53 protein-coding genes and 2 pseudogenes (1 of these 55 running past the window's edge) are annotated in these 57,671 nt (G+C 37.1%); 29 read left to right on the forward strand and 26 right to left on the reverse strand.

The window, feature by feature from the left end:
- Nucleotides 1-31 precede the first annotated feature (31 nt).
- The 4 genes from SKM54_RS09500 to SKM54_RS09515 form a co-directional block, all read right to left on the reverse strand.
- Entirely contained in the window at nucleotides 32-451 is a 420-nt protein-coding gene (locus SKM54_RS09500; protein WP_311918127.1) for a roadblock/LC7 domain-containing protein, read from the reverse strand.
- Nucleotides 452-455: 4 nt separating this feature from the next.
- A complete protein-coding gene (locus tag SKM54_RS09505) occupies nucleotides 456-1,001 on the reverse strand; it encodes a GTP-binding protein (protein ID WP_321090221.1) in 546 nt (181 codons plus the stop codon).
- Nucleotides 1,002-1,010: 9 nt separating this feature from the next.
- The gene (locus SKM54_RS09510) at nucleotides 1,011-1,934 is read right to left on the reverse strand and encodes an SPFH domain-containing protein (RefSeq protein ID WP_321090220.1); all 924 of its coding nucleotides are present in this window, start codon (nucleotides 1,932-1,934) and stop codon (nucleotides 1,011-1,013) included.
- Nucleotides 1,935-1,997: 63 nt separating this feature from the next.
- Nucleotides 1,998-2,357 (reverse strand): roadblock/LC7 domain-containing protein, encoded by a 360-nt coding sequence (locus SKM54_RS09515; protein WP_321090219.1) that lies wholly within the window; start codon nucleotides 2,355-2,357, stop codon nucleotides 1,998-2,000.
- Nucleotides 2,358-2,786: 429 nt separating this feature from the next.
- Here SKM54_RS09515 and SKM54_RS09520 point away from each other — a divergent pair, with 429 nt between their 5' ends.
- Together SKM54_RS09520 and SKM54_RS09525 are read left to right on the forward strand one after the other, a co-directional pair.
- Nucleotides 2,787-5,183, forward strand: a complete 2,397-nt coding sequence (locus SKM54_RS09520; RefSeq protein ID WP_321095232.1) for a YgiQ family radical SAM protein — start codon at nucleotides 2,787-2,789, stop codon at nucleotides 5,181-5,183.
- Nucleotides 5,184-5,477: 294 nt separating this feature from the next.
- Nucleotides 5,478-6,014 (forward strand): DUF2726 domain-containing protein, encoded by a 537-nt coding sequence (locus tag SKM54_RS09525; protein WP_321095233.1) that lies wholly within the window; start codon nucleotides 5,478-5,480, stop codon nucleotides 6,012-6,014.
- A gap of 40 nt (nucleotides 6,015-6,054) precedes the next feature.
- Here the strand turns inward: SKM54_RS09525 and SKM54_RS09530 are convergent, their stop codons facing one another.
- The 4 genes from SKM54_RS09530 to mdtD form a co-directional block, all read right to left on the reverse strand.
- Nucleotides 6,055-6,408 (reverse strand): RidA family protein, encoded by a 354-nt coding sequence (locus SKM54_RS09530; RefSeq protein ID WP_154771905.1) that lies wholly within the window; start codon nucleotides 6,406-6,408, stop codon nucleotides 6,055-6,057.
- Between the two features lie 541 nt (nucleotides 6,409-6,949).
- Nucleotides 6,950-8,008, reverse strand: coding sequence for a DNA polymerase IV (gene dinB / locus SKM54_RS09535; RefSeq protein ID WP_321095234.1), 1,059 nt, complete (start codon nucleotides 8,006-8,008; stop codon nucleotides 6,950-6,952).
- Between the two features lie 105 nt (nucleotides 8,009-8,113).
- On the reverse strand, nucleotides 8,114-8,881 hold the full coding sequence (locus tag SKM54_RS09540; protein ID WP_321095235.1) for a glycoside hydrolase family 25 protein: 768 nt from the start codon (nucleotides 8,879-8,881) through the stop codon (nucleotides 8,114-8,116).
- A gap of 77 nt (nucleotides 8,882-8,958) precedes the next feature.
- A complete protein-coding gene (gene mdtD, locus SKM54_RS09545) occupies nucleotides 8,959-10,350 on the reverse strand; it encodes a multidrug transporter subunit MdtD (protein ID WP_321095236.1) in 1,392 nt (463 codons plus the stop codon).
- A 264-nt stretch (nucleotides 10,351-10,614) separates the two neighbouring features.
- On the opposite strand from mdtD, the gene SKM54_RS09550 reads away from it, so the two are divergent.
- On the forward strand, nucleotides 10,615-11,589 hold the full coding sequence (locus SKM54_RS09550) for a hypothetical protein (RefSeq protein WP_321095237.1): 975 nt from the start codon (nucleotides 10,615-10,617) through the stop codon (nucleotides 11,587-11,589).
- A gap of 61 nt (nucleotides 11,590-11,650) precedes the next feature.
- Here the strand turns inward: SKM54_RS09550 and SKM54_RS09555 are convergent, their stop codons facing one another.
- Nucleotides 11,651-12,268, reverse strand: coding sequence for an LOG family protein (locus tag SKM54_RS09555; protein WP_321095238.1), 618 nt, complete (start codon nucleotides 12,266-12,268; stop codon nucleotides 11,651-11,653).
- A gap of 310 nt (nucleotides 12,269-12,578) precedes the next feature.
- Here SKM54_RS09555 and SKM54_RS09560 point away from each other — a divergent pair, with 310 nt between their 5' ends.
- The 6 genes from SKM54_RS09560 (at nucleotide 12,579) to SKM54_RS09585 (ending at nucleotide 21,072) form a co-directional block, all read left to right on the forward strand.
- On the forward strand, nucleotides 12,579-14,150 hold the full coding sequence (locus SKM54_RS09560; RefSeq protein WP_321095239.1) for a TerC family protein: 1,572 nt from the start codon (nucleotides 12,579-12,581) through the stop codon (nucleotides 14,148-14,150).
- A gap of 92 nt (nucleotides 14,151-14,242) precedes the next feature.
- On the forward strand, nucleotides 14,243-14,710 hold the full coding sequence (locus SKM54_RS09565) for a YchJ family protein (protein ID WP_154771912.1): 468 nt from the start codon (nucleotides 14,243-14,245) through the stop codon (nucleotides 14,708-14,710).
- A 60-nt stretch (nucleotides 14,711-14,770) separates the two neighbouring features.
- Complete coding sequence (locus SKM54_RS09570; protein WP_152873749.1) at nucleotides 14,771-15,415, forward strand: trimeric intracellular cation channel family protein; 645 nt, start codon at nucleotides 14,771-14,773, stop codon at nucleotides 15,413-15,415.
- Between the two features lie 132 nt (nucleotides 15,416-15,547).
- On the forward strand, nucleotides 15,548-16,864 hold the full coding sequence (gene niaP, locus SKM54_RS09575) for a niacin transporter NiaP (protein WP_154771914.1): 1,317 nt from the start codon (nucleotides 15,548-15,550) through the stop codon (nucleotides 16,862-16,864).
- A 163-nt stretch (nucleotides 16,865-17,027) separates the two neighbouring features.
- Complete coding sequence (gene parC, locus SKM54_RS09580; protein ID WP_321095240.1) at nucleotides 17,028-19,247, forward strand: DNA topoisomerase IV subunit A; 2,220 nt, start codon at nucleotides 17,028-17,030, stop codon at nucleotides 19,245-19,247.
- Nucleotides 19,248-19,392: 145 nt separating this feature from the next.
- Nucleotides 19,393-21,072, forward strand: a complete 1,680-nt coding sequence (locus tag SKM54_RS09585; protein ID WP_321087797.1) for an AMP-binding protein — start codon at nucleotides 19,393-19,395, stop codon at nucleotides 21,070-21,072.
- Nucleotides 21,073-21,108: 36 nt separating this feature from the next.
- On the opposite strand, the gene SKM54_RS09590 is transcribed toward SKM54_RS09585, so the two are convergent.
- Nucleotides 21,109-21,489 carry a hypothetical protein gene (locus SKM54_RS09590; RefSeq protein WP_321087798.1) on the reverse strand — a complete coding sequence of 127 codons (381 nt, stop codon included), beginning with the start codon at nucleotides 21,487-21,489 and terminating at the stop codon, nucleotides 21,109-21,111.
- Nucleotides 21,490-21,600: 111 nt separating this feature from the next.
- Between SKM54_RS09590 and SKM54_RS09595 the strand changes: the two genes are divergently transcribed.
- Both SKM54_RS09595 and ppa read left to right on the forward strand, forming a co-directional pair.
- Complete coding sequence (locus SKM54_RS09595) at nucleotides 21,601-22,002, forward strand: MAPEG family protein (protein WP_154771918.1); 402 nt, start codon at nucleotides 21,601-21,603, stop codon at nucleotides 22,000-22,002.
- 122 nt (nucleotides 22,003-22,124) lie between these two features.
- Nucleotides 22,125-22,661, forward strand: a complete 537-nt coding sequence (ppa, locus tag SKM54_RS09600; protein ID WP_152873743.1) for an inorganic diphosphatase — start codon at nucleotides 22,125-22,127, stop codon at nucleotides 22,659-22,661.
- 92 nt (nucleotides 22,662-22,753) lie between these two features.
- On the opposite strand, the gene SKM54_RS09605 is transcribed toward ppa, so the two are convergent.
- Nucleotides 22,754-24,034 (reverse strand): OprD family outer membrane porin, encoded by a 1,281-nt coding sequence (locus SKM54_RS09605; protein WP_321095241.1) that lies wholly within the window; start codon nucleotides 24,032-24,034, stop codon nucleotides 22,754-22,756.
- 560 nt (nucleotides 24,035-24,594) lie between these two features.
- Between SKM54_RS09605 and SKM54_RS09610 the strand changes: the two genes are divergently transcribed.
- Nucleotides 24,595-25,362 (forward strand): TorF family putative porin, encoded by a 768-nt coding sequence (locus tag SKM54_RS09610; protein ID WP_311918137.1) that lies wholly within the window; start codon nucleotides 24,595-24,597, stop codon nucleotides 25,360-25,362.
- 59 nt (nucleotides 25,363-25,421) lie between these two features.
- Here SKM54_RS09610 and SKM54_RS09615 read toward each other — a convergent pair whose 3' ends face one another.
- Nucleotides 25,422-26,909, reverse strand: coding sequence for a YifB family Mg chelatase-like AAA ATPase (locus SKM54_RS09615; RefSeq protein ID WP_321095242.1), 1,488 nt, complete (start codon nucleotides 26,907-26,909; stop codon nucleotides 25,422-25,424).
- Nucleotides 26,910-26,979: 70 nt separating this feature from the next.
- Nucleotides 26,980-27,204, reverse strand: coding sequence for an accessory factor UbiK family protein (locus SKM54_RS09620; RefSeq protein WP_154771922.1), 225 nt, complete (start codon nucleotides 27,202-27,204; stop codon nucleotides 26,980-26,982).
- Nucleotides 27,205-27,480: 276 nt separating this feature from the next.
- On the opposite strand from SKM54_RS09620, the gene glnK reads away from it, so the two are divergent.
- The 7 genes from glnK (at nucleotide 27,481) to SKM54_RS09655 (ending at nucleotide 33,643) form a co-directional block, all read left to right on the forward strand.
- Nucleotides 27,481-27,819 carry a P-II family nitrogen regulator gene (gene glnK / locus SKM54_RS09625; RefSeq protein ID WP_086174160.1) on the forward strand — a complete coding sequence of 113 codons (339 nt, stop codon included), beginning with the start codon at nucleotides 27,481-27,483 and terminating at the stop codon, nucleotides 27,817-27,819.
- 61 nt (nucleotides 27,820-27,880) lie between these two features.
- On the forward strand, nucleotides 27,881-29,275 hold the full coding sequence (locus SKM54_RS09630; RefSeq protein WP_321090205.1) for an ammonium transporter: 1,395 nt from the start codon (nucleotides 27,881-27,883) through the stop codon (nucleotides 29,273-29,275).
- Nucleotides 29,276-29,411: 136 nt separating this feature from the next.
- Nucleotides 29,412-29,876: a transcriptional regulator NrdR gene (gene nrdR / locus SKM54_RS09635; RefSeq protein ID WP_154771924.1), complete on the forward strand. Its 465-nt coding sequence runs from the start codon at nucleotides 29,412-29,414 to the stop codon at nucleotides 29,874-29,876.
- A 19-nt stretch (nucleotides 29,877-29,895) separates the two neighbouring features.
- Nucleotides 29,896-31,002, forward strand: a complete 1,107-nt coding sequence (gene ribD / locus SKM54_RS09640; protein ID WP_321095243.1) for a bifunctional diaminohydroxyphosphoribosylaminopyrimidine deaminase/5-amino-6-(5-phosphoribosylamino)uracil reductase RibD — start codon at nucleotides 29,896-29,898, stop codon at nucleotides 31,000-31,002.
- Nucleotides 30,999-32,303 carry a DNA adenine methylase gene (locus SKM54_RS09645; RefSeq protein ID WP_321095244.1) on the forward strand — a complete coding sequence of 435 codons (1,305 nt, stop codon included), beginning with the start codon at nucleotides 30,999-31,001 and terminating at the stop codon, nucleotides 32,301-32,303. The genes ribD and SKM54_RS09645 overlap by 4 nt, the downstream gene beginning before the upstream one ends.
- A gap of 25 nt (nucleotides 32,304-32,328) precedes the next feature.
- Nucleotides 32,329-32,988: a riboflavin synthase gene (locus SKM54_RS09650; protein WP_321087803.1), complete on the forward strand. Its 660-nt coding sequence runs from the start codon at nucleotides 32,329-32,331 to the stop codon at nucleotides 32,986-32,988.
- Between the two features lie 109 nt (nucleotides 32,989-33,097).
- Nucleotides 33,098-33,643 (forward strand): VTT domain-containing protein, encoded by a 546-nt coding sequence (locus tag SKM54_RS09655; protein WP_154771928.1) that lies wholly within the window; start codon nucleotides 33,098-33,100, stop codon nucleotides 33,641-33,643.
- 79 nt (nucleotides 33,644-33,722) lie between these two features.
- On the opposite strand, the gene blhA is transcribed toward SKM54_RS09655, so the two are convergent.
- The 3 genes from blhA to SKM54_RS09670 are packed head-to-tail and all read right to left on the reverse strand — an operon-like array spanning nucleotide 33,723 to nucleotide 36,198.
- Nucleotides 33,723-34,328 (reverse strand): cell division protein BlhA, encoded by a 606-nt coding sequence (gene blhA / locus SKM54_RS09660; RefSeq protein ID WP_321095245.1) that lies wholly within the window; start codon nucleotides 34,326-34,328, stop codon nucleotides 33,723-33,725.
- A 21-nt stretch (nucleotides 34,329-34,349) separates the two neighbouring features.
- Entirely contained in the window at nucleotides 34,350-34,757 is a 408-nt protein-coding gene (locus SKM54_RS09665) for a DNA polymerase III subunit chi (protein ID WP_321095276.1), read from the reverse strand.
- Complete coding sequence (locus tag SKM54_RS09670; protein ID WP_321095246.1) at nucleotides 34,750-36,198, reverse strand: leucyl aminopeptidase; 1,449 nt, start codon at nucleotides 36,196-36,198, stop codon at nucleotides 34,750-34,752. The genes SKM54_RS09665 and SKM54_RS09670 overlap by 8 nt, the downstream gene beginning before the upstream one ends.
- A gap of 149 nt (nucleotides 36,199-36,347) precedes the next feature.
- Between SKM54_RS09670 and lptF the strand changes: the two genes are divergently transcribed.
- The 4 genes from lptF (at nucleotide 36,348) to SKM54_RS09690 (ending at nucleotide 41,383) form a co-directional block, all read left to right on the forward strand.
- Complete coding sequence (gene lptF, locus SKM54_RS09675) at nucleotides 36,348-37,448, forward strand: LPS export ABC transporter permease LptF (RefSeq protein WP_321095247.1); 1,101 nt, start codon at nucleotides 36,348-36,350, stop codon at nucleotides 37,446-37,448.
- Between the two features lie 2 nt (nucleotides 37,449-37,450).
- A complete protein-coding gene (gene lptG / locus SKM54_RS09680) occupies nucleotides 37,451-38,521 on the forward strand; it encodes an LPS export ABC transporter permease LptG (protein ID WP_321095248.1) in 1,071 nt (356 codons plus the stop codon).
- 123 nt (nucleotides 38,522-38,644) lie between these two features.
- Complete coding sequence (gene gpmI / locus SKM54_RS09685; RefSeq protein ID WP_321095249.1) at nucleotides 38,645-40,189, forward strand: 2,3-bisphosphoglycerate-independent phosphoglycerate mutase; 1,545 nt, start codon at nucleotides 38,645-38,647, stop codon at nucleotides 40,187-40,189.
- A 21-nt stretch (nucleotides 40,190-40,210) separates the two neighbouring features.
- Nucleotides 40,211-41,383 carry a S41 family peptidase gene (locus SKM54_RS09690; RefSeq protein ID WP_321095250.1) on the forward strand — a complete coding sequence of 391 codons (1,173 nt, stop codon included), beginning with the start codon at nucleotides 40,211-40,213 and terminating at the stop codon, nucleotides 41,381-41,383.
- Here the strand turns inward: SKM54_RS09690 and SKM54_RS12380 are convergent.
- From SKM54_RS12380 to gacA, 4 genes and pseudogenes are all read right to left on the reverse strand, one after another.
- A pseudogene (locus SKM54_RS12380) lies at nucleotides 41,384-41,566 on the reverse strand (helix-turn-helix domain-containing protein); the annotation flags it as partial.
- A gap of 65 nt (nucleotides 41,567-41,631) precedes the next feature.
- A pseudogene (locus SKM54_RS09695) lies at nucleotides 41,632-42,739 on the reverse strand (sigma-54-dependent transcriptional regulator); the annotation flags it as partial.
- A gap of 72 nt (nucleotides 42,740-42,811) precedes the next feature.
- A complete protein-coding gene (locus tag SKM54_RS09700) occupies nucleotides 42,812-44,380 on the reverse strand; it encodes a two-component system sensor histidine kinase NtrB (RefSeq protein ID WP_321087809.1) in 1,569 nt (522 codons plus the stop codon).
- A gap of 26 nt (nucleotides 44,381-44,406) precedes the next feature.
- Nucleotides 44,407-45,042 (reverse strand): response regulator transcription factor GacA, encoded by a 636-nt coding sequence (gacA, locus tag SKM54_RS09705; protein WP_171501186.1) that lies wholly within the window; start codon nucleotides 45,040-45,042, stop codon nucleotides 44,407-44,409.
- Nucleotides 45,043-45,259: 217 nt separating this feature from the next.
- On the opposite strand from gacA, the gene SKM54_RS09710 reads away from it, so the two are divergent.
- Entirely contained in the window at nucleotides 45,260-46,318 is a 1,059-nt protein-coding gene (locus tag SKM54_RS09710; RefSeq protein WP_321095252.1) for a serine hydrolase, read from the forward strand.
- Nucleotides 46,319-46,423: 105 nt separating this feature from the next.
- On the opposite strand, the gene thrC is transcribed toward SKM54_RS09710, so the two are convergent.
- From thrC to xerD, 4 genes are all read right to left on the reverse strand, one after another.
- Nucleotides 46,424-47,563: a threonine synthase gene (gene thrC / locus SKM54_RS09715; RefSeq protein WP_321087811.1), complete on the reverse strand. Its 1,140-nt coding sequence runs from the start codon at nucleotides 47,561-47,563 to the stop codon at nucleotides 46,424-46,426.
- A 56-nt stretch (nucleotides 47,564-47,619) separates the two neighbouring features.
- Nucleotides 47,620-48,924: a homoserine dehydrogenase gene (locus SKM54_RS09720; protein WP_321087812.1), complete on the reverse strand. Its 1,305-nt coding sequence runs from the start codon at nucleotides 48,922-48,924 to the stop codon at nucleotides 47,620-47,622.
- A 123-nt stretch (nucleotides 48,925-49,047) separates the two neighbouring features.
- Nucleotides 49,048-49,863, reverse strand: coding sequence for a DsbC family protein (locus SKM54_RS09725; RefSeq protein ID WP_321087813.1), 816 nt, complete (start codon nucleotides 49,861-49,863; stop codon nucleotides 49,048-49,050).
- A gap of 104 nt (nucleotides 49,864-49,967) precedes the next feature.
- Nucleotides 49,968-50,885 (reverse strand): site-specific tyrosine recombinase XerD, encoded by a 918-nt coding sequence (gene xerD, locus SKM54_RS09730; protein WP_321087814.1) that lies wholly within the window; start codon nucleotides 50,883-50,885, stop codon nucleotides 49,968-49,970.
- Nucleotides 50,886-51,061: 176 nt separating this feature from the next.
- On the opposite strand from xerD, the gene SKM54_RS09735 reads away from it, so the two are divergent.
- From SKM54_RS09735 to ftsW, 5 genes are all read left to right on the forward strand, one after another.
- Entirely contained in the window at nucleotides 51,062-51,316 is a 255-nt protein-coding gene (locus SKM54_RS09735; RefSeq protein WP_171501189.1) for a FeoA family protein, read from the forward strand.
- Nucleotides 51,313-53,166, forward strand: a complete 1,854-nt coding sequence (gene feoB, locus SKM54_RS09740) for a ferrous iron transporter B (protein WP_321087815.1) — start codon at nucleotides 51,313-51,315, stop codon at nucleotides 53,164-53,166. Before SKM54_RS09735 ends, feoB begins: the two co-directional genes overlap by 4 nt.
- 33 nt (nucleotides 53,167-53,199) lie before the next feature.
- Nucleotides 53,200-53,451: a DUF6587 family protein gene (locus SKM54_RS09745; protein ID WP_321095253.1), complete on the forward strand. Its 252-nt coding sequence runs from the start codon at nucleotides 53,200-53,202 to the stop codon at nucleotides 53,449-53,451.
- Nucleotides 53,452-53,617: 166 nt separating this feature from the next.
- Nucleotides 53,618-54,964, forward strand: coding sequence for a UDP-N-acetylmuramoyl-L-alanine--D-glutamate ligase (gene murD, locus SKM54_RS09750; RefSeq protein WP_321095254.1), 1,347 nt, complete (start codon nucleotides 53,618-53,620; stop codon nucleotides 54,962-54,964).
- A 19-nt stretch (nucleotides 54,965-54,983) separates the two neighbouring features.
- On the forward strand, nucleotides 54,984-56,180 hold the full coding sequence (gene ftsW, locus SKM54_RS09755; protein ID WP_321090192.1) for a putative lipid II flippase FtsW: 1,197 nt from the start codon (nucleotides 54,984-54,986) through the stop codon (nucleotides 56,178-56,180).
- 56 nt (nucleotides 56,181-56,236) lie between these two features.
- On the opposite strand, the gene gluQRS is transcribed toward ftsW, so the two are convergent.
- Nucleotides 56,237-57,154 (reverse strand): tRNA glutamyl-Q(34) synthetase GluQRS, encoded by a 918-nt coding sequence (gene gluQRS / locus SKM54_RS09760; protein WP_321091672.1) that lies wholly within the window; start codon nucleotides 57,152-57,154, stop codon nucleotides 56,237-56,239.
- Between the two features lie 3 nt (nucleotides 57,155-57,157).
- Nucleotides 57,158-57,671, reverse strand: partial view of an RNA polymerase-binding protein DksA gene (gene dksA / locus SKM54_RS09765; RefSeq protein ID WP_154771947.1) — the 3' portion only. The gene runs 14 nt beyond the window's last position; only the last 514 of its 528 coding nucleotides appear in the window; its start codon lies beyond the right edge, outside the window; the stop codon is at nucleotides 57,158-57,160.

The following is a 57,671-nucleotide window of genomic DNA, read 5'->3' on the forward strand; positions in this document are numbered from 1 at the left end:
TAAAAATCCCGATGGAATCGGGATGTAAATCTTAATTAGAATAGTGTGAATCTGCTGAAATGATGTCTTCGGTGCATTTTTTTAAGAAGAAAAGTACTTGTCCTAACAATATATCTTTATTTGTTAAAGCAACCATAATCATTGGATAGTTCTTGTTAGGTATTGCATTTAAGATAGCTTTACCATTTTCGGCATCTAAAGTGATGCTTTGACATCCTTTTAAATCAATTTCATTTACAAATGCCGAAATCATAGCAACAATTGAACTACTCACGGCTGCTAACTTACTAGAATTGTAGATATTTTTGTTATGTACAGAGCTAATTTCAAAGCCATCTGCTGTACATAAAAGAATATAATCCACGCCTTTTACATTCAATAGAACATCTGAAATTGCACGATGTGATAAATGAATAAGAGACTCTGGCGGCTTTCGTGAAAGGTCATGCATGATTCTAGTTACCTGAGAGGCTAAGAGAGATTTCAGATTGGCTAAGAAGGGTATCTATGAGTAGAAGTACATCTTCTGACTTTCTTGCATCAATAAAATATAAAGGATAAATTTGTTTTTGCTTGGAAATCCATTCTCGATACTGTGATGTATGAACAGTAGATTTCTCATCAATATGTGTAATTGCAAAGATTAGATTATTATTTGTTTTTACAAAAGTTTCATAATAAAAATCAAGATCTTGAAGAGGGGACTTGGAGCTATGATCGATCAAAATAATGGTGCCTAAAGCACCTTGACTGATTGTAGACCAGATAAAATCGAAGCGTTGTTGTCCTGGGGTACCGTAAAGTCCAACTTTTACGCCATCATCAAGTGTAATTTCACCATAATCGATACCAACAGTGGTGAACATTTTATTGTGCCGATCTTGATCTGTATTAATAGCTTCTGTTGTAAATACAGGTACATCTGAAAGTGATTGAATTGCCGCTGATTTTCCAGCACCCATCGAGCCAGCAAAAACAATCTTATGTGGATGTAAAATCATAAGGAACCCTTATATCCCCAGTTTTTTTCGCATTTTGCTAAAAAAGCTTCGTAAAGTGGAAGGTGTGTTATCTTCATTATTAAATTTGAGTTTTGCTTCATGTGCTGGAATTTCTTGAATAAGGTCACAGGCAAGAGCAATGTAAAGAAATTTGTTAATCAGCTCAGGATTGATATTCAAATTTTTTGATATTAAATTGATATTTGTACCATGCTGAAAACATGATGATATTTTTAATGTTTCTTTGGGAATATTCTTACTATATTGTGGCCAATATTTTAGCTTGTAGTAAGTTGAATGATCGAGTTTTGAGAAATTTTGAAGATTTGACCAAAGATAATTCCACAGCCATAAACTTAAATCATGTCTCTTTTTTTGCTGTCTAAGATTTACAACTTGATCAAAATTTAAAGCTTCAATATTTAGACTATGAATTGATTGAAATTTGAAGTCATCTTGCACCCAAATTTCGTGCATTTTTTTATCAATTACTAGAATTTGATCGTTATTAATATGACATTTGAAGTAATTTGAAGTAGTTGAGTGGTAAATATTACTAAATTCATCTATTAAATTAATATCTTCACTTTTATTAAAACTTAACGTGATTTCAGTTTTAATGTTTTTTAAAATCCATTGGTAGAGATTATATGTATCAATAAAAGGTAGAAAGAGCTTATTATCTTCTATGATATTTTCTTTATTATTTTCATAATTTATAGAGAGAATAGGGATATTTTTATTTTTTAGATTTATAACAGCAGGTGAGTCTATGAAGTTTTGATTTAATATAATTAAATCTAACTCTACATTTGCAATATTTGTCCATGTAATATTGAATTTGTCATTTACTGTATTAATAAATAATGATTTAAGTTGATTGGTTGTATTTAAACTCAAACCGATAATTGCAACAAAAATATTATTTGCCATAGAGTTACTCATTACCAAATTAAAATATAACTACCCCTCTAAATAGAGAGGTAGTTTTTTTGATTAAGAAAAATCTAATTCTTTTTCAAAAGCTTTTAACTCATGACGAGCCATTGCTAAGTTTGATTTTGAGCGATCTAATACAAGATATAAAAATAATGAATCATTTGAAACTAAAGGACGGATTAGGTGATATTGCTTACCTAAAGTAATTAAAATATCTTCAATCGTGTCGTCTAATTTTAAAGCATTAGCAACTTTACGTTTTGCACGTAAAACTTCTGTGTTACCAGCAGCAGCGTATTCAAGGTCAATTGCACCATTACCTTGAGTTGCTAAAGCAAGACCACTTTCGCTGTCTACAAGTGCAGCTGCAAAAAAACCGTCAATATCAGTTAAATTATCTAATGAAACTTTAGCCATTTTATTCCCCATAAAATATATAAAAGGTTTAATAATTAATTAAACCAATCTTAATAGTCGGCTATTTTAAATTTTTAATCAAATCATAAATAATAATAAAATTTTAATAGTTGTAGATTTAAACAATCTAAATAATAATAATTAGATATTTAATATTATTATGATTTATAGATTAAATTTAAACTATTAATAAGCTCTTCTAAAATATTAATAATAGTGTGATGTAATTATTATTTTAAATAAAAAATTATGATTTATTAGTATTTATTTAAAGTGGGAAATATTATTTTTATATATTAAGTATTTTAAAAAACATTTTGTATAAATTTGAATCAAGCAAGATGCATGCAATCCATGGTAAAATAATCGGCTTTCGTCTTTGATCTAATTTTAGATCTCCTACCATCTGCCAGCCGAGAATTGCTAGCCATGTCTACTGCTTATACTATGCAAACTGCGCCGAAAGCGTTGTTTGATTACGACAAATATTGGGCGTCATGTTTTGACCCTGCGCCATTTTTGCCGATGTCACGCGAGGAAATGGATCAACTCGGTTGGGACAGTTGTGACTTCATTTTAGTGTGTGGTGATGCGTATATCGATCATCCATCTTTTTGTTCAGGCATTATTGGTCGTACTTTGGAAGCGCAAGGCTTCCGTGTAGGTATTATCGCTCAGCCAGATTGGACAAATGTGGATGCGTTCCGCGCGTTAGGTAAACCAAATATTGCTTGGGGTGTAACAGCAGGCAACATGGATTCTATGATTAACCGTTATACGGCTGATCGTAAGATTCGTTCTGACGATGCATATTCTCCAGATAATCAACCGAATAAGCGCCCAGATCGTGCAGCGACGGTATATTGCCAACGTGTACGTGAAGCTTATCCTGATGTACCTGTTTTATTGGGTGGTATTGAAGCATCGTTACGTCGTATCGCACATTATGACTATTGGTCAGATAAAGTTCGTCGTTCGGTATTGATGGATTCAAAAGCCGATTTATTGATGTACGGTAATGGTGAGCGTTCTATTACTGAGATTATGCATCGTTTGGCGCGTGGCGAAAAAATTCACGAAATTACAGATGTTCGTGGTACAGCGTTTATTGTGAATAAACACAACCGTGCTTCAAAAGCTAAATTTGTAGAAATCGCATCGAATGATGTAGATGCAGTTGGTCGTGTTGATCCGATTATTAACCCTTATGTTATGACTGAAGATATTGAAGGTTGTGAGATTGAGCAAGGGAAGGACAGCAGCCAATATCAAGGTTTCCAAAAAGAACATGTTGCAAATCCAATTGTGCGTGAAGGTGATGATTTAGCCCCTGATACGCAAATTGTACAGTTACAGCCATCTTCGAAAGCAATTAAACATAAGCTTCCGCCACGTGAATTGGCTGTTATTCGCTTACCAGCTTATGAAGAAGTTGCTGCAGATCCAGTTTTATATGCACACGCTAACCGTATTTTGCATTTAGAAACCAATCCGGGTAATGCTCGTGCAATGGTACAAAAGCATGGTGAGCGTGATGTATGGTTGAATGCTCCGCCAATTCCGTTAACAACGGAAGAGATGGATTATGTATTCGATTTGCCTTATGCACGTTTACCACATCCAGCATATGGCAATGCACGTTTCCCAGCATTTGACATGATTAAGTTCTCTGTGAACATCATGCGTGGTTGTTTTGGTGGATGTACCTTCTGTTCAATTACAGAACATGAAGGTCGTATTATTCAGAACCGTTCTGAAGATTCAATTCTTCGTGAAGTTGAAAAAATTCGTGATACGGCACCAGGTTTTACAGGTATTATCTCGGACTTAGGCGGTCCAACAGCCAATATGTATCGTTTGGCATGTAAAGATCCTGAAATTGAGAAAAACTGCCGTAAGCCATCGTGCGTATTCCCTGGTGTATGTCAAAACTTACACACTGATCATGCACCATTAACGCAGCTTTACCGCAAAGCGCGTTCTTTACCTGGTATTAAAAAGATTCTGATTGGTTCTGGTTTACGTTATGACCTTGCAGTTTTAAACCCTGAATATGTAAAAGAGCTAGTTACTCATCATGTTGGTGGTTATTTAAAAATTGCGCCTGAACATACCGAAAAAGGCCCACTCAATAAAATGATGAAGCCGGGTATAGGGACGTATGACCGTTTCAAACAAATGTTCGATCGTTTTAGTAAGGAAGCAGGCAAGGAACAATACTTAATTCCTTACTTCATCGCAGCGCATCCGGGTACAACCGATTACGACATGATGAACCTGGCGATTTGGTTGAAGAAGAATGGTTTCCGTGCCGATCAGGTTCAGACTTTCTATCCATCGCCAATGGCAACAGCAACAACCATGTATCACACAGGTAAAAACCCACTTGCGAAAGTGGCACGTTATACCGAGCAAGTGGATATTGTAAAAGGTGATAAACGTCGTCGCTTACATAAAGCATTCTTGCGTTACCATGATGCGAATAACTGGCCTTTATTGCGTGAAGCACTGAAGGAAATGGGACGTGCTGATTTAATTGGTAACTCGAAACATCATTTAATTCCGACTTATCAACCTGCGGGTAGTGCAGAAGGTCAATATCAATCTGCACGTAAGAAAAACTCGACTGTTGCGGGTGACTCACAAAAGCGTAGTGCCGATAAAAATGCTCAAGCGACTCGTCCGTCAAATACCAAAAAACGTCCTGAGCGCGGTCAAATTTTAACGCAACATACAGGTTTACCACCACGTGAAACTGGTGATGCGAAAAAGCCTTTTGGTGGTCCAAAACCAAAAGGTAAATCTAAGCCTAAATCTAAAGCTTAAATAAATATTAAAAAAGGACTCTTAGGAGTCCTTTTTTATTGGGCGTATTTCATCGGAAAATATAAAAATAATGAGATAAAAGTTGATTTAAAAATGAGTTTCAGGCTACCTTATAGGTCTACTTGTAAAAAATTGACTATTTAAAGTGGGCGATCAATATGGAAAATTGATCTATTTATATAATAATTAATTGAAACCTGTTTTTAATTCATAGCGCTAAAGTTGATGTATCGAGTGATTTTACGTGCATGAAAAATATCAAAATAAAAATAGAAAATTTTAAAGGATTGGGTCATGGTGATTTACTTTTTAATGGGGGCTTTGCTTTTAGCCTTAATTGTTTTTTTAGCGGTTAAAAATTTAAGGTCTGGTGTAAAGTCTCATGATAGTGCGTTGAAACAACGTGCTATTTTTAATATTAGCGAGCAACTCACTTTTGCTCGTTTAAAACAAGCCTTACCGCAATATACGGTTTTGGCACAGGTATCTTTTGATTCACTATTAACGACAAAGTTCTATCATACACGTTCAAAATATAGAAATATGACTGCAGATTTTGTAGTTTTAGGACAACAAAATGAAGTCATTGCGATTATTGTTTTAGAAGATTATCACGCAACAAAAAAGCATAAAGATGTGGTGTATCAAGAAAAAATTCTAAAGATGGCAGGCTATCGTGTTTTTCATTTTGATGGTGTGCCTAATATAGAATACATAAAAGATGAATTTAGAGTATTAGATGATTCTGAATTATTTGTTCAAGATATTGCATCAAAAAAGTATGAGTTTTATACGGGAAAACAGCCGTCTTATTTCAAGCTAATGAACTAAAAAAAGCATGCGAATAGCATGCTTTTTTATTGAATTTTAATTATGGTTTAACAGCAACAACGGTCATTTCAACCAAAACATCTGGTTTATACATATTTGCTTCTATGCATGTACGTGGTAGAGCATCAATATCTGCAACCCATGCATCCCAAACTTCATTCATTGGTGCGTAGTTTGTTGCAATATCTTTCACGAAAATCATCACAGATAAAATGTGGCTTTTATCAGTTCCTGCATCTGCAAGAAATTGGTCAATATAATCTAAAGTTTGTTGTGTTTGACCTTTAATATCGAGTGTTAAGTCCGCAGCAAGTTGCCCTGCTAGGTGAACTAAGTTGCCCGAAATCGCAATTTCAGAAAAGCGTTCTTGAATATGTAAGCGTTCTACAGCCATATTATTAATCCTGAAGTTTGGCATTAACAAAGTTAAAATTATTGTTAATCAATCGCCTATTGCAAAGTAAATGACAACATCGTGTCGAAATGTCTAGTTATTAATGACCAAATATTTTCAATGGAATAAAGAGTTTTATAATGATACTGGTAACACGATGCTCAATACCAGTAATACAGTATTGGTGTTATGTACTAGCTTTAAATAAGAAAATTTATGATGAATATTCAGAAGCATATTTTATTGATTAAGAAGAATAAATTTATCTAAAAATATTTTGATTGTAGTTTTAATTAATTTTTAAAGTGCTAAATTTGAATTGTTTCCATGGACTGACATCAGAGATGCCCTGTAATCTTCGGATTTGATCGTCACGCCAATCACAGGACAAAATGCTGAAAGTAAAGGTGATTTTCAACATCTCAGCGCATACATGGATAATGCATCGCCCGAATAGAGTACTCTAAAAATATTTAAAGTGAAGTTAAATTTGATTTATTTTTATTCTTATGTTTAAAAAGCATGCAATTTAGAATATGAATTAATCCCAAAGAGAAAGTTGTGGTTGAGGTTTTTTCTCAGAAAGTTGATATACGCCAACGCCGACTAATCTAAATTCATCATTTTGAGGAATATGCATTTCAGCCAATAGATTTTCTAAAATTTGTTGCAATTCATCTTTGTTTTTTAATGGATGTTTAAAGCTTTTACTGTGTTGTAAAACTTGGAAGTTTTTCAGCTTTAATTTTGCTGAAACACCGCGAGCGCACAAATTTTTCTTGTCTAATATTTCCCAAACTTGGTCAATTAATTTTGGCCAATAAGGATGGCACTGTTTCAAGTTAAGATCTTGATCAAATGTTGTTTCTTTAGAAATAGATTGGCGTTCACGTTCTATTTGCACAGGTCGTTCATCAATGCCTTTAGCATATAAGAAAAGTTGTTTTCCATATTTTCCAAAGTGATGTATTAAAAAGGCTTCTTCAATATTTTGTAAAGCACCTAAAGTTTTTAAGTCCAACGTTTTCAACTTTTCTTGCGTGACTTTGCCAACACCAGGGATTTTTTTTAATTCTAAATTTTGTATAAAACTCTGAACTTGTGATGGTTTTATTACACAAATTCCATTTGGTTTATTCCAGTCAGATGCAATTTTTGCTAGAAATTTATTGGGAGCAACACCTGCTGATGCTGTTAGTCCTGTTGCTTGAAAAATATCTTCACGAATACGCATCGCCACTTCTGTTGCGCTGGGAATATTTTGCAAATTTTCGGTTACATCTAAGTAAGCTTCGTCTAATGATAACGGTTCGATAAGCGGTGTATATTTTTGAAAAATTTGATGAATTTGAGTTGAAACTTCACGGTATTTATTAAAATTAGGTTCAATGACAACAACTTGTGGGCATATCTTTTTGGCTTGTGTCATAGACATTGCAGAACGTAAACCAAAAGTACGCGCAGGGTAAGATGCCGCAGCAATAACCGCACGTGGATGATGCGAGGAAATGACCACAGGTAAGTGTTTTAAATTGGGTTGGTCACGTAACTCGACAGATGCATAAAATGCATCCATATCGATGTGTATGATTTTTCGCATGCACTGAAGTAGTTGTTTATTTTAAGTTCAGTATTACATTTTAAGTAGGTTTGTTGAAGAGCAAGCTACGATAGCTACGACACAAGCTGTCTGACTAAATTCAAATTATGGTTGATTTTGTAGTGGATCAATTTTGTTTTTTTCTAAAAATTTCATCCAGTCTTTTTCATTTCCATTAAATACATTCATATCGACAACAGTAGAAATACCAGAAATTTTACCTTGATTCGTATGTTGCCACATCAACCATTTAGGATCGTCTTTTAAATCAGGTTTGCCTTTATATTCACGTACCCAAAGAGGTGTGTTTTTAAACTCACCTGCAAGTATGATGTTATAAAAACTTTTAGAAATATAAAAAATAGGTTGTTTACCATAGTGCTGATGGACTTGGTCATGCATCACTTGAATTTCTTGCAGCAACTGTTCTTTGGTGAATGTATTAATACAATTGCTGTCGTATTCTAAGTCTATGACAGGGGGTAAAGCATTTTCTTTGTTCGGCACTGTTTCTATAAAGTTTTGTGCTTGAATTTTTCCATCACGGCAAATTCTATAAAAATGATATGCACCGACTAGAAAGCCTTGTTCACGTGCTTGTAACCAGTTGTCTTGGAATTTTCGATCTTTAAAATCACCACCTTCTGTGGCTTTTAAGTATACAAATTTATAGGTTTGAGGAGATATTTTTTTCCATTGAATATCTCCTTGATGATGTGAAACATCAAAGCCTTTAATTGGGTATTCAGTTGCAGATGCGGAGCGGTGTTGGAAAAAACTTAAATAAATAATAAGAGCAAGACAAAATCCCCCTATACCAAAGAGGGAACTATATGCAGTTTTATGATGAATCTTCTTTTTTCGTGTACTCATTATAAATATAAAAAGCAGTGTTTAAGCCTATGATACGCTGTTCTGAAATAACAAACTACGTTATTTATAAGAACAATTTATACAGGCGTATTTTTAGGAATTTGCCAGAAAATTGCAGCCGTTATAATGTTGATAGAACCTAGAACTAACAAAGTAATATGAAAAGCAGTTGTGGTGTTTTCTGCACCCAAATAGGCTGTAAAAACATTCACTAATGTACCTGCTAGCGCAACGCCAATACTCATTGAAACCATCATAATCATAGATAAAAAGCTATTACCGCTACTTGCATCTTGCTGAGGTAAATCTTTTAAAGTGAGCGTGTTCATAGACACAAATTGGAGCGAGTTGAGCACGCCAAAAATAAAGAAGTGAATTGCACGCAACCAAATAGGCGTATCTGCCGATGTTAGGGCAAAACTTGCAATACATGCGCCAACCAAAAGGGTATTGATAATAAGTACTTTGCGATAACCAAATTTTTGAATAATTGGGCGAATAATTGGTTTAGATGCTAATGAACCAAGCACGGTTGGAATCATCAATAAGCCTGTTATAAAGGGCTCGAAACCAAAAGCAATTTGTAGCATTAATGGCAATAGAAAGGGTAAGGCATTGCCACCTAAGCGTGCGAAAAAGTTGCCAATAATACCGACTGCATAAATGCGGTTTTTAAATAATTTACTGCGGAATAATGCATTTTTATGTGTATGCGAATGGTATGCATAAATTAATGAAGCCAAAAATCCTATAATAATTAAACCAATACTCCACCAAATTGAGTGTTGTGGATTGGCAAAGTTTTCAATTCCTAAAGATAAGCCAACCATTGCAAGTACAAGTAAAATAATTCCGACATAATCAAAAGTAGGAACTGTAGGCTCTGTAACATTTGGCATTGCTTTAAACGTAATAAGCACGCCAAGTAAGCCCATAGGAATATTGATTAAGAAAATCCAATGCCATGTCGTAACTTCAACAATCCATCCACCTAAAGTTGGTCCAATTAGTGGTCCAATTAAACCTGCAAGGCTCATTAAACTCATTGCTGCAAGGAATTGCGTGCGTGGAATGACTTTGAGCATTGCTAAACGACCAATAGGAAGCAGCAAAGCACCGCCAATGCCTTGAATTACACGGTAAACCAAAAGTTCATTTAAGCTTTCTGCATAACCACAGCCTAAAGAGGCGAGGGTAAAAATAATAATGGCTGCAAAGTAAGTATTTCGAACGCCAAATCGATCTGCTAACCAACCACTTAAAGGAATACATGCTGCAACGGACAATACATAAGCCACAACAACACTATGCATTTGCAGAGGATCTTCTCCTAAGCTACGTGCCATAGCAGGAATGGCTGTATTTACAATAGTGGTATCTAGCCCTTGCATGAAAAAGCCAATTGATACTAAAAGTACCAAAAGTCTAAATTCAGGTTGTAAGGCTTGATGCGTTGGGGTTGCATTCATATTGGCGTTAAAATATTGAATTTATAAACAGTTTAGCTGAATAAATAAAAAATGCATGTTGTGAAAATGAATATTTAAAGTAAAGCATATAAAAAAATTAATGCTTTTATTTTGAATGTAAAAATTAAATGAAAAGAGGTTCAGCGTATATTTAAAAAACTTCCTGATGAAAAATGAGTTAAAGCGTTAGAATACTGTCATAATCTTGAAAAATTTTAGTACTGCTAGACAGAAGTCTTTGGCAATAAAGGGTTTGTTCTTTATATGACAATCGAAATATTGATGGTGATAGGCTTTTGCTTAGCCGCATACTCTATCGTTGGAAATGATGTTCCACAAACTTTAGGTACTTTTATTTCATCAAATGCGCATCGTCCTTGGTGGGTACTTTGGATTTATATCAGTTCAATTTTAGTTGTTGTATTACTTTATGGCTGGTATGCATCGGGTATTGGTGATGCATCTTATGGACGATTGGAGACTATTCCTTTTCCTGAAGGTGGTATTACTTGGCTTTACATTGTTCCGCCAATTTTATTAATTCTCTTAACGAAATACGGAATTCCTGTTAGTACAACTTTTTTAGTACTAACTATTTTCTCCCCAAGTAGTTTGACTTCAATGCTCACCAAATCAATGATGGGCTATGCAGTTGCTTTTATTGTTGCGATTATTGTTTATCGTTTTGTGATTAAACAAATTTCAGTTTATTTCAGTAAGACTAGAGATCAAAGTCCATCAAATATTTGGATTGGTTTGCAGTGGGTATCTACCGCATTTCTTTGGAGCCAATGGCTCATTCAAGATTTGGCAAACATTTTTGTCTATGTGCCACGTCAAGTTCCATTTGAGTTCCTTATTTTTGCCATTTCAGTTTTTGTTGTGTTGCTTGGTGTGATTCTTTATCAGCGTGGTGGGGCAATCCAAAAGATTATTGATACAAAAACAGGTCTTGCAGATATTCGTTCGGCAACCATTATTGACTTCATTTATGCATTAATTCTTTTAGTGTTTAAAGAGTGGAGTAATATTCCAATGAGTACAACTTGGGTATTCTTGGGTTTACTTGCAGGTCGTGAGTTTGCAATGTCGATGCATTTACGTGAAGTGAATAAGCACAAAACATCACGTAACGTCAGTAAAGATGCAATGAAGCTCATGCTTGGTTTGGCAATGAGTGTGTTCTTAGCGGTGACTTTACCGTGGTTCTATAACTTTGTGACGAACTTGGCGAGTTGAATGCATTAATAAAAAAAGCGAGCTAGATGCTCGCTTTTTTATTAACTATTCAAATTACAATTTAAACAACAAAGCTTTTAGGGCAATCTAAATTGTTTAATGCATTAAAAATCTGTTTTGAAGAATTACACACAATGAGTTTCGCGCGATGTTGCGGTGGTAAAAAACCTTCTTGAACAGCGTGATCAAGTTGTGCAATTAGCGCATCATAAAAACCATTTACGTTGTAAAGCATCATTGGTTTTTGGTGTTGATTTAACTGTGCCCAAGTGGCAATTTCTAGAATTTCTTCGAATGTTCCCAAACCACCAGGAAGCGCAACAAATGCACAAGCACGTTCAGCCATGAGTGCTTTACGTTCATGCATTGTTCTAACAACGTGAAGTTCAGTTAAGGCATTATGTGCAATTTCATAATCCAACATAAATTCAGGAATAACACCAACCGTTTCACCGCCATGTTCAATTACCGTATCTGCAACTTGACCCATTAAGCCAATACTTGCACCGCCGTAAACTAAACCTAAATTATGTTCTGCTAAGCCTTTAGCAAGCGCAATCGCTTTTTCTTTATAAATTGGATTGTTACCAGAGCGAGAACCGCAATAAAGTGCAACAAGTGGTTGAGTTGTTTTAGGAGAGGGGTTTTGATATTCAATCATCGTTAACGCATTGTTCATATTGTTGTCATGACCTTATCATCTTCTGTATTCAGGTTTTAGCATAGAATAAAAATGTGACAAACGTATATAGATTATTGAGCTTTCAGTTAATTTATAAAATGAATAACAAAGCATGCACAAAAAATGATGATTCTATTTGCAATATTTTCTATACTAAAAATCTGTTTCATAACAATAGAACTGACATGGGTAGTGGAAGTTGGGTTTCCAACGCAAGTTATTCCTTAAATTTTGCATTTTATCTATTTAAATTAAATGCGATATTCAATAAATCTCAATCTAAACATGATATTCAGGAGAAGAGCATATGATCTTTGAATGGATGTCAGACCCAGCTGCATGGGTAGGATTATTTACACTCGTTATTTTAGAAATTGTATTAGGTATTGATAACTTAGTATTTATTGCTATTTTGGCGGAAAAGTTGCCACCAGAGCAACGTAATAAAGCACGTATTATTGGTTTACTTCTAGCACTTGGTATGCGACTTGTCTTGTTAGCATCCATTGCTTGGGTCGTCACGCTTACTAATCCGTTATTTTATATTTTTGACCATCCTTTTTCTGGTCGAGATCTTATTTTGCTTTTTGGTGGTGTATTCCTTTTATTTAAAGGCACCATGGAATTGCGAGAGCGTCTTGAAAGCAAGCCAATGCTGAAAGAAGAAAATCCAGTACATGCTACATTTTGGATGGTGATTATCCAAATTGTTGTATTAGATGCAGTTTTCTCACTCGATAGCGTTATTACTGCTGTTGGTATGGTAAAGCACCTTTCTGTGATGATGATTGCGGTGATTATTGCTGTGGGAATTATGCTTTGGGCATCTAAACCACTCATGAATTTCGTGAATAAGCATCCAACGGTTGTGATTTTATGTCTTTGCTTCTTAATGATGATTGGTTTCTCATTATTGGTTGAAGGCTTTGGTTATCACATTCCAAAAGGCTACTTATATGCAGCAATTGGTTTCTCTGTACTCATTGAGTTCTTGAACCAAACAGTGCGCCGTAACCAAGAAAAAATGGTGACAACAACAGATTTACGTTATCGCACAGCATCTGCTGTTATGCGTATGTTAGGTGCCAAAAGTGGTACAGAATCGCAAGACAATAATGTTGAAGATGTGCTAGCAACACGCGCTTTTGCAGATGAAGTTTTCGATGAAGAAAACGGTGCTTATCATAGTGTGATGGTTCAAGGTGTTTTGGGTTTATCTGAACGCCCTGTGAAGTCTGTAATGACGCCAAGACCTGAGCTTGAATGGATTGATTTAGACGAAGACGAACAATCTATTCGTGAGCAATTATTAAGTACTACGCATTCACGTTTAATTGTAGCGCATGGTGAGCTTGATAATATTGCGGGCGTTGTGCTGACGCATAAAGTCATGAATGAATATATTGAAACAGGTGCATTAAACTTTGAGGCACATTTACGCGATCCTGTGATTGTTCACGAAAATGCTCAAGTTTTAATGGTGATGGAACAATTGCGTCAAGCACCGTTACAAATGGCAATTATTCTTAATGAATATGGCTCAATTGAAGGTATTGCAACACCAATTGATGTTCTTGAAGCAATTGCAGGTGAATTCCCAGATGAAGATGAACTTGATACAGCAGCAGAAAGTCTAGAAGATGGCTCACTGATGCTTGAAGGTTCAACCGATATTCGTCATGTTTCATTGCTTTTAGGGCGTGATTTGGTCGATGAGTCTGAACAATATTCAACGCTTTCAGGTTATATCTTACTTCATTTAGGTCATTTACCTGAAAATAGTGAAAAAATTGAAATTGATGGTTATATTTTTGAAATTGTGACAATGGAAGGTCAGAAAATTGAAAAAGTGCACATCACACCAAAAGACAAAAAGTAGGTCTATAATGAAAACAGATTAAATAATTAAAATCTGTTTTCTAGTTCCGTTAAAATAGCTCGATATTTCGGGCTATTTTTATGGAAAATTGAATGACATTAAGTGCATGTCCTTGTGGTGAAGGCGAGTATAAAACTTGCTGTGAACCTTTACATTTAGGTCAAGTAAAAGCTGAATCTGCGGCTCAACTTATGCGTTCACGCTATAGTGCTTTTGCCAAACATGAAATTGATTACATTGTAAAAACCACAGCAATTGGGCAACAACAAGCATTAGATGTTCAAGCCATTGCAGATTGGAGTAAGGCGAATCAATGGTTAAAATTAGAAGTTGTACAAGCCAAAGAAAAATTAGATAAAAATCATGCACAAGTTGAATTTAAAGCACATTATCATGATGGTGAAAAAGCACAAATACATCATGAAATTTCACATTTTGTGAAACAAGAAGGTGCATGGTATTTCCTCGATCCAACAACAGATCAACAAATTACGATGAAACAGCCCTGTATTTGTGGTTCTAATAAAAAATTTAAGCAATGTTGCGCACAATTTTTGTAACTTTAGCTTAGATATGCCTTAGAATAGCGCACACTTATTACCCTATAGGGAATCAGGGCGATGTTGTTAACCATTATTTATATTATCGCAATTACTGCTGAAGCAATGACAGGTGCTTTATCTGCTGGTCGGCGCAGTATGGATTGGTTTGGTGTAACGCTCATTGCCTGTGTTACCGCCTTAGGTGGTGGTTCTGTCCGAGATGTTCTTCTTGGACATTATCCTTTAACTTGGGTGAAACATCCTGAATATTTAGTGCTTACGTGTTGTGCTGCATTTGTCACGATTATTATTGCAAAATGGATGAGTCAACTTCGTTCAATTTTCTTAATTTTAGATGCCTTGGGTTTAATTGGCTTCACTATTATTGGTTGCCAAATTGCCTTACAAATGGGACATGGCTTTGTCGTTTGTGCTGTTGCAGGTGTATTAACAGGGGTTTCGGGTGGTATTTTACGTGATATTTTATGTAATGATGTCCCTTTAGTTTTCCGTCGTGAACTTTATGCAAGTATTTCTTTTGTATCAGTAATTTGCTACTGGATTTGCGTGGAAATAGGCTTATCTTTAGAGCTTACAGTTATTGCTACACTTATATTTGGTTTTACACTTCGTTTAATTGCAATTTACTTTGGCTTAGAAATGCCGAAATTCATTTATAAAGAAGATGATGAGCAATCTGCTTCATCGAAAGATGCATCATAACTATTCTAAAAAGACCAAGTAACTGCTATAAGAAGCAGTTACTTTTTAAAATTATCTTATAAAAAATAGCAAAAGTATAAAATCCTGTTGGGAAAGCAGTACGCAATCTTTCACCAAATCAGAGATATTGTTATGGATTTAGTCTCACGAGTACAACGCTTACCTATTGGTAAATTCCACTATAACTTGTTATGGGTAATCGGACTGGGGTGGATGTTCGATGCCATGGATACAGGGCTTATTTCATTTATTTTGGCAAAAATGTCTGAAGATTGGGCCATGACACCTACGGAAAAAGGTTGGGTGGTTTCTATTGGTTTTGTGGGAATGGCAATTGGTGCTGTTTTTTCAGGTGGTTTGGCTGATAAATGGGGGCGTAAAACCGTATTTACAGCGACCTTAGTTATTTATAGCTTAGCAACGGCTGCTTGTGCTTTTGCACCCAATTTAACGTGGTTATTGGTTTTTCGCTTTATTGTTGGCTTAGGCTTAGGTGGTCAACTTCCTGTTGCTGTCACCTTAGTGAGTGAATATATTCCTGCGCATGTTCGTGGTCGTTTTATTGTATTGCTTGAAAGTTTTTGGGGGTTGGGTTGGCTGTGTGCCGCACTTATTGCTTACTTCGTTATTCCTAAATTCGATTGGCATATGGCATTTTTAATTGGTGGATTACCTGCTTTATATGCTTTTGTTATTTGGAAAAAAGTCCCTGAATCTATTCCATATTTAATTAACCGTGGTCGTATTGATGAAGCACATGCATTGGTGCAAAGCTTTGAACGCCAATGTGGTGTAGAAGTTATAGAGAAAATAGAAGTTAAGCCTGTATCAGAAAAGCAAAACGTATCATTTAGTCAGTTGTGGTCAGGTGCTTTTGCCCGTCGTACCTTAATGTTATGGCTTATTTGGTTTGGTATTGTGTATTCCTACTACGGAATTTTTACATGGTTGCCAAGTTTATTGGTCAAAGAAGGCTATACCATTGTTCAGTCATTTGAATATGTTTTAGTGATGATTTTGGCACAACTTCCAGGTTATATCGCTGCGGCTTGGTTGGTAGAAAAACTAGGACGTAAAGCAACTTTGGCAGGCTTTATTGGAATGTGTGCGGTATCGGCATATTTCTTTGGACAATCTAACAGCGTTGAGCAAATTGTAATTTGGGGCTGCCTAATGTCCTTCTTTAATTTGGGTGCATGGGGGGTTCTTTATACCTACACACCAGAACAATATCCTACAAATATCCGTGCATTTGGCTCAGGTTGGGCATCTGCAATTGGGCGAATGGGTGGAATTGTTGCGCCATTAGTGGTTACTCACATGATGGTCATGAACAATGGTTTTAGCTATGTATTTATGATGTTTACTGCTGTTTTATTGGCAGTTGCATGTGTCATTTTAGTTTTAGGTGAAGAAACAAAAGGAAAATCACTCGATTCCATTAGTTAGTGATTGGTTATTTTTTAGTTGATCATTTGGAATAAAGTGGATATTTTTACGACATAAGACATAAATTGTCGCAGAGTGGTACGACATACACTTGTATAGAATCCCCCTGCGACATAGCATAAGAACTTAAACAGACAAAAACGATTTAGGATAACAAGTTGTTATGACAAGCCTTGCGCATCATGCGACAGAAAACCGTTCCGTAGCAGAATTTACTGAACAAGCTTATTTAAATTATGCCATGTACGTGATTATGGATCGTGCATTGCCACATATTAGCGATGGTTTAAAACCAGTTCAGCGCCGTATTGTTTATGCAATGAGCGAGTTGGGTTTAAAACATAGCGGCAAGCCAAAAAAATCTGCACGTACTGTGGGTGATGTATTAGGTAAATATCATCCTCATGGTGATTCTGCCTGCTACGAAGCAATGGTGCTTATGGCACAGCCCTTTAGTTATCGTTATCCTTTTATTGAAGGGCAAGGTAACTGGGGTTCGCCAGATGATCCTAAATCATTTGCGGCAATGCGTTATACCGAAGCCAAACTTTCACAATATAGTGAAGTGTTGTTGTCTGAATTAGGTCAAGGCACATGCGATTGGCAAGATAACTTTGATGGTTCAATGAAAGAACCTGTCAATTTACCTGCACGTGTACCTAATATTCTACTGAACGGTACAACAGGTATTGCGGTAGGTATGGCGACAGATATTCCGCCACATAACCTACGTGAAGTTGTAAAAGGTACAATTGCTTTAATTCGCAATCCAAACCTAACCGATTCAAAAATTGCAGAATATATTCCTGCACCAGATTTACCAACAAGTGCAGAAATTATCACAGCGCCTGAAGAATTATTAAAAATTCAAACAACAGGACGTGGTAGTTATCGAGTACGTGCGGTTTATAAAGTTGAAAAGAATGAAATTGTGATTACGGATTTACCGTATCAAGTTTCGGGTTCAAAAGTAATTTCGCAAATTGCAGATCAAATGCAAGCGAAAAAACTTCCTTTAGTTGCAGATTTACGTGATGAATCTGACCATAAAAACCCAACACGTTTAGTCATTGTTTTACGTTCAAATCGAATTGATGCAGAAGCGGTGATGAGCCACTTATTTGCAACAACAGATTTAGAATCGAGCTATCGCGTCAACATGAATATGATTGGTGCAGATGGTCGTCCACAAGTGAAATCTATTCGTAAAATTTTGCTTGAATGGATTGAAATTCGTAAACAGACCGTTACACGTCGTCTGCAATATCATCTAAACAAAATTGAAAAACGTCTGCATATTTTAGGCGGTTTGATTATTGCCTATTTGAATATTGATGAAGTGATTCAAATTATTCGTGAAGAAGATCAACCAAAACCTGTGTTGATGTTACGTTTTAATATTGATGAAGTTCAGGCAGAAGCCATTTTAGAACTCAAGTTGCGTCATTTGGCAAAGCTTGAAGAAATGGAAATGCGCCGTGAACAAGAAGAGTTAGAAGCTCGTGCTGCAATTATCCGTGAGCAATTGGAAAATCCTGAATCTTTAAAAGCTTTAATTATTGAAGAGCTTAAAGAAGATGCGAAGAAATATGGCGATGATCGACGCTCGCCAATTGTTCAGCGTGCAGATGCAGAAGCGATTAATGAACAAGATATGCTACCTGCCGATCCTGTAACTGTTGTGCTTTCAGAAGCAGGTTGGATTCGTTGTGCAAAAGGTCACGATGTTGATGTTGAAAACTTGAATTATCGTGCGAGTGACAAATATTTAAGTCATGCACAAGGTAAGTCAAATCAACGTGTTTATGTGCTAGATGAAGCAGGGCGCAGTTATGCGCTTGCAATTAATAGTTTGCCATCGGCACGTGGTATGGGTGAACCGTTAAGTTCTAAACTTGCACCAGCAAATGGTATTGGCTTCAAACAAGTCTTTATTGCAGATGATGAAGCTGAACTTATTGTTGCTAGTAACAAAGGCTATGGCTTTAAAACACAAGCTAAGCAGTTAGATACCAGTGCAAAAGCAGGTAAGGCTTTCTTGAGTTTGGCTGAAGGTGCTTCTGCACTAGATTTACAAACTGTCGATGGAGCTACGCACTTGGCTGTATTAAGCTCTGCGGGTCGGTTATTGGTGCTAGATTTAGAAGAATTGCCTTCATTAAATAAAGGTAAGGGTAATAAATTGATACAACTTGATGCGAAAGATCAAATTATATCCATGACAACTCTTAATTTAAATGAAATAATTCAACTGCTTGCAGGGCAGCAACAACTAAAACTAAAAGGTGATGACCTTCAAAAATATATAGGTAAAAGGGGAACCAAGGGGCAACTTTTACCAAGAGGTTATCAAAAAGCAAATAAACTGTTCATTCAAAGATAATGCTAGCATCTATTAAACAAAATACGTTATATATGCAAAGTGTTCAAAATGGATGCGGTATCAAGCACAAAAAGTTAAATAATGAGCTTGTACTGGAAAAAAATAGTTTAAATATTAAGGATTATAGGTAGGAGTATTGAACGTTATGGAAAAAATTTGGTTTAGTGAATACCAAAAAACAGGCATTCCAGAGACTGTTGAACTTCCGGCAGAAAATACATCTCTTAACGATGTTTTCGAAAGAAATTTTCAAAAGTTTGCTTCGCGTGATGCTTTTATCTTTATGGATAAAGTTTTAACTTTTGGTCAATTAGATGAAGAAAGTCGTAAATTTGCGACATATTTACAAAGCTTAGGATTGGCTAAAGGCTCACGTGTTGCAGTAATGATGCCGAACGTTCTTCAATATCCTATTGTAGCTTTAGGGGTGTTCCGTGCAGGTTATGTACTTGTAAATGTGAATCCACTTTATACATCTCGTGAATTAGAGCATCAATTAAATGACTCTGGTTCTGAAGCGTTGGTAATTATTGAAAACTTTGCTGCGGTTTACCAAGCAATTTTAGGCAAAACGCCAGTTAAACATGTAGTAGTCGCATCGGTTGGTGACTTACTTGGTACGCTAAAGGGCACAATTGTAAACTTTGTTTTACGCTCTGTTCGTAAACAAGTTCCAGCATGGGATATTCCAGGTCATGTGCGCTTTAATGCTGCAATGTCTAAGGTAAATCCAAGCAACTACAAACGTCCAAGCTTAACTTTAAGTGATACCGCAGTACTACAATATACAGGTGGTACGACAGGTGTTTCTAAAGGTGCAGAACTTACTCACCGTAACTTAGTTGCAAACATGCTGCAGTGCGATGGTATTTTCCAAAGTAAATTTGGTAATCAAGATGGTCAGCCAGACGACCGTATTTTCTGTGCTTTACCGCTTTATCATATTTTTGCATTCATGGTTTGTGCGCTATACGGTATGTACAAAGGTCAAGCCAACGTACTTATTCCAAACCCGCGCGATTTACCTGCTGTAATTAAAGAGCTTCGAAAATATCAACCAACTTTCTTCCCTGCTGTAAATACATTGTTTAATGCACTTGTGAATAACGAAGAATTTAAACAGTTAGATCATAGCAAAATGAAGATGGCGATGGGTGGTGGTATGGCTGTATTGCCATCGACTGCTGAAGCTTGGAAAAAAGTAACAGGTACAAACATTATTGAAGGTTACGGTTTATCTGAAACTTCACCTGTTGCAACGGCAAACCCACCAGCATCTATGGAATTCAGTGGTTCAATTGGTATTCCATTACCATTAACTGATGTTGCTATTTTAGATGATGATGGCAATGAAGTTCCGCTTGGTGAGCAAGGTGAAATTTCAATTCGTGGCCCACAAGTTATGAAGGGTTATTGGAACCGTGCAGATGAAACTGAAAAAGTCATGACTAAAGATGGTTTCTTCCGTACAGGTGATATTGGCGTTATGAGCCCAGAAGGTTTTGTTAAAATCGTTGATCGTAAGAAAGACATGATTTTAGTTTCTGGTTTTAACGTATATCCTTCAGAAATTGAAGAAATTGTTGCTCAACATCCTAAGGTGTTAGAAGTTGCAGTAATTGGTGTGCCTGATGAAAAATCGGGTGAAGTGCCAAAACTATTTGTTGTGAAAAAAGATCAATCTTTAACAACAGAAGAAATTCTAGCATTTGCAAAAGCTAACTTAACTGGCTACAAACGCCCACGTTATGTTGAATTTATGGATGAATTACCAAAATCGAATGTAGGTAAAATCCTACGTAAAGATTTACGTAAACCAGCATAATTCATGAAATAAAAAAAGCGCCTTAAGGCGCTTTTTTTATTTCTTTAAAAACCATCTATCGACATATGGGCGACCTACACCAAAAATACCGATAAAGATAAACATTGTGCCAAATTGACGCAAAAAACTTGGATTTTTAAATGTGCCATAACTTAATATATTGTCTATAAGGCAGTAAACACAAAGAATTGCGACCCATAAACCAAGAGAAAGGCGTTTAACTGAAACTGAGTAAAAGGCAATCCATAAAATTACAAATGTAAAAATGGTTGACCAAACATTGAAATTGGCGCAAATAACGCACAATAAAAATGCAGTAATAGGAATCACAATTTTAAAAGCGCGATCCACTTTAAGCTGATTTTTATGTTGCATCTCAAGGATATCAAACATTTCTTCTTGATCTGGCTTAGCCATAAATGGATCCTTTAAAACAAGTAAAATTGATAAAACACGACATTAAACGAAAATTATCGTTGAAACGCCATGCTATGATATGACAATAAAATCTCTATGAGAATTGTCTTCATGCAAAGTATAAGTGGAATTGTTTATCTAATTTTAATTGCGTGTCTTTTACCTTATGTTTTTACAATTATTGCAAAGAAAGCAGGTGGGTTTAAAGTTAAAGATAATCAGAACCCTAGAGCATTTTTAGCCAATACAACAGGCTTAGCTGCACGAGCAAATGCCGCACAGCAAAATAGTTTTGAAAGTCTTCCTTTATTTATTGCTGCAGTTTTGTTGGCAGAATATATGGTGGTTCCGCAAAGCGTTGTGATGACTTTTGGTATTGCGTACATTGTATTTAGAATTTTATTTGGTATTTGCTATTTAATTAATTGGGCAACTTTAAGATCTATCTTTTGGTTGCTTTCAATACTTTGCTCGGTTTCGTTGCTTTTACTAGTGATTAAAATTACTGGATGAGTAGCAAGGCTGAAAATATGTATTTTTCCAGTGCAGATGTATAATCGACAGCAAATTTAATCTAGAAAGCGGTTATAATCGCTCTCGATTAAGAAAGATTTAACTTGTTAAAGAGTGATGCTATGAGCTACAGCAATATCCCAGCGGGTAAAGATGCGCCAAACGACATCTATGTAATTATTGAAATTCCTGCAAATGCAGCACCAATCAAATACGAAATTGATAAAGATTCTGATGCATTATTCGTAGACCGTTTCATGGGTACAGCAATGTTCTACCCTGCAAACTACGGTTATGTTCCTAATACATTATCTTTAGATGGTGATCCATTAGACGTGTTAGTTGTAACACCACATCCAGTTGAACCAGGTTCTGTAATTCGTTGCCGTCCTGTTGGTAAATTGAATATGGAAGATGACGGTGGTGTAGATGCGAAATTAATCGCTGTACCTCACGACAAATTAACACCTATCTATAAAGATGTTAAAGAATATACAGATCTTCCTGAATTATTGATCAAACAAGTTGAACACTTCTTTGCTCACTATAAAGATTTAGAAGCTGGTAAGTGGGTTAAGTTAAGTGGTTGGGAAGGTTCTGAAGTTGCAAAACAAGAAGTTCTTAGCTCAATTGCTGCTTATGAAGAAGCAAACAAGTAATTGTTTGATAGCTTAAGTTTTTATTTTTAAAACTTAAACATAAAAAACCTGCACATTGTGCAGGTTTTTTATTTACTTGAATTTCGCGTGAATTAGAATAATTTCACAGGAATATCAAGGAAGATACGCCATTCGTTAGTGTCTGGCATGTAGTAGTCATCTGTATAAGCAAAATCTGTACGGTAGTGAGAATAACGTAAACGTAGGCTAGCATCTTTAGCAAAGCCGTCTTGTACTGTGTATTTCACTTGGTTAAAGATTTCACTTTCTTTTGCGTTACCAGTAGTTTTAGTATCGATATCCCAGCCATAAACATAAGCAGAAGTCCAATTTAAACCAGCAACGCCATAATTGGAAAAATCTACGTTATATTGAACTTGAACAGATTTCTCGCCACGACCGTTAAAGTCTGAAAGGTAAGAGTTTGGTAAATAAATACTTTGGAAACCGTCAGCATTTTCATTATATGCATAACCTGTGTTACCCGTACTTTGTTGGTAAGCAAGCATTACAGCATGAGGGCCTTGGCTATAAGTACCAGAAAGTGCCCAAATGTTATTACTACGGTTGTCAGATGTAGCATCTAAACCAGGGCGAGCAGAAGAAGCACTTGCTCCTTTATCCCATTCTGTATGATAGCCACTGAAATCATAAGTTAAAGAAGCATCATTAGCCAAAGCTTGTTTGTAGTTAGCATTTACATAATGACGCTCTAATTTATCTTTAGAATCTAAGCCAAAGTAAGAAGTTGTTAATGCATTATTTACTTTGTATTTTGCGCCCCAAACAATTGCACGGTCTAACTTGTTTTCATCAGTCGAAATTTGGTCAGACATTTGGTTTTTAGTGAACTTACCAGCAGTAAGCTCTAGGCCATTAATTTCGCGGCTTGTTACTAATAAACCATCAAAATATTCAGGAACCATACGGCCTGTGTTGCTAGCTAGTACAGGTAAATCTAAAACTTGAGTACCAAAAACAGCAGTTGTATTAGAAACACGTGCCTTTAAAAATGCACCGCCACGAGCCCAGTGATTATAAGCACGACCACTATCATGCTTTGGAATCATGCTGTTGCCAGCATGCTTGTTATCGCCAATTTTAAAAGATGCATCACCAATTACACCAAAACCAATACCTACAGTACCTTGTGTATAACCAGATTCCATTTTAACAATAGCTGATTGTGCTGTAGAGCGGTTATCTGGTTGACTATCTTTTTTATCACGGTCAATAAAACCTGTACGGAAAAGAACAGAGCCTTCAGCATCTGCAACAAGACCTTTAGATTCGCTTTGTTCACTTGCAAAAGCTGTAGAAACAAGTGCTGCTTGAATTAAAGTAGCAAGTAATAATTTTTGTGTTTTTTGCATTGGGAGAGAGCCTCGATACAAAATAGTTATGGAATGGGTGATTTATATAAAGCACATATAAAAGATGTTTATAATTAATCCTGATTAATTAGTACTAAACACTCTTCCAATGAGGTTTATATTTTGCCTATAGAAAACATGTGTTTAATTTAATCAAAAACATTGTTAACTAAACATAATATATATGACTTATAAGCACTTTGGGTATAAAAAAATAAACTAAGATCACAAATAAAATATATATAAAGAAGATTTTGTCTAAATATTGTTATTTTATCTTAACTTATGTGTGGCTTATTTTTGTGCAAATTTTAAAAAATGTAAAGTGTATTATCTAATTTTGTTTGTTTTTGATGCAATTTCCTATATTTAGCATTTAAAGTAATGAAGCGCGTATTAAGAAATCATTGCAATTAAATTAAGCTCCAAAGCTTTATTTCATCTGTTATTAGACCTCTTTCGTATCTTTTTGAATAATTGGCATAGCTATTGCTAACTCTATTTTGAGTTTTCAAATTAATCAAAAAGAGTCGTTATAACGACATCGGGGGAAATAGACAATGAAATTCACTTTAAAGGCATTGAGTTTGGCTTTGGTTGCTTCTGCTTCTACTGTAACTTTCGCAGATGAAGCACCATCATTACCTTTAGGATTGGAGTTTAGTGGCTCTGCGGCAATGACAACTGACTATCGTTTTCGTGGTTTAACACAAACGCAAAACGATCCAGCTGTACAAGTTGGCTTTCAATTAGATCACTCAACCGGTTTATACGCTGGTGTTTGGGGATCGAATGTAAACTATGAGTATGAAGACAAGCATGGAGTTGATCAAACTGTACATTTAGAGTTAGATCCTTACATTGGTTACACCAAAACATTTGAGAATGTTGCTGGTAAACCTACGTTAGATGTTGGTATTTGGTACTATGCTTACCCTGGTCACGGTGATAATAATTTTGTTGAATACTATGCGGGTGTAGGCTTTGAAAGCCTAGTTGCAGAAGGTGATAGCGTATCAACTTATGTTTATTATACAGATGATAATTTAGGTGCTGGTGATGATGCTTGGTACTTAAATGCAAGCTATTCTGTACCATTCGGTGCTGGTTTTGGTGGTGTTGCTGCGGTTGGTTTTAACGATGTGAAAAATGGTTCTGATCATGTTTGGGATTGGAAAGTGGGTGCCACTTACGAATTTCAATCTATTTCAGGTTTCAGTGCTGAGTTAGCTGCTGTTGGTACAGATACAGAAACTAAAGGGGAATCTAGTGCTTACAAACGTGGTGTAGAAACTGGTGCAGTATTTACATTGACGAAATCTTTCTAGTTTCAATAAAGTAAAAGCTTATTTAATCCCGTTGCAGAAATCTGTAACGGGCTTTTTGTTTAGGCGTGTTGACTTCTATAAGACAAGGCTTCGGTAAGATGTGTGCTTTGAATATTTTCACTTTGCGCTAAGTCTGCAATGGTTCTTGCAACGCGTAAAACTCGATGATAGGCGCGAGCAGACAGATTTAAACGTTTCTGTGCAAGTTCAATAATTTTACTAGCTTGAATATCTAAAGTTGCATATTTCTCTAGCTGTTTAGGACTTAAAGCCATATTGAGGCAATTTTGTCTTTCAATTTGAAAGTTATAAGCCGCGATTACACGCAGGCGGACCGTTTCCGAATCTTCAACGGGTTTTGTATCTTGTAATTCTGAAGCTTGAAGAGGTGGAACATCTATATGTAAATCAATACGGTCTAATAAAGGACCCGAAATTCGGTTTTGATATCGCTTAATTGCATCGGCTGAACATTGGCAACGTACATCTTGATTAAAAGCATATCCGCAAGGACAAGGATTCATTGCAGCAATGAGTTGAAAGTTCGCGGGAAAAGTAATTTGCCTAGATGCTCTAGAAATAACAATTTCCTTTGCTTCTAATGGCTGACGTAAAACTTCTAAAACTTTTCGATCAAACTCAGGCAATTCATCTAAAAATAAAACACCTAAATGTGAAAGCGTAATTTCCCCCGGTTTTGGATGTGAGCCACCGCCAACAAGTGCAACAGCAGATGCCGTATGATGTGGTGCTCTAAAAGGACGCTGTCCAAAATCATGGGCAGCATTTGCAACAGAATAAATACTTGCGACTTCTAAATTTTCTTGTGTTGTTAAAGGCGGCAAAATACTTGATAAGCGAGAAGCTAATAATGTCTTTCCAGTTCCGGGAGGGCCTTTAAATAACAATGAGTGACCACCTGCAGCAGCAATTTCTAAAGCACGTCTTGGGCGTAATTGACCTTTAACTTCAGATAAATCGTATTTAGATTTATTAATTTGAAAATTCTGTTTATTTTCAAAGGCTTTTAATGGTTGAATATTATTTAAATGATCACAAACTTGTTTTAAATGCTCTGCTGAAAATGCTTCAAATAGAGGTAGTTGAGATGCTTCTTGTGCATTTTGTGCCGGTAAAATCAGTTTATGGTTTGCCTGCTGACATGCAATTGCAATACTTAATGTACCTGTAATTGGTCTGAGCTGACCATCTAAAGCTAGTTCTCCAATAAACTCAAAACCATCAGTGCTGTTCTCAGGAAGTTGTCCAGATGCTATTAGAATTCCTAAAGCAATGGGCAGATCTAAACGTGAGCCATCTTTAGGTAAATCTGCGGGCGCTAAATTAATGGTTAATCGTTTAGTTGGAAATTGCAATCCGCTATTAATAATTGCAGAGCGAACACGGTCTTTACTTTCGCGTACAGCGGCTTCAGGCAAACCAACAATCGTAAGGGATGGAAGTCCTTGGCTAATATGAACTTCTACTTCAATAGAAGGAGCGTGGAGGCCAAGTAGCCCCCGAGTATAAATTTTGGCAAACGACATTTATTGTGATCCATTATAGTGCGTTATTTTTTTATGTATTTTGATTTTATATGCACAAATTTGGTGCTTACTATTTATTTTTTAATTGATTCTCTAAAGATTCTACCTGCTTCATCAACTCTTCTAAGCGAAGATTAGCATTATTTAATGCTGTTTTTTGACGCTCAATTTCATCTTTTGAAACTAAATCCATTTTAGTTACAGCTTCATTTAAGAGTGCGCGTAAATTGTGTTCAATATCTTTTTTAGGAAGATCAACTTGTTCCAAAATTGCTTGTAATAAGGTTTCAATCATTTGTTTTCTCTAAGGTGAAGCATCGTTATAGCAGTGTATAACACGACTGAAATATAGACTATAGCTTTTCGGTATAAGATGGTTTTATTCAATAATTAAAATCGAAATTCTTCTAGTAAAAATGAGGATTTACTAGCGTATAAACATAATTATAGGTATAGAATATAATGACGAAAAAGACATGCTTGAATTTTTATTTTCCCCCGACTTTAAAAATTTTGGCATGAAAATTGAACATAAAACCTTACTGGTGAAACAAGCCGAAGGAAAACAAACATGAAGCTAGTAACTGCTATTGTAAAACCCTTTAAACTTGATGACGTGCGTGAAGCATTGTCAGATATTGGTGTTCAAGGGATCACTGTAACTGAAGTCAAAGGTTTTGGTCGTCAAAAAGGTCATACTGAACTTTATCGTGGCGCGGAATATGTTGTTGATTTCTTACCAAAAGTAAAAATTGAAATTGCGATTAGCGATGAAATGGTTGATTCAGTAATTGAATCAATTACGCGTGTTGCAAGTACAGGAAAAATTGGTGACGGAAAAATTTTCGTAACTAACTTAGAGCAAGTCATCCGTATTCGTACAGGTGAAACAGGTGCAGATGCCGTTTAATAAATTGGCATAAAGTTTGCTGAGTACCTAATAACTCAAAAAACTAGGTCGGGGGACACGAATGAAAAAGATGCTACTTGCGCTGAGTTTATCAGGCGCGCTTTTAGGTGGTTCTGTTGCATGGGCTGAAGAAGCTGCATCAGTGCCAAATCCATCAGAAGTAACAGTGGTTGAAACAACATCTGCTGTATCAGAAGAAGCACCTGTTGTTGCAGCATCTGTAGAAGAAGTACCAACACCTGCTGAAGAAGAAGTAAAATTAGATACAGGTGATACAGCGTGGATTTTAGTATCTACTGCTCTCGTTCTTTTAATGACAATTCCAGGTTTAGCATTATTCTATGGCGGTATGGTACGTAAAAAGAACGTATTAAGTACTATGGCACATAGCTTTGTTGCCGCAGCTGTAGTGAGTGTTGTGTGGGTTATTGTTGGTTACACACTTGCATTTGGTGAGGGTAATCTCTTTATCGGTAGCCTAGATAAATTTATGTTATCTGGTATTACTACAGAAGCCTTATCGGGCACAATTCCTGAAATTCTCTTTGTTATTTTCCAAATGACCTTTGCCATTATTACTGTAGCCATTATTAGTGGTTCTATTGCAGAGCGTATGAAATTTGGAGCTTTCATTGCATTTATCGCAATTTGGGTTGTGGTTGTATATGCGCCAATTACTCATTGGGTATGGGGTGGCGGCTGGTTAGGTAGCGATGGCGCGCTAGATTTTGCTGGTGGTACAGTAGTACACATTAACTCAGGTGTTGCAGGTTTAGTTGCGGCTTACATGCTAGGCAAACGTATGGGCTTAGGTCGTGAATCTATGGCACCGCATAACCTTACATTAACTGTTATTGGTGCAAGCTTAATCTGGGTAGGTTGGTTTGGTTTCAATGGTGGTTCTGCATTAGGTGCAAATGGTTCAGCAGGTTATGCACTTGTTGTAACTCAAGTTGCAGCAGCATCGGCAGCACTTTCATGGTTACTTGTAGAAAAACTTGTACGCGGTAAAGCATCTGTACTTGGTGGTGCTTCAGGTGCAGTAGCAGGCCTAGTTGTGATTACTCCAGCAGCAGGCTTTGTAACTGTAAGCGGTGGTTTAATTATGGGGCTGATTGGTGGTGTAGTATGCTTCTGGGGTATTACAGCATTAAAACGCGTACTTAAAGCAGATGACTCATTAGATGCATTTGGTTTACATGGTGTTGGTGGTATTGTTGGCGCACTATTAACAGCCGTATTTGCAAGCGAATTCATTATGGGCGATGCTGTACCAGAAAATATGCTTACACAATTATGGGTGCAAACAGAAGGCGTATTAGCGACAATCGTTTATTCTGGTGTGATGACTTTCATTATTCTTAAAGTGATAGACCTTGTTATTGGTATTCGTGTTGAATCTGATGATGAACGTATGGGTCTAGACTTAAGTCAACATGGTGAACGTGTAGAATAATAAAAACATATTATCAACATATAGTATAAAACAGCCCGAAAGGGCTGTTTTATTTCCATATCTAGAACAATACTCTACAAATACCATTATTTTTGCTACACTCTAAACTCATTGAAATTTGTTTAATAAAACCGCTATGCATTGTCCTTTTTGCAACGCCGAAGATAGTAGAGTGATAGATTCGCGTTTGGCTGCTGAAGGCTGTCAAATTCGTAGACGTCGTGAATGTATTAGTTGTGGCGAACGTTTTACAACTTTTGAAACATACGAAGTTGTAATGCCACGCGTCATTAAATCAGATGGGAAAAGTGAACCCTTTGATGAAGCAAAAATGCGCCGTTCACTGATGCATGCTTTACAAAAACGTCCTGTAACTCAAGAGCAAATCGAAACAGTATTAAGTGATATCCACTTACAAATTCGTAGACTTGGCGAACGAGATGTGAAATCTCGCACCATTGGCGAAATTGTTATGCAGTCATTATTTGCTTTAGATCATGTTGCATATGTACGTTTTGCATCTGTTTATCAAGATTTCCAAGATGTAGAAGCATTTCGTCGCCAAATTGAGCAAATGCAACAACGTGATCTTCAAGATTAAGTTTAGAGATTTGTACACCATGTCTGAGTTCATTCAAAATCCAAAACACCAAGATCAGGTGTGGATGCAACGTGCCATCACGCTTGCAAAACTTGGGCAATATTCAACAAAACCTAATCCAAACGTTGGCTGTGTCATTGTTAAAGATGGTCAATTGGTGGGTGAGGGTTTTCATCCTAAAGCGGGTCAACCTCATGCCGAAGTGTTTGCAATGCGAGAAGCAGGCGAACATGCGAAAGGTGCAACAGCTTATGTCACTTTAGAGCCGTGTGCGCACTATGGTAGAACGCCTCCTTGTGCAAAAGGTTTGGTTGAGGCAGGTGTGGCAAAAGTTGTCGTTGCTTGCCCAGATCCAAATCCTTTGGTGGCTGGTAAAGGCGTACAAATTTTAAAAGATGCAGGTATTGATGTTGAAGTTGGTGTTTGTGAAGCAGAAGCGCATCAACTGAATTTAGGTTTCTTAAAAACAATGGCAACAGGCATGCCATATGTGCGGTTAAAAGTTGCATCAAGTTTAGATGGTCGCACTGCAATGGCTTCAGGTGAGTCTAAATGGATTACTGGACGCGAAGCTCGACAAGATGTTCAGCATTGGCGTGCGATTTCAGGTGCTGTGATTACAGGTATTGAAACTGTTTTAGCCGATGATTGTCAGCTTAATGTAAGACAACTGAATGGTGTAGAAGATCTATCTACAGTTGTTCAGCCTTTACGTATAGTTTTAGATAGACAAGGGCGTTTGCCATTAACAGCTAAAATTTTAGAGCAACCAAAAACTGTAATGGTGATGGGGCCATATCGTAAAGAACTTGAAGATTTAGGTGTGATTCAATTACAAACTCAGCCTTTAAAAGAACTATTACAAACCCTAGTACAGCAATATCAAGTTTATGATGTATTGGTTGAAGCAGGAGCAACGCTATCAACCGCATTTTTTAAAGAGCAATTAGTAGATGAATTAATTAGTTATGTTGCGCCTACTTTTTTAGGGCAAACCGCTCGTGCAATGTTTAACGCGGAATTTAGCCTTATGGCAGAGCAACTTCGTTTTAAGCTTATAGATGTTACCCAAGTAGGGAGTGACGTTCGTTTAAAACTCATTCCTTCTTCTCAAGAGACAGTATGAATCCAGAGTCTACGGTTTACCACAAGCGTCGTCATGCGGCGCGTACTACCGATGAATACCTTTTCCATCAATTGGTTCCTTATTTAGGAAACAAACGCCGTTTACTACATCTGATTTTAGAAGCGCTTGAGAGTACGGGAACTTTAAATCGAAAAGATGGTCGCTCACCTATTTTTGCAGATTTTTTTGCAGGTTCAGGTGTGGTTTCACGCTTGGCACGTCAAAATGGTTATCGCGTTATTGCCAATGATTGGGAACCGTATAGCCACGCTTTAAATAGTGCAATTTTATCTTGTACAGAAGCGCCTGAATTTAAAGAACTTGGTGGATATCAAAAAGCGATTGATTATCTAAACCGTTTACCTGGGGTAAAAGGTTGGGTCACGCATAATCTTTGTCCAAGAGATGATGAAGTTTATGACCCTGCAAAAGATCGTTTATTCTTCAAGCGCCGTAATGGTATGCGTATTGATGCAATTCGTCAGCAAATTGCAGTATGGCAAGCACAAGGTGCAATTAATGATGTAGAGATGTCTGCTTTACTTGCTCCATTATTATATTCAGCAAGTTTTGTGAGTAATACATCTGGCGTATTTAAAAGCTTTCATCATGGATGGGGCGGTAAAACGCAAACGGCATTAGAGCGTATTGAATCTTTACTTTGGTTAACGCCAAGTCGTTTTTGTGAAAATACAGATCCACATGCGGATGGAAAAAAACCTGCGGCTGAAGTGTGGTGTGTAGATGCTCAACACTTAGCAAACCAAATGAGTGGCTTTGAAGTAGATGTTGCTTATTTAGATCCACCTTATAATCAACATGCGTATAGCAGTAACTACCATGTTTTAAATGCATTAACGCTTTGGGATCAAAACAATTTACCAACCCCAGATACTAAAGGTTTTAAGAGCGGTATTGACCGTGCTTGGCGTAAAGAAAGACCAAGCCCGTATAACTCTTCTAAATATGCTCAAGAAGCGTATGAAAAATTATTGGCAACGATAAATGCACGATATATTCTGACGAGCTATTCTACCGATGGTAATATTAGCGCGACAGATTTATTACAAGCCAACTTAAAACGTGGACGTGTAACACTGTTAACGCAAGATGTACCGCGCTATCGCGTGAGTAAACAGCGTCAGTCAGAAAGAGCGCGCGTGCTAGAGTTTATTGTGATTACCGATACGCATGGTAAATCTGGACCACCAATTCGTCAGTTGCTTGGTCAATTGCATCATTTTGCAGAACTAGGCGGTGTAGACACGACAGGTGTTAGCACGCAATTGGCATTATGGTAAAAGTCTACAATATTTGAGAAAACCTATGTTTACAGGCATTATTGAAAGTGTTGGAAAAGTTGAAAGTTTGCAAAGTGTAGGCGGAGATGTTCGTTTACGCATTCAAACAGACCTCGATATGTCAGATGTACATTTGGGTGATTCTATTGCGACCAATGGTATTTGCCTTACAGTTACGGACTGGGGAGATCATTGGTATGCAGCTGATGTTTCTCGAGAAAGCTTAAATCGTACAACTTTAGGTCAATGGAAGGTTGGTCAACGTGTAAATGTTGAAAAAGCGATGCTTCCAACTACACGTTTTGGTGGACATATTGTAAGTGGACATGTAGATGCTGTTGGCGAAATTACAGTTGTTAAAGCAGATGCTCGTTCAATTTATTATGAAGTGACTGTGCCTGTAGAAATTGCACGTTATTTGGCAGAAAAAGGCTCGGTTACTGTTGATGGTATTAGTTTAACTATCAATTATTTGCGTGGAAATGTGATTAGCCTTAACTTAATTCCACATACGGCGGAAAGAACCAATATCGGTACTTGGAAAGTAGGTGCTAAAGTAAATTTAGAGGTTGATGTTTTAGCACGTTATATAGAGCGTTTATTACTAGGTGATAAAGCTGCTGAAACAAAACAACAATCAAAAATTAGTATGGACTTTCTTGCTGAAAATGGCTTTTTAAAATAAGCTATTAGAGTGAAAAATAAGCAGTCTAGTTGAAAAATTAGACTGTTTTTTATTTTTTAGTGCATTTTAGTGTTTAAATAGAAGAAGTGTAAATTTGGGAAAGGTGTAGATGTTTGATTTTTTACTGAACCTTGAACAGTGGTTGCCAGTATTGTTAGAAAACTATGGCGTATGGATTTATGCAATTTTATTTTTGGTAATTTTTGCAGAAACAGGTTCGGTATTCATGTTTTTCCTGCCTGGAGATAGCTTGCTTCTAGCAATAGGTGCGCTATGTTCAACGACAGACGTGATTCATTTACATTACATGGCGATTACGCTATTTACTGCAAGTACTTTGGGCTATACCGTAAATTATTATACAGGCAGCATTTTAGGTATTAAGTATTTCAACAAACATACACGTTACTTTAAACCTGAATATTTAGTTAAAACGAATCATTATTTTACCAAGCACGGCGGAAAAACGATTTTAGTTGCACGCTTTGTTCCATTTGTTCGTTCGTTCGCACCATTTGCAGCGGGTGCTACACATATGAATTTTGGATCATTTACTGCATACAATATTATTGGCGGTATGCTTTGGATTGGTGCATTGCTTGGTATTGGCTATGGCTTAGGTCATACGCTACATGCGGTTGTAGATTTATTTTAATTATAAAAATTATAATGCTAAGATCTAAAGTACCTTATTTGAAATACTTTAGATCTTAGATAGAAGTAAAATTAAATTATTAATCTGAAAATTTCGAACTTTTCAAAATATATTCAATTTCTTCTTGAGTTGCTGCATGTAATTTCGCTCGAAATACAGTAACTGCTTGTTCAATTAAACTTTCTGCTTCTAATTCCAAGCGAATACGAACGCTATCAAGTTCAGATAACATTTCACTATCTTTTACAGATAAATTATCTGCAATATTCTTAGGATTTTTTTCATAGCGATTGGTGTAGCTTTGCGTTTCTTGAACTAAATCTTGACGAATAATTTGAAGTTCTTTCGCTTGTTCAGCAAATTTTCGCTCTTCATCCAGTTGAAGTTGTTTGGCAAAAGCGGCTTCTTCAGCACGTTTATCTTCTAGCTTTTTTTCTAAAGCTTGTTGATGGCGAATACGAGCCTCTTCAATCAATTTCGCTTTTAATTCTGCATAAGCGACATCAATTTTTTGCAAAGATTTTTGCTGTTCTTGCTTGTCTCGTTCAATCCAAGCTTGTAATTGAACTTCAGGTTTTAGAATATCGAAGATACGATGGAGGTCATCAAGATATGCTTGACGCACAGCTTCGGGTGCTTCTAACCAACGCTGTTTAAAATCTTGTCCGACATTTAATGCCACCATCTTTCTCCTTTATTTTATAGCTTAGAGTTTATAAGTTTTTGGTTCTATTCCAAAACGGCGATACTGTTTAAACTTTTCACGACCGAGTTGTTTCGCCACTTCATTATTTTCAATAATCTCAATAATGTGACTAAATTTCTCAAATTGTTCAAGTGCTTGGTCATTAAAATTAAAAATGATCCAATCTGATTGTTCAGGAAGCTTTGCTGAAATGCAAATAGGTGCATTGGCATCATCTATTCCATGCGCAATAAAGCTAGTCGCATCAAAACTCCATAAGTGGTCATCAAGTTGCTGTTGTAACTCTAAGTTTTCACACAGCAACCAAATTTTCTCAGATTTTTTTAAAATCTTACGACATAAACGGCAAGTACTTTCTACTTGCCGTTCAGGACTTTTTTCAAAAAGATAAAAGCTTATTTTAGCCATTCGATTGGACACGATTCGCCAAGAATTGCATTAATAATGGAACAGGACGACCTGTAGCACCTTTGTTTGCGCCAGAATTCCAAGCCGTGCCTGCAACGTCTAAATGTGCCCAACGGTAGTCACGTGTAAAGCGCTCTAAGAAACAAGCTGCTGTTACAGAACCCGCTTTTGGTCCGCCAATATTTGCAATATCGGCAAATGGAGAGTCGAGTTGCTCTTGATAGTCTTCAAGAACAGGCATACGCCATACGCGGTCAAATGAATTTTGCCCCGCAGCATTAATTTCTTCAGCAAGTTCATCATCTGGTGTAAATAGACCAGTTAATACTGAACCTAAAGCAACTACACAAGCACCTGTTAACGTTGCAATATCAATAACAAGCGCAGGGTTAAAGCATTTTACATAAGTTAGTGTATCGCAAAGAACTAAACGACCTTCAGCATCTGTATTTAGAATTTCAACAGTTTGCCCGCTCATTGTTGTCACAATATCACCTGGGCGAGTTGCATGACCTGAAGGCATGTTTTCAGCAGCAGCAATTGCACCAACAACATGAATAGGAAGTTCAGATTCGCATAGCGCACGAATTGTACCTAATACAGATGCAGAACCACACATATCATATTTCATTTCATCCATGCCTAAGCCTGGTTTAAGTGAAATACCACCTGTATCAAATGTCACACCTTTACCCACAAGTACAACAGGTGCTTCTTCACGATTACCTTGATATTCAAGCGTAATGATACGACCAGGACGATCTGAGCCTTTGCTTACCGCAAGGAAAGCACCCATACCTAGATCAGCCATTTGTTGCTCATCTAATACAGTTACTTTAAGTAAATTTGGATATTCTGCTGCTAAAGCAAGTGCTTGATCTGCTAAATATTCAGGGAAACAAATATTACCAGGGCGGTTGCCTAAATCACGCGCAAGATCTTGTCCTGATTGAATTGCTTCAATGAGTGTTAATTGCTGCTGATTTAATGGGCTATTTGTCGCAATTAAATTCACTTGTTCAAGAATAAATTCATTCTTTTTAGACTTATATTCATCAAATGCATAAGCCGCTTGAGTTAGGCTTAATGCGAACAAATAATGTAATTCTTGAGGCAGTGAAGAAATATCAACACTAATCTGTTTGAATTTTTTTTGTGAAGACTTGATAATTGTTTGAGCAATTTTTGCTAATTTTGTAGCTTTAAGCTCAGTTGCTTTACCAATACCAACAAATACGCTGTGTGTACAATTAGAAACTTGTCCAATAAGTGGCAACGTTTCAGCTAATGTTGCTTTGAACTGTGTTGATTCAATAATAGTGTTTAAGTTATTGATTTGATATGTGTTAGAAGCATGTTGAACTTGTTCAGAATCAACTAATATTAACAAAGATTGGTTCGATGCATTCTCTTGGAATGACTGATTAATACTGAGTTTCATATGCGATTTTCATGCCTTTGTAAGGTTTAGTTCTATTGAAGCATTTTGATGAATAGCGTTTCAATGTGCAACATGAGTATAGTTTTATATTTTCAACATTAGGGTAAACTAGTGTTGGTTTTTTTACCCAGTTTTTTGGAAGAATTAATTTGATTATTCGGCGTTATCTGGTCAAGCAAGTTGTATCGACATCATTGGTGGTGGTCTCCTTATTGACCTTGATCATGATGGGTGGTCGTTTGATCAAATATTTTGGCGTTGCGGCACAAGGTCGTTTAGACGCTAGTATTTTATTTAGCATCATTGGTTATCGCTTACCTGAATTTTTAACGCTAATTCTTCCTTTAGGCTTTTTCATTGCATTAATGCTAGTTTTTGGTCGTTTATATGTCGACCATGAAATGGCTGTATTTAACAGCAGTGGTATTAGCCGTAATAAATTAGGTCGCTTACTTGTTCCTATGGCGGTTGTGTTTTTAGCTGTTCAATCATTTTTAATGTTATGGGCTGCACCATGGGGATTACGTCAGTTTGAAGAATTAACATCTGCTCAAGCTGTAAGAACAGGTTTCGACTTGGTTCGCCCCAAAGAGTTTGTATCTTCAGGTGCATATACTATTTATGCGACTGATTTATCCGAAGATCGTAAAAATCTAAAAGATATTTTTTTCTATCAAAAGGCAGATAGAGAAGGACAACCAGATGTGGTGATTTTGGCAAAAGAAGCAACTCGAATTGAAATGCCTAATGACAGTGCCAATGTGGTCGATTTAACAGAAGGTCGCCGTTACGAGATTTTTGCAAATAGCCCTAAATATACGCATATTGAATTTCAGTCTTATCGTTTACGTTTAGAAAATAATAAAGAAGCGAAGTTTGAGAGTACGGAAGTTGAAGCTTTACCAACATCTAAGCTTTGGCAAAATAGAGATGATGCTGTGGTTTCTAGCGAGTTATGGTGGCGTGTATATGTTCCATTTGCGATGGTTGTTGCACTTATTCTTTCACTTGCACTTTCTGAAGTTAGTCCACGTCAAGGTCGTTATTTAAAATTATTCCCTGCATTATTAATTTTTGCCAGTTTAATTGTGGTCTTAATGGCAATTAAAACTCGTATTAGTAAAGAAGAATTAGGTGCATGGGCGTACCCTGTAGCGTTATTCATTTATTCAGGTGTTGCAATACTGTTCTTACGAAAGCCAAGCCTTGCACCAAAAATTAAGAAACAAATTCAACGAGTGGGGTCTTAAAAATGTTAGCACGCCGTATTGTTGCAAAACATGTGACCAAAACAACTGCTCTAGCCATGCTAGGAACAACACTCGTTTTGGCTGGTTTACAGGTTCTTTTTACCTACTTAGGTGAATTAGGTTCATTAAAAGAAGGTTATGGTGCTTTAGATGCATTGAAATATGTTCTTTGGGGTTCCCCAGCATATTTATATGAAATTCTTCCTATTTCTGCGTTAATTGGAGCTGTACTGGGTTTGGGAGCATTGGCTTCAAATAGTGAACTAATCATTATGCGCGCTGCAGGCATTAGCTTGTGGAGCATTGTAGGTTGGGTGGTTCGTTCTGCTTTAATTTTGGTGGCGTTGTCTTTTGCACTAAGCGAATGGGTTACACCATATACGAATGAACAAGCAGAAAGCGCGAAGAAGCATCATCAAGTTGCGGATTTAGGTTCGGTACGTGGATATTGGACACGTGAAGGTCAACGTTTTATTTATATTGACTATGCAAACTCATCTGGTCAGCTAAAAAACATTCAAGTTCTTGATTTAGATTCTAATTACAATATGCGAGGCGTTACGACTGCCGAGCAAGGTAATTTTGTGAAAGATGGCGCTTGGACATTAGAAAATGTAAATAGAACGGATGTATTACCAAATGGTAATGCGGTGTTGGAGCAATCGGACAAACAACCACTTGCAATGGCTTTACAGCCAAAATATGTGCATATGGTAACGATTGATCCTGATAAATTATCTCCAAGTCAGCTCATTAGTTTCACAAGCTATATGCATGAATATAGCCAAGTACCTAAAACTTATCAGCTTGCTTTCTGGCAGAAACTCGCATCTCCATTTGCATTGATTGCTTTGGTTGTTATTGCGTGCTCATTTATTTTTGGTCCATTACGCCAACAATCTATGGGTTTTCGTTTAGTTATCGCCTTATTTACAGGATTAGGTTTTTACTATCTGCAAGACTTTTTAGGATATGCAAGTTTGGTGTATTCACCATCTCCAGCATGGTTTGTATTTTTACCAATTCTTTTCATTTTTGCGATAGGTGGTTATTTACTTCACCGCGCACGTTAAAATGCTTTGAATTGAATAAAACAATGTTCATCAGTGGCTTAAACCATCGTTAGGACATAGAGTCTTTATCGAAATTTCGGTAAAATGTATCGATTAATTTGTAAACAGAAAAGAGTGTATATCATGACGGTTGCAACTGCTGGCAAAATTCCTCACGTTTTAGTCATTATGGATGGTGTGGGGCACCGCGTAGAGGTTGAAGATAACGCCTTTTTAGCAGCAAAACGCCCAAATTTGACTGCAATGCAGGAAAAGCATCCGCATGGTTTAATTTCTGGTTCAGGTGAAGATGTTGGTCTTCCAGATGGACAAATGGGTAACTCAGAAGTTGGTCACATGAACTTAGGTGCAGGACGTGTTTTGTACCAAGACTTTACTCGTATTACAAAAGATATTCGTACAGGTGACTTCTTCGAACATGAAGTACTTGTAGATGCTGTAGAAAAAGCAAAAGCGACAAATGGTGCAGTCCACATTTTAGGTTTGTTGTCTGAAGGTGGCGTACATTCACATGAAGATCATATTGTTGCAATGGTTGAACTTGCATTAAAACGTGGTGCAAAAGTTTATTTACACGCATTCTTAGATGGTCGTGATACACCACCAAAAAGTGCTCAACCATCGCTTGAAAAATTAGATGCTGTTTTTGCTCAGTATCCAGGTCAAGGTCGTATTGTGACGATGATTGGTCGTTACTTTGCAATGGATCGTGACAATCGTTGGGATCGTGTTGAGCAAGCATATCGTTTACTTACAGAAGGTGAAGCAGCGCGTACAGTTGCAACTGCTGTTGAAGGTTTAGAGCTTGCGTATGCTGCGGAAGAAACAGATGAATTTGTAAAAGCAACGCGCATTGGCGAAATTGCTAAAATTCAAGATGGTGATAGCGTTGTATTTATGAATTTTCGTGCTGACCGCGCACGTGAAATTACTAAAGCATTTGTAGAAAAAGATTTTGCAGGTTTTGAACGTAAAGTTGTTCCAAATTTATCTAAATTTGTCATGCTTACACGTTACCAAGCAACAATTGATGCGCCTGTGGCATATATGCCTGAAGCGTTAAAAAATTCAATTGGTGAATACTTATCTGATTTAGGCAAAACACAATTACGTATTGCTGAAACTGAAAAATATGCACATGTAACATTCTTCTTCAGTGGTGGTCGTGAAGATGAATATGTTGGTGAAAAACGTATTCTTATTCCATCACCAAATGTTGCAACATACGATTTAAAACCTGAAATGAGTGCATATGAAGTGACTGATGAATTGGTTGCTGCAATTAATTCTGGCGAGTTTGACCTATTGGTTGTGAACTATGCAAATGGTGACATGGTAGGGCATACAGGTAAATTTGAGGCTGCTGTTAAAGCCGTAGAAGCTGTAGATACTTGTTTGGGTCGAGTGTATGAAGCAGTTATGGCACAAAAAGGTCATATGATTGTTACAGCAGATCATGGTAATGTTGAGCAAATGCAAGATTACGTAAGTGGCCAGGTTCATACTCAACATACAACTGAACTTGTACCATTTATTTATGTTGGTCCTACACAAGCTACAATCGCTGAAGGTGGTGTGTTAGCTGACGTTGCGCCAACATTATTAAACTTAATGCAGATTCCAGTACCTAAAGAAATGCAAGGTCGTAATTTAATTACACTGCCATAAACAATAAATAAAGGTGAATGAATGGCTCAACGCACTCTTGTTGCTATAATAACAACATGCTTCATGTGTTTGAGCCTTTCTACTGCTTGGGCTAAACCAACGCTCAAGCAGCCTGATGTTTTAACTTTAGATGACGAACAGTCATATGCGGAAGTGCCTGTAGAGGCAATTCAAAGCTTTGTCCAAATATACGGCATTGTTAAAGATAATTATGTTGCCGAAAAAAATGATGAAGATTTATTCCAGCAGGCTATTAAAGGTCTAGTGTCAGGTTTAGATCATTATTCGCGTTATTTATCTCCTGAAGAATACAAACAACTTTTGCAATATACGGAAGGTGAGTTTGCCTCTGTCGATTTTGATTTAGTCTTCGATCCACAATTACATCAATGGGTGATTTATGGTCTGAAACCCGATGCAGATTCTGCAAAACTCGGGCTTAAAAATGGGGTCATTGTTTTTAAAATTGATGATCAAGAATTAAAAAAATTAAATCACGATCAAGTACGTAATTTACTTTCAGGTGCAGTCGGTTCTACTTTAAATATTCAACTGACAGATAAAAGTGTTCCAATTACCATTGTAAGAAATAAGAAAATAGAAACAGATGTTCAGGCTCAACTTTTAAATAACCAAATACTTGTTATTAAAGTACAAGTATTTCAGCAAGATACAGCCAATGAAATTAAGAACCTTATTGAGCAATATGCATCATCACGTTTGAAAGGTATTTTGATTGATTTAAGAAATAACCCTGGTGGTTTGTTATCTGCTGCGGTTGAAAGTGCAGATTTATTTCTGAATCAAGGCATTATTGTGTCTACAAAAAGTCGTTCGGAAGGCGATCAGCAATTCCAAGCATTGCCAGGTTCTGAATTTCAAAAGTTAAAAGTGGGTGTGTTAATTAATAATCGCTCAGCATCTGCCGCAGAAGTATTTACCGCAGCTTTAAAAGACCATGGTCGTGCATGGGTTATGGGAGATAAAAGCTACGGTAAAGGTGTCGTACAGAAATTATTTGCACTGTCGAACGGCTCAGCCATACAAATGACAGTGTCACATTACTACACGCCTAAAGGCGCAATGATTGAGGGTGTGGGGATACAACCCAATCAAAAATATATTTTACAGCCCGATATGAAAGAAGAGGTGTATATAGAACATATTGCAGAATTATTGATTCAGCATAAATAATTAAGCTTCTTCGTCAGTATCTAGCCCGAATTTTTTCAAGCGATAACGTAAAGACCGAAAAGTCATTCCTAACTTTTTAGCTGCAAGTGTTCTATTCCAATGCGTTAAATTCAAAGCATTGAGCAGAATTTCTTTTTCAATTTTTTCTAAATAAGCTTCTAAGCCTTCAACAGGTAATTTAGTTGAATTCCCCCCTAAATTTGTCGATGTTTCAACTATTTCAGGGCTTTCTTCAATTTGTATTGAAAACTGTTTTAGAGGTGTGCTTTGTAAGTGCTTAAGGTCGATAGATTGCTCATCACTTAAGGTCATTGCACGTTCAATAATATTTCTTAATTCACGAACATTGCCCGGATAGTATTGCTCAAGTAAAAAGATTTTCGCTTTATCTGTAAGATATTTAGGCGCAATACGCCATTCTTGAGATACACGCTGTATGAAGTGTTCTGCCAATAATAAAATATCATTACCACGCTCTCTAAGCGGGGGTAAAACCAAATCCATCACGTGAATACGAAAGAATAAATCTTGGCGGAAACGTCCTTGATGTACCATACTTTCTAAGTCTTGATGACTTGCGCTTATAACACGAAAATCTACATCAATTTCTGTGTCTGAACCAACTGGACGAATGCGTTTTTCTTGAACTGCGCGAAGTAATTTTACTTGCATGTTCAGGGGGAGTTCTGCAATTTCATCTAAGAATAAACTACCACCATGTGCAGATTGAATAAGACCTTGCTTGTCTTGAGTTGCACCCGTAAAACTTCCTTTTTTATGACCAAATAGCTCACTTTCCATGAGGTCTGAAGGAATAGCACCGCAGTTAATGGCAATAAAAGGACCTTCATTACGGTTGCTTAAACGGTGTACTAAATTAGCAACGACTTCTTTACCTGTGCCAGATTCACCTGTAATAAAGACAGGTGCTTGAGAGCGTGCTATTTTTTTAATGGTTGAGCGTAATTGCTGAATGGGTGCCGATTGACCAATGAGCATCTTATATTCAAGTAAATTTTCATTATTACTTTCGGTAGATGCTAGAGGCTTATTTAGGGCTTTATCTAGAAGTTGCTGTAGGTGTTGTTGCTTAATTGGTTTATTTACAAAATCAAAAGCACCCGCTTTTAATGCAGAAATTGCAAGATCCATGTTTCCATAAGCAGTAAGCACTGCAATTGGGGTGTTTGGATGGTTTTTGGAAATATGCTCAACAAGCTCTACGCCATTCCCATCGGGTAAATTGAAGTCTGTAAGGCAAGCATCATAATTATTTTTTGAGAGTAATACTTTTGCTTCACTAACTTTATGTGCAACATGTGTGTGCATGCCCATACGTGATAATGTCATAGACATAAGTGTGCATAAATCTTCCTCGTCATCAACAAGTAAGATAAGTGGTGCTGAATCCAAAATATTTCCCCAAAACTAATTTATTACTATACGGGGGCATTCAATTCTAAAGCATGCCCCACATTGTTTTTCTACATAACTCAGTTTAGCTTGGTTTGCCTCACAAAAACTATGTGATAAGTATAATCCTAAACCAGTTCCTGTGATTTCGGTACTAAAAAATGGTTGAAATAGCGAGCGAATGTTTTCATGCGAAATACCTTCACCAAAATCAATTACATCAAGTCTGATATAGCTCTCATGGCTATAAATATTTAATTCTATATGGCTTCTGTCTTTATTATTGTGTCGTATTGCATTTCGAATAAGATTAATAAGCACTTGTTGAATTTGTGATTCATCAAAATTAATAAATGAAGATGCTTCTATATTTGCTTGAATTTTATCTGCAATATCAAGCAGATTATCTTGGATAAATGCAGGTATAAAAGTATTTAAATGAATGGTTGAAGTATGTGTTTCGTTGTTTTTGACCATGCTTAAAGTGTCATGAATAATTTTATCTATCCGTTGAGCCTGTTTGTTCACCATTTTTATGAGTTGCTTTTGTTGAAGATCGTCGCTGCCCTCGAGAAGATTATTTGCTTGGACAATGGTTGCAAGAGGATTACGAATTTCGTGGGCAATACTTGCAGATAGTTGCCCTAGAGATGCAAGTTTAAGTTGCTGTGCATGTTGATTGATTCGCTTTGAATCTTGTAGCACTAGGAGAGTTAGTGTTTGGTGAGGTACAATTAATTTTTGAACCTTTACGTGAATATGTGAATTACTTTGTTGCGATTCAAATTCGAATTTTTCGCCATCTTTAAGCTGATCAAATTTTAAAATTTCAAACAAATCTGGTTGTGCTTTATAAAGTGGAAATGGATCAATGGCATAGAGTGGACTAATACCAAGTAATTCACGAGCCGCGGGGTTGCTTAGTGCAATATGACAATTTTCATCTAAAACTAAGTAGCCGGTTTCAATTTGTTCGAGAATATAGCGGTTAATATTTTGTAGTTTGTTAATCTCTAAAGATTGAGTAAAACTCCAGTTTTCAAGTACTTGAAATCGACGGATCGTAAGCTGCCCAATAATGTAGACAACAATAAATAAAATTGCGAGAAGTGCGCTAATACTCAAATTATTTAGAGAGGCTAGAGAAAAAAGACCACTTAAAAACTGCTGATACACGACACTAATAACAGCGACAAGTGTAATAAATAGTGCTTTTTTGGCTTCTAAAAGTAAAGATGCGGCAAAGATGGCAATTGCGAATAATAAGCTGATATGTAGACTTGGGCCATCTGAAGCAAATGTAAGTGCGCTAAAAAGTATGACATCTATAGCGAAAAATAATGTGATTTGTCGAACAATATGAAATGAATAAAATTTATAGAAGACTAATTGTGCAAGGCTTAAAAAAATGTAAATGCTAACAGATGACAAATACAGTAAGGGATGACCATAGTCATGCTGTAGGTTCTGATAAGTCAAAAAGAAAACGAAGAATAAACAAAGTGCAATGATGAGGCGGTATGTTCCATACCATAACCCCAATCTGTATCTGTTGTGCTCAGAATTACTGTAATTAGAATACATAAGCCTATACGTTACTCAGACGTTATTTAAGGTTTTATTAAGCCATAACGCATTGCTAAATGTGTGAGTTTTACATCACTATCAATACTTAGTTTTTCAAAAATTCGATAGCGGTAAGTATTTACAGTTTTTACGCTCACAAAGAGTTTATCTGCAATCTCTTGAGTGCTAATACAGTTTACAACCATCATTGCAACTTGCATTTCACGTTCAGATAAGCTGTCGAAAGGAGACTGCTGAGTATCTGATAAATATGAACTTGCTAACTGTTCCGCAATATCGGCACTAAAGTATTTACCACCTTGCATAACCTTATTAATTGCACGTACCATTTCTGTAACAGGTGCACCTTTTGTAATGTAGCCTTTCGCACCTGCTTTTAATAATAATGAAGGATACGGTTCTTCAGCTAAACCACTGACTGCAATGACTTTTGTGTCTGGTGATGACTGTAATAAGCGGCGTGTTGTTTCAACACCACCAATACCAGGCATATTTACATCAAGCAGAACAACATTCGGGGCATTTTGACGGATAAGATTAATTGCTTCTTCACCAGATTCAGCTTGGCCAATGACATCAATTTCAGCATGGTCTTCTAGCATCCGACAAATGCCAGTACGCACTAATTCATGATCATCTACTACTAAAACTGTGATCACCCGCAATCTCCCTCTAGTTTATTCATCTTTTTTGTTACATATCGCAAAATAAGCTTGCAATGAAATGGCAAAATTAGCAATCCTATTATCAATATTAATTGAAAACATGTATGCAATTGCTAATGGGCTGTCTATTGCTCATTATTTGTGTTAAATGTAAGACATATTTGAGGTAATAAGCAAATGTATATTACCTCCATAAGTTGAGTAAATATTCGTGAAAAATACTAAAAAACTGCTAATGAATGCTTTGGGTGCATCATTAATGCTTTGTATGAGTTCAACTGGTTTTGCTGAAATAGTAATGAATTCTTCTGGGAATTCAGGTCAAGCAAATATTAGTTGGTCATCTGAAGAAGCTAATTTATTGTTAAATGGGGATGTTTCTGCAAATTCAGCATCATCATTTAATGAGCCATCACCTAAAGGCTCGGTGAATGTAACTACAACTGTTCGTAGCGGAGCTGCTGCTCAATCTACACCTAAAACAGTACAAATTGTAGATACTTCTAATTTTTCTGATCAGCCTACTGTAAGTGCTCGTGCGGCTTTAATTATGGATGCACAAACGGGTGAAGTATTATTTGGCAAGAATACCAATACATCACTTCCTATTGCATCTATTACAAAATTAATGACAGCTGTTGTAACGGCAGATGCTCGTTTAAATATGTCAGAGCAAATTACTTTACAGCAAATTGATTTCGCAGGTGCAGGCGGTAAGAACTCTAGTTCTACTTTACGTGTTGGCGATAAAATGAATCGTGCCGAAGCCTTATTGTTTGCTTTAATGAAGTCAGAAAATCCTGCTGCGGCTGCTTTAGCGCGTACATATCCAGGTGGGCGTAATGCATTTTATGCCGCGATGAATGCAAAAGCGCGTAGTTTGGGTATGACATCGACTCATTATGTTGAGTCGAGCGGTTTAGACCCACGTAATGTATCTTCTGCACGTGATTTGGGCATTTTAGTTTCCGCTGCATCTCAGTACAGTGTGATTCGTCAATTCTCTACAACACCAAGTTATGATTTTAATTTGGGTTACCGTGTATTGAAGTCAAACAATACGAACTCTTTAGTACGTAATGGCGGTTGGAATATTAATATTTCTAAGACTGGATATATTAACGAAGCAGGTCGTTGCGTTGTAATGCATACCACGTTAAATAATCGTCCTGCAGTTGTTGTTATTTTAGGTGCAAACAATACCCAAGCACGTAATAACGATGCTATTCGCCTAATGAACTGGGCAAGCCAATTACCAAAAAGCATTTAATTTCTAATTTAAGAAGATCTTTGAGTTGACTCAACACTTAAAGATTTTCTATAAAAAAATCCCTGCATTTGCAGGGATTTTTTTGATCTAACTATCTAAAATAAATTACATATTAGATAAAATTGAATCGCGAACTTGATCTAAAGTTGCATCAATTGAAAGCATTACAGCATCAGAACATTGTTTGATTGCTGTATCAGGATCTTTCAGGCCGTTACCTGTAACAGTACAAACAATCACTGAACCTTCTTTGATTTTACCCGCTTTAATATCACGGATTGCACCACCTACTGAAGCAGCAGAAGCAGGCTCAACAAATACGCCTTCATACATAGAAAGCAAACGTTGTGCCTCTAAAATTTCAGCATCAGTAAGTTCATCGAACCAACCATTTGAATCACGGACTACAGCTTTTGCATGGTTCCAGCTTTGTGGATTACCAATACGAATTGCAGTTGCTACAGTTTCAGGGTTTTCAACAGGAGCACCACGTAAGAATGGAGCAGCACCAGAAGCTTGGTAACCTGCCATAATTGGCAAGCCAGCAGGTTTTGGACCTGTGAATGTATCAGTTGCAGGATCATAAACAACTTGTTCAAACTCACCAGCAGGTTGGTTTGCAACAGCTTCTGTATAACCCATCCAGTGTGCAGTGATGTTACCTGCGTTACCTACTGGTAAGCAGTGATAGTCAGGTGCACGACCTAGCTCATCAACAATTTCGTAAGCAATGGTTTTTTGACCTTGCAAACGGTAAGGGTTGATTGAGTTCACAATTGTTACAGGTGCTTTGTCTGCAATTTCTTTAACAAGGCGCATACCATCGTCAAAGTTACCGCGAATTTGCATAGTGATTGCACCATACATCATCGCTTGCGCCATTTTACCCATGGCAATTTTGCCTTCAGGGATTAAAACAAACGCTTTCATACCCGCACGAGCAGCATAGGCAGCCGCCGCAGCTGAAGTATTACCTGTAGATGCACAAATAATTGCTTTAGAGCCTTCTTCAGCAGCTTTTGTTACAGCCATGGTCATACCACGGTCTTTAAATGAACCAGTCGGGTTTAAGCCTTCATACTTCACATAAATTTCAACATTTTTGCCAATAATGCGCGGAATATTCGCAAGCTTAATCAGTGGGGTATTACCTTCGCCTAGTGATACGGCAGGGGTAGTTGCAGACACTGGTAAACGGTCGCGATAGCGGTCAACTAAACCAGTATAACGATTGGCATTCGACATGATGATGTTCCAATTGTGGATAGTGCTTGGCGAGGGGAAATACTCCCCCAACCCGATTAATTATCAAGCGATTCTAAACGAATTCGTACAATTTCGCCATGAATCACTGGAAGTGCTTGAATTTGCTTTAACGCTTCATCCATTTTCGCTTCCTTAACAGGATCTGTCAGGATAACAATAGGAATGAGGTCTTTTAAGCGTGACTGTTGCATGATGGCATCAATGCTAATGCCATTACGACTTAAAATAGAAGTAACCTCTGCAAGTACACCAGTTTGATCGTCGGCATTGATACGGATGTAGTAGCCAGTCGTCATTTCTTCACGGCTTAAAATAGGCAAGTCTGTGAGATTTTCAAATGCTAATTGAGGGATTGTGCCTGCACCATCTTCTGTGTAAATGATGTCACGTACAATATCTACAATATCTGCTACAACAGCTGATGCTGTAGGACCTGCCCCTGCGCCCGCGCCATAATACAACGTTGGACCAACAGCGTTTGACTGCACAAGTACAGCATTTTTAACGCCATTTACATTTGCCAATAATTCTTCAGCAGGAATTAGAGTTGGGTGAACACGAAGTTCAATTCCTGTATCTGCACGACGAGCAATACCTAAATGCTTAATACGGAAGCCGAGTTCTTCAGCATATTTCACATCTTGTGCCGTGATTTTGCTGATACCTTCAGTGAATACTTTGTCAAACTGTAAAGGAATACCAAAAGCAATTGAAGCAAGTAGCGTTAACTTGTGTGCAGCATCAATACCTTCAACGTCAAAAGTTGGATCTGCTTCTGCATAGCCAAGTTCTTGCGCTTCTTTCAGTACATCGTCAAAAGTACGTCCTTTCTCGCGCATTTCTGACAAGATGAAGTTACCCGTACCATTAATAATGCCAGCTAACCAATCGATACGGTTTGCTGCTAAGCCTTCACGAATGACTTTAATAATTGGAATACCGCCAGCAACTGCCGCTTCATATGCAATTTGTACTTTATATTCATCGGCAGCTTTAAACAGGGCAGTACCATGTTCAGCAAGCAAAGCTTTGTTCGCAGTAACGACATGCTTACCGTGTTTCATTGCTTCCATGATGAGTTCGTAAGCAGGATGGATTCCACCCATAACTTCAACAACAACATCAACATCGGGCTGACGGACGATGTCCATTAAATCAGCGCTTTGTTTTACGGAATCTGCAAGGTTTAGATCTGGACGTGGACGACGAGTACCAACATGCGTAATTTGAATTTCACGATCGGTGCGACGTCTAATTTCAGCAGCGTTTTCTTGTAATAGTTTAAGGGCTCCACCACCTACGGTTCCTAGACCGAGTATAGCCAGACGAACTGGTTTCACGTCACACTCCAAAATTTAATCGGTTATAAGCGAGCTTAGATCATAGCTAAAAAAACGCTGATACTCTAGGGTAAAAATAACTTTATCTTTACCCATAAAAAGCAGTAATTTAATATATAAAAATTAGTTATTTAAGCGGGTGTCTAACTCTTCTGGAGTTAGGTAGCCACCAAGGTAAACACCTTCTTGATTGTAAATTGCTGGTGTACCATTTACGCCCATGTTTAAGCCCAATTTATATTGATCTTGAACAGGATTTTTACAGGTTGCAGGTTCTAATTGTTCATTTCTAATTGCGCGGTCAAAAGCAGCTTGGCGGTCTGAACTACACCATACGCTTTCCATTGTTGGCATGAATTGTTCGCCACGTGGCCATGCGATATAACGAACTTCAATACCTTTGGCATTAATTTCGTTCATATGCTCATGTAATTTGTGGCAATACGGGCAACTTACATCGGTAAAGACATATACAACATGCTTAGTTTTACCTTTAGCTTTATAAACAATTAAATCTTTTTTATTTAATTGAGAAAGTAATTTCTTATTTGCTTCGGCTTGAAGGCTGTCACTTACATTGTGTAGTTGTTTATCGCCTAAACGGACAATATCGCCCTGAATAATATATTTACCGTCGCTTGTTGCGTATACAGAAGGCATACCTTCTAAGTTTACCCAATATAAATTAGGCACTTCGGTTGCTTTAACATCTAAAACTTTGGCAGGAATACCTACTTTTTTGAAATGCTCACCCAAAGTTGTAATTAAACGTTGTTGTGCATTTCTTTCAGAAAGATTTGAAGCTTCACCCGTAGCAGGCGTACTCGCAGTTAAAGGAGCTTGCTTATTTTCATCGTTATTTGCATTTGAACAAGCACTTAAAGCAAAAGTTGTCGCAAGAGCAGATGCGATAAAAAGTTTAGAGCGGGTAAAAGTCATAGGTAACCCTTTCTTCTTTGTAGATATAAAATAGGCAAATAGAATATCAAAATTCTGAACTCTATATAGAACTTCTTAGTCTAATAAATGCAATCGTTGTGTATCTAGGCACGTGGATGGTGCTGTGCATGCAGTTGTTGCATACGCACTTGCGCGACATGTGTGTAAATTTGTGTGGTTGATAAATCACTATGACCCAATAACATTTGGACAACGCGCAAGTCTGCACCATGGTTTAACAAATGAGTTGCGAATGCATGTCTAAGCGTATGTGGCGAAAGCTCTGTTGAGATTCCTGCTTGCAAAGCATAGCGTTTAATCGCGTACCAAAAATTTTGTCGGCTCATAATGCCGCCATGTTGCGTTAAAAATAAATAATCGGTTGAGCTTTTATAAAGCACAGGGCGTGCAATATTTAAATATTGTTCAATCCAATCAGATGCAACTTGCCCTAAAGGTACAAGGCGTTCTTTATTCCCTTTACCGACAATGCGTACATAGCCTTGTTTTAAATTAATGAGTTCTAAACGTAAATTAATGAGTTCAGAAACACGTAAGCCACACGCATATAAAACCTCGAACATTGCTCGATCGCGCAAACCTAGCGCTGTATTTGTATCAGGTGCATGAATTAAAGCTTCAACATCTTGTTCAGATAAATCTTTTGGTAAAGCACGACCAAGCTTGGGGGTTTTATGCGTTGCAACAGGATTATCACTACGAAGTTTCTGTTCTCTTAAAAATTTAAAAAAAGAACGTAATGCAGAAAGCGTACGTGCAATAGATCTTGGACTTTTACCTTGTTTAGTTAAATCTAAAAGTACATCGGAAATATCATCACTCGTCCAATTAGGCATGGAAGATTGATGTAGCTCTCCCGCTTGAATAAGGTCAGATAAATACGCATTTCGGGTATGCGGGCTCACAGTTTGAGCAATTAGGTAGTCTCTAAAGCCTTGTAGAAAACTAAATTCTTCTGGAATGCTTACAGCGGTGGGTATACGAGGCTTTTTGTTTAACATGTTTGAATCAACTTTTAAGTATTTCAAATCGATAAAATTATTGATTTTTCACACTGTAATTTAATTATGGGGGACTGTCGATGCTGTATAAAATAGATGCGAATCATAATCAAATCAGATTTGTGAATTATTCTCATTTGAATGTATACTGTTCAAAAACGTAAAGGGTTAGACGCGTGCGCCTATCTGATTTGAAAGTTAAACAATCTGCTGTCATTCAACAAGTACATCGTGAAACGAATGATACAAGTTCACCAGATCTTGTAGCAAGTCGCTTGGAGACACTTGGTTTTATTCCTGGTACGAAAGTTCAGGTAATTACTAAAGGTGTTTTTGGCGGAGATCCAATTTTAATTCAAGTTGGATTTACTCGTTTTGCCCTACGTAAAGTTGAAGCTGAAAAAATTGAAATTGAAGGAGCGCTTACATGAGTGATGCGTTACGTATTGCCCTTGTAGGGAATCCAAACTGTGGTAAGACTTCATTATTCAACCATTTAACAGGAACACGTCAAAAAGTTGCAAACTATGCGGGTGTAACTGTTGAACGTAAGGTTGGTCAATTTACTTTGCCTTCAGGTAAAGCAGTTCGCGTACTAGATTTGCCGGGAACATATAGTTTAAATGCTACAAGTCCTGATGAAGCAATTACGCGTGATGTTGTACAAGGAAAAATTGCTGAAGAAGGTGAGCAAGATGCTTTCCTTTGTGTTGTTGATGCAACGAACTTAAGACTTCACCTTGGTTTAGTACTAGAAATGATTGAATTGGGTCGACCAATGCTAATCGTACTCAACATGATGGATGAAGCTCGTCGTCGTGGTATGCAAATTAACACGCAAAAGCTTTCAGAACGTTTAGGTTTACCTGTAGTTGAAACTGTTGCTGTGCGCAATTCTGGTGTTGAAGCATTACTTAGTGCTTTAGATCAAGGTAAATACGAAAAGCCACATACAGAATTGAATGGTTTAACAGGTTCGCATCACGAACAAGCAGAAAAAATTCTAGCGGATGTTGTGAATTATGTTGACCATGAAGATAAACGTTCTGACTTCCTAGACAAAATTTTCCTTCATCCAGTATTTGGCTTAATTAGCCTTGCAGTCATGATGTTTGTGATTTTCCAAGCAGTTTTTGCTTGGGCAGCACCATTTATGGATGGCATTGAAGGCTTCTTTGGTTGGCTTGGTGAGTTTGTTGGTGGGTTTATTTCGCATCCACTTTTAAATAGCTTGGTTGTCGATGGTGTCATTGCTGGTGCAGGCGGTGTTGTGGTGTTCTTGCCACAAATTTTAATTCTATTCTTCTTTATTTTAGTACTTGAAGAGTCCGGTTATTTACCTCGTGCAGCATTCTTGCTTGATAAACTTATGTATAAAGCAGGCTTAAGTGGTCGTGCATTTATTCCACTACTTTCAAGTTTTGCATGTGCTATTCCGGGCATTATGGCAACACGTAGTATTAGTGATCCGCGTGATCGTTTAACAACTATTTTTGTTGCGCCATTGATGACGTGTTCAGCGCGTTTACCAGTCTATGCACTTTTAATTGCAGCATTTGTTCCTGAATATTCAGTATGGGGCGTGTTGAATCTTCAAGGTCTTGTTTTATTTGGCTTATATATGTCAGGTATTGTGAGTGCTCTTGTTGTTGCAACTGTTCTGAAATTTTTCCAAAAAGACAAATCTCAACATACATTGCTTATGGAATTACCAAGTTACCGTCTTCCAGATTTAAGAAGTGTGTGGATTGGTTTATTAGACCGTGCAAAAATTTTCTTAAAACGTGTAGGTGGAATCATCTTTGCGTTGTCTATTTTGCTTTGGTTCTTATGTACATTCCCGCAAGCACCAGATGGCGCAACAATGCCAGATATCGACTACTCTTTTGCAGGTATGCTAGGGCATTTGATTCAACCAATTTTTGCACCGCTTGGTTTTAACTGGCAAATTTGTATTGCCTTAATTCCTGCAATGGCTGCGCGTGAAGTTGTGGTTGCTGCACTTGGTACAGTTTACGCTTTATCTGTTGTAGATGAAGATGCAATGACTCAAGGTTTATCTGCACTTATTAGTAGCGGTGATTTGGGTTGGTCTTTAGCAACAGGTTTATCTTTACTTGTTTGGTTTATTTACGCACCACACTGCTTGGCAACATTGGCAACAGTTAAGCGTGAAACAGGTTCATGGAAAACTGTGGGTGTAATGACCGTTTACTTATTTGGTTTGGCATACTTTATGTCGTTCCTTACTTATCAAATAGCTTCACATTATTTTGGCTAAGTTTGCTGAATAACGAAGTGAAAGGAGATTGAGATGATTGAAATTCTAATTGTTGCTGCATTGGTCATTTGGAGTGCGATCGTTGTTTTTAAGAAAGTTTTTCCTAAGACATCGAATTCAGTCTTTACATCGCTTTCAAGTGCATGTGAGTCAAAAGGTTGGACAATTTTGGCTAAATGGCTAAAACCAGCAATGGCTGCAGGCTGTGGTGGTAGCTGTGGTTGTGCTGCAACAGATTCAACTGCGCAGCAAAAAACTGAAGTACAAGCTGTAAAGTGGAAGTAATTTAAATCTATAAAAAATATAGACCTAAAAAAGCCATCTAAAAAGATGGCTTTTTTACGCACTGACACAAAAAAATGAAAAGAAAGTTAAAACAGAAAAAGCAAATAAAACATCAAAGTGCTAACATTTCAGCAGTTCTAAAATATATCAAAAATATGGTGCAAAAATGTTGATACAGCGTGGTGGTTTAAAAGTCGTTGCTGGGTTGGGTATTTCTGGTGTGGCAGCCGTTAATTTTTTGCATAAGCAAGGCTATCGTGTTGCAGTAACCGATTCACGTCAAAACCCGCCTGGGCATGATCAAATTCCCGCTGAAATTCAAACAAGCTTCGGTGAGCTCGATTTAGAATTATTACTATCCGCTGAAGAAATTGTTATTAGTCCAGGATTAGATCCTAAAATTGAGCAAATTCAGGAAGCCGTTAAGCAAGGTATTCCTGTTGTAAGTGAAATTCAAATTTTACGCCGTGCTACAGATAAACCTATTGTTGCTATAACGGGTTCAAATGCAAAAAGTACTGTAACGACGCTAATGGGTATTATGGCGCAAGCAGCTGGTAAGAAAGTTGCTGTAGGCGGTAATTTAGGACGTCCAGCACTCGATTTAACCAATGATGATCCTGAGCTGTATATTTTAGAGTTATCAAGCTTTCAGTTAGAAGCAACATCTAACTTAAATGCAGATGTCGCTGTTGTACTAAATATGAGTGAAGATCATTTAGATCGTCATGGCGATATGTTTGGTTATCACACTGCAAAACATCGTATTTTCCAAGGCGTGAAAAAAGTAGTTTATAACCGTGATGATTCACTTACACGTCCATTGGTTCCAGATGCAACACCAATGCAGAGTTTTGGTTTAAATGCACCAGATATGAATCAATTTGGTATTTTGAAAGATACTGACGGCACAATTTGGTTGGCACGTGGTCGTGAGCGTTTATTAAAAAGCGAAGATATGTATATTCAAGGCACGCATAATGTTGCGAATGCTTTGGCATGTTTAGCTTTAGGTGAGGCAATTGACTTGCCTTTAGACACAATGCTTGAAACATTAAAGACATTTAAAGGTTTAGAGCATCGCTGTGAATTTGTAAAAGAAGTGAAACAGGTTCGTTATTACAACGATTCAAAAGGCACAAATATTGGTGCAACTTTGGCGGCAATTGATGGTTTAGGTGCTGCAATTGAAGTTAAAGGCGGAAAAGTTGCCATTATTTTAGGTGGACAAGGCAAAGGGCAGGACTTTACTGCGCTACGCGAATCTTTAACTAAATATGTTAAGGTTGCAGTATTAATTGGTGAAGATGCGCCAATCATTGAACAAGCAATTCAGGGCACAACAACTTTATTACATGCACAAACATTTAAAGAAGCTGTTGAATTATGCAAAAAAAATACACAAGCGAATGATGTTGTATTGCTTTCACCAGCATGTGCAAGTTTTGATATGTTTACGGGCTATCCGCAACGTGGTCATCAGTTTGTAGAACTCGTTAACGCGCTAAACTAAGAATAATAGGAAGGCTGATATGGCTGGGTTTGCTCAGACAACTATCAATAAAATAACTCAAATATATGATCAGTGGGCACTTAAAATGCCTGCTGAAATAAATGTTCGTAATGTACTGATTTTTTGTGTATTGGCGTTGCTTTGCATTGGGACGATCATGGTAGCTTCAGCTTCTATGCCCTATGCAGATCGTATGCATGAAAACCCATTTCATTATGTTACACGGCACAGCATTTCAATTTTTGTTGCTTCGGTTGCAGCATTAATCGCATATAAATTTCCACTCAATTTATGGTTTAACAATACATTCTTCCTTTGGATTATTACCATTATTTTGCTTGTGGCGGTTTTAGCTGTCGGTACAGAAGTCAATGGTTCCAAACGATGGATTCGTGTTGCAGGCTTTACTTTGCAGGCATCTGAAGTTGCGAAACTGATGATGGCAATATTCACGGCAGATTATGTGGTAAGGCGTGCAGCAGAAGTTCGTAATAATATTAAAGGGCTTATTCGCCTTGGCGTTATTATGGCGGCTACAGTGGGCTTGGTTATGGCAGAGCCTGACTTAGGTGCAACAGTTGTAATTGCATTAACAATGCTAGGTGTTTTCTTTTTAGCTGGTGCGCCACTTATTCAGTTTGCGATTGCCTTTGGTGCAATTATTGCTGCGTTTGTTTTCCTTGTGTTATTTGAACCGTACCGTTTGGCACGTTTAATGTCTTTCTCAAACCCTTGGAATGATCCATTAGGTGCGGGTTATCAGCTTTCCAATGCACTTATGGCTTTTGGTCGTGGGGAATGGTCTGGGGTTGGTTTAGGACATAGTATTCAAAAAATGTCTTATTTACCTGAAGCACACACAGACTTTATGCTTGCAATTCTAGGCGAGGAGTTTGGGTTTCTAGGTATTTCAACAGTTCTTACGCTTTCATTTATTCTGCTTGTTTGCTGTATTATGATTGGGCATCGTGCCTTAAAAAATCAGTACTTAAGAGCAGGCTATTTGGCTTATGGTATTAGTATTATTTTCCTTATGCAGATTCTTGTAAATGCAGGGATGAACATGGGAATGTTACCAACCAAAGGTTTGACACTTCCATTTATTAGTTATGGTGGTTCATCACTTATTGTTTGTGCGGTAATGATTAGTTTAATTTTAAAAATTGAATCCACCACACATGGTAAAAATATGAGTCGAGAAGAATCGAGCTTCTAGTTATAAGCTTCAATAAAAAAACCGAGCCTAATAGCTCGGTTTTTTTATGTTTTTATTTAAATAAAAACACCATCTAAATGAGTACGATGCGGAATGAGATCCAAATTCCATTGAGCAACTGCTTGTTGCAACATTTTATGTGGCTGATCTAATTCAACAGCAGGTTGTTGTAAAGCGTGTAGAGCTTGTTGTAGTAGCTCTGATGGTTTTGTTAGATCAAGTGCTTGAGCCATATTTTGTTTAGATAACTTTTGACCTTGATCATTCATCGCAAGCGGTAAATGAATATATTCAAGGCGCGGATAATCAAGTAATTGTCCAAGCCAAATTTGACGTTCAGTGTTATCTAGTAAGTCTGCACCACGAACAACGTGGGTCATTCCTTGTAAAAAATCATCTACAACAACAGCAAGTTGATAATTGATAATGCCATCACGACGCTTTAAAACAAAATCACCAAGATCTGTTTTTAAATTTGAACAATGTTGTCCTTGGAGATGATCTTGAAAGCAAATGTCATGATCTGAAACTTTTACACGAATTGCTTGATCATGAAAAGGAAGTGCAAGATCTCTGCAAGCTCCTGCATAAATATGGTTGGAACCTAACATTTTACGGGTGCATTGACATGCATAGACCATATTTTTTTTATGTAATTGCTGAATGACATCTTCATAAATGTCTAAGCGATCTTTTTGGAAAATAATGTCTGAATCTGGAAATAGTTCGAAAGAATCTATTGCATGAAGAATATGTTCTTCACTCCCGGGGTAAATTCGGGGAATGTCGGTATCTTCAATACGAACATGCCAAAGCCCTTGATGTGCTTTCGCATCGCAATAGCTCGCAACTGCGGTAATTAAAGACCCAAAATGCAAAGGGCCGGTTGGCGATGGCGCGAACCGACCCACGTAATTCACTTCTTTCCCTTCCTTTTCTAAAGGAAGGGGCAGGGATGGATTACTGAATAACATGAATTAACCGTTATTTTGCTTCTCTTTGATTTCTGCCAAAGTTTTGCAGTCAATACAAAGTGTTGCAGTTGGACGTGCTTCTAAGCGACGTAAACCAATTTCGATACCACAAGTTTCACAGAAACCGTAATCATCGTTTTTGATCGCTTCAATAGATTGCTCGATTTTACGGATTAGTTTGCGTTCACGGTCGCGTGTACGTAATTCAATCGCAAATTCTTCTTCTTGTGTCGCGCGGTCATTTACGTCTGGAAGGGCAGTATTTTCATCCTGCATTGTATTCAAAGTACGGTCAACTTCAGACATAAGCTCTTCTTTCCACGCCAAAAGAATTTTGCGGAAATGTTCAAGCTGTCCTTCGGACATATACTCTTCATTTTTTTTAGGCTGATAAGGCTCAATACCAAATAAGCTAGCAGCTGGGCCACTTTCTGACGCTTTTGACTTCGGTTTACGCACTTTTTTTGTAGATTTTTCTTCTACAATATTTGTTTGCTCGTCCAAGACTTGATTTTGA

This window comes from Acinetobacter faecalis (assembly GCF_034187745.1).
GTDB classification, from domain to species: Bacteria; Pseudomonadota; Gammaproteobacteria; order Pseudomonadales; family Moraxellaceae; genus Acinetobacter; species Acinetobacter faecalis.

What these genes read in the sequence shown, in the direction of transcription:
- SKM54_RS09500 (WP_311918127.1), bottom strand. Translation starts at nt 451, where the DNA reads ATGCATGACCTTTCACGAAAGCCGCCAGAGTCTCTTATTCATTTATCA.
- SKM54_RS09505 (WP_321090221.1), bottom strand. Translation starts at nt 1,001, where the DNA reads ATGATTTTACATCCACATAAGATTGTTTTTGCTGGCTCGATGGGTGCT.
- SKM54_RS09510 (WP_321090220.1), bottom strand. Translation starts at nt 1,934, where the DNA reads ATGGCAAATAATATTTTTGTTGCAATTATCGGTTTGAGTTTAAATACA.
- SKM54_RS09515 (WP_321090219.1), bottom strand. Translation starts at nt 2,357, where the DNA reads ATGGCTAAAGTTTCATTAGATAATTTAACTGATATTGACGGTTTTTTT.
- SKM54_RS09520 (WP_321095232.1), top strand. Translation starts at nt 2,787, where the DNA reads ATGTCTACTGCTTATACTATGCAAACTGCGCCGAAAGCGTTGTTTGAT.
- SKM54_RS09525 (WP_321095233.1), top strand. Translation starts at nt 5,478, where the DNA reads ATGGTGATTTACTTTTTAATGGGGGCTTTGCTTTTAGCCTTAATTGTT.
- SKM54_RS09530 (WP_154771905.1), bottom strand. Translation starts at nt 6,408, where the DNA reads ATGGCTGTAGAACGCTTACATATTCAAGAACGCTTTTCTGAAATTGCG.
- dinB (WP_321095234.1), bottom strand. Translation starts at nt 8,008, where the DNA reads ATGCGAAAAATCATACACATCGATATGGATGCATTTTATGCATCTGTC.
- SKM54_RS09540 (WP_321095235.1), bottom strand. Translation starts at nt 8,881, where the DNA reads ATGAGTACACGAAAAAAGAAGATTCATCATAAAACTGCATATAGTTCC.
- mdtD (WP_321095236.1), bottom strand. Translation starts at nt 10,350, where the DNA reads ATGAATGCAACCCCAACGCATCAAGCCTTACAACCTGAATTTAGACTT.
- SKM54_RS09550 (WP_321095237.1), top strand. Translation starts at nt 10,615, where the DNA reads ATGACAATCGAAATATTGATGGTGATAGGCTTTTGCTTAGCCGCATAC.
- SKM54_RS09555 (WP_321095238.1), bottom strand. Translation starts at nt 12,268, where the DNA reads ATGAACAATGCGTTAACGATGATTGAATATCAAAACCCCTCTCCTAAA.
- SKM54_RS09560 (WP_321095239.1), top strand. Translation starts at nt 12,579, where the DNA reads ATGATCTTTGAATGGATGTCAGACCCAGCTGCATGGGTAGGATTATTT.
- SKM54_RS09565 (WP_154771912.1), top strand. Translation starts at nt 14,243, where the DNA reads ATGACATTAAGTGCATGTCCTTGTGGTGAAGGCGAGTATAAAACTTGC.
- SKM54_RS09570 (WP_152873749.1), top strand. Translation starts at nt 14,771, where the DNA reads ATGTTGTTAACCATTATTTATATTATCGCAATTACTGCTGAAGCAATG.
- niaP (WP_154771914.1), top strand. Translation starts at nt 15,548, where the DNA reads ATGGATTTAGTCTCACGAGTACAACGCTTACCTATTGGTAAATTCCAC.
- parC (WP_321095240.1), top strand. Translation starts at nt 17,028, where the DNA reads ATGACAAGCCTTGCGCATCATGCGACAGAAAACCGTTCCGTAGCAGAA.
- SKM54_RS09585 (WP_321087797.1), top strand. Translation starts at nt 19,393, where the DNA reads ATGGAAAAAATTTGGTTTAGTGAATACCAAAAAACAGGCATTCCAGAG.
- SKM54_RS09590 (WP_321087798.1), bottom strand. Translation starts at nt 21,489, where the DNA reads ATGGCTAAGCCAGATCAAGAAGAAATGTTTGATATCCTTGAGATGCAA.
- SKM54_RS09595 (WP_154771918.1), top strand. Translation starts at nt 21,601, where the DNA reads ATGCAAAGTATAAGTGGAATTGTTTATCTAATTTTAATTGCGTGTCTT.
- ppa (WP_152873743.1), top strand. Translation starts at nt 22,125, where the DNA reads ATGAGCTACAGCAATATCCCAGCGGGTAAAGATGCGCCAAACGACATC.
- SKM54_RS09605 (WP_321095241.1), bottom strand. Translation starts at nt 24,034, where the DNA reads ATGCAAAAAACACAAAAATTATTACTTGCTACTTTAATTCAAGCAGCA.
- SKM54_RS09610 (WP_311918137.1), top strand. Translation starts at nt 24,595, where the DNA reads ATGAAATTCACTTTAAAGGCATTGAGTTTGGCTTTGGTTGCTTCTGCT.
- SKM54_RS09615 (WP_321095242.1), bottom strand. Translation starts at nt 26,909, where the DNA reads ATGTCGTTTGCCAAAATTTATACTCGGGGGCTACTTGGCCTCCACGCT.
- SKM54_RS09620 (WP_154771922.1), bottom strand. Translation starts at nt 27,204, where the DNA reads ATGATTGAAACCTTATTACAAGCAATTTTGGAACAAGTTGATCTTCCT.
- glnK (WP_086174160.1), top strand. Translation starts at nt 27,481, where the DNA reads ATGAAGCTAGTAACTGCTATTGTAAAACCCTTTAAACTTGATGACGTG.
- SKM54_RS09630 (WP_321090205.1), top strand. Translation starts at nt 27,881, where the DNA reads ATGAAAAAGATGCTACTTGCGCTGAGTTTATCAGGCGCGCTTTTAGGT.
- nrdR (WP_154771924.1), top strand. Translation starts at nt 29,412, where the DNA reads ATGCATTGTCCTTTTTGCAACGCCGAAGATAGTAGAGTGATAGATTCG.
- ribD (WP_321095243.1), top strand. Translation starts at nt 29,896, where the DNA reads ATGTCTGAGTTCATTCAAAATCCAAAACACCAAGATCAGGTGTGGATG.
- SKM54_RS09645 (WP_321095244.1), top strand. Translation starts at nt 30,999, where the DNA reads ATGAATCCAGAGTCTACGGTTTACCACAAGCGTCGTCATGCGGCGCGT.
- SKM54_RS09650 (WP_321087803.1), top strand. Translation starts at nt 32,329, where the DNA reads ATGTTTACAGGCATTATTGAAAGTGTTGGAAAAGTTGAAAGTTTGCAA.
- SKM54_RS09655 (WP_154771928.1), top strand. Translation starts at nt 33,098, where the DNA reads ATGTTTGATTTTTTACTGAACCTTGAACAGTGGTTGCCAGTATTGTTA.
- blhA (WP_321095245.1), bottom strand. Translation starts at nt 34,328, where the DNA reads ATGGTGGCATTAAATGTCGGACAAGATTTTAAACAGCGTTGGTTAGAA.
- SKM54_RS09665 (WP_321095276.1), bottom strand. Translation starts at nt 34,757, where the DNA reads ATGGCTAAAATAAGCTTTTATCTTTTTGAAAAAAGTCCTGAACGGCAA.
- SKM54_RS09670 (WP_321095246.1), bottom strand. Translation starts at nt 36,198, where the DNA reads ATGAAACTCAGTATTAATCAGTCATTCCAAGAGAATGCATCGAACCAA.
- lptG (WP_321095248.1), top strand. Translation starts at nt 37,451, where the DNA reads ATGTTAGCACGCCGTATTGTTGCAAAACATGTGACCAAAACAACTGCT.
- gpmI (WP_321095249.1), top strand. Translation starts at nt 38,645, where the DNA reads ATGACGGTTGCAACTGCTGGCAAAATTCCTCACGTTTTAGTCATTATG.
- SKM54_RS09690 (WP_321095250.1), top strand. Translation starts at nt 40,211, where the DNA reads ATGGCTCAACGCACTCTTGTTGCTATAATAACAACATGCTTCATGTGT.
- SKM54_RS09700 (WP_321087809.1), bottom strand. Translation starts at nt 44,380, where the DNA reads ATGTATTCTAATTACAGTAATTCTGAGCACAACAGATACAGATTGGGG.
- thrC (WP_321087811.1), bottom strand. Translation starts at nt 47,563, where the DNA reads ATGTCGAATGCCAATCGTTATACTGGTTTAGTTGACCGCTATCGCGAC.
- SKM54_RS09725 (WP_321087813.1), bottom strand. Translation starts at nt 49,863, where the DNA reads ATGACTTTTACCCGCTCTAAACTTTTTATCGCATCTGCTCTTGCGACA.
- xerD (WP_321087814.1), bottom strand. Translation starts at nt 50,885, where the DNA reads ATGTTAAACAAAAAGCCTCGTATACCCACCGCTGTAAGCATTCCAGAA.
- feoB (WP_321087815.1), top strand. Translation starts at nt 51,313, where the DNA reads ATGAGTGATGCGTTACGTATTGCCCTTGTAGGGAATCCAAACTGTGGT.
- SKM54_RS09745 (WP_321095253.1), top strand. Translation starts at nt 53,200, where the DNA reads ATGATTGAAATTCTAATTGTTGCTGCATTGGTCATTTGGAGTGCGATC.
- murD (WP_321095254.1), top strand. Translation starts at nt 53,618, where the DNA reads ATGTTGATACAGCGTGGTGGTTTAAAAGTCGTTGCTGGGTTGGGTATT.
- ftsW (WP_321090192.1), top strand. Translation starts at nt 54,984, where the DNA reads ATGGCTGGGTTTGCTCAGACAACTATCAATAAAATAACTCAAATATAT.
- gluQRS (WP_321091672.1), bottom strand. Translation starts at nt 57,154, where the DNA reads ATGTTATTCAGTAATCCATCCCTGCCCCTTCCTTTAGAAAAGGAAGGG.